Source organism: Gordonia sp. CPCC 205333, assembly GCF_048537885.1.
In the GTDB taxonomy this organism is placed as follows: Bacteria; Actinomycetota; Actinomycetes; order Mycobacteriales; family Mycobacteriaceae; genus Gordonia.
In genome coordinates, this window is sequence record NZ_JBCLVI010000005.1 from 115,343 (window position 1) to 173,013 (window position 57,671).

45 protein-coding genes (2 of these 45 running past the window's edge) are annotated in these 57,671 nt (G+C 62.6%); 9 read left to right on the forward strand and 36 right to left on the reverse strand.

Features of this window, described 5'->3' with window-relative positions:
• The 3 genes in view from bioD to AAFP29_RS18445 are tightly spaced (each overlapping or abutting the next) and all read right to left on the reverse strand, a layout consistent with a single transcriptional unit that may run on beyond the window.
• On the reverse strand, window positions 1–185 hold the 5' portion of the coding sequence (gene bioD / locus AAFP29_RS18435; protein ID WP_419218869.1) for a dethiobiotin synthase. It extends 559 nt beyond the left edge of the window; only the first 185 of its 744 coding nucleotides appear in the window; the start codon lies at window positions 183–185; its stop codon lies beyond the left edge, outside the window.
• Entirely contained in the window at window positions 182–1,357 is a 1,176-nt protein-coding gene (locus AAFP29_RS18440) for an 8-amino-7-oxononanoate synthase (protein WP_419218870.1), read from the reverse strand. The genes bioD and AAFP29_RS18440 overlap by 4 nt, the downstream gene beginning before the upstream one ends.
• Window positions 1,354–2,679 carry an adenosylmethionine--8-amino-7-oxononanoate transaminase gene (locus tag AAFP29_RS18445; RefSeq protein WP_419218871.1) on the reverse strand — a complete coding sequence of 442 codons (1,326 nt, stop codon included), beginning with the start codon at window positions 2,677–2,679 and terminating at the stop codon, window positions 1,354–1,356. Before AAFP29_RS18445 ends, AAFP29_RS18440 begins: the two co-directional genes overlap by 4 nt.
• A gap of 84 nt (window positions 2,680–2,763) precedes the next feature.
• On the opposite strand from AAFP29_RS18445, the gene AAFP29_RS18450 reads away from it, so the two are divergent.
• The 4 genes from AAFP29_RS18450 (at window position 2,764) to treY (ending at window position 10,298) form a co-directional block, all read left to right on the forward strand.
• Window positions 2,764–3,345: a TetR family transcriptional regulator gene (locus AAFP29_RS18450; RefSeq protein ID WP_419218872.1), complete on the forward strand. Its 582-nt coding sequence runs from the start codon at window positions 2,764–2,766 to the stop codon at window positions 3,343–3,345.
• 102 nt (window positions 3,346–3,447) lie between these two features.
• Window positions 3,448–5,613 (forward strand): acyltransferase family protein, encoded by a 2,166-nt coding sequence (locus AAFP29_RS18455; RefSeq protein ID WP_419218873.1) that lies wholly within the window; start codon window positions 3,448–3,450, stop codon window positions 5,611–5,613.
• Between the two features lie 100 nt (window positions 5,614–5,713).
• The gene (glgX, locus tag AAFP29_RS18460; protein ID WP_419218874.1) at window positions 5,714–7,918 is read left to right on the forward strand and encodes a glycogen debranching protein GlgX; all 2,205 of its coding nucleotides are present in this window, start codon (window positions 5,714–5,716) and stop codon (window positions 7,916–7,918) included.
• A complete protein-coding gene (treY, locus tag AAFP29_RS18465; RefSeq protein ID WP_419218875.1) occupies window positions 7,908–10,298 on the forward strand; it encodes a malto-oligosyltrehalose synthase in 2,391 nt (796 codons plus the stop codon). The genes glgX and treY overlap by 11 nt, the downstream gene beginning before the upstream one ends.
• Window positions 10,299–10,330: 32 nt before the next feature.
• Here the strand turns inward: treY and AAFP29_RS18470 are convergent, their stop codons facing one another.
• From AAFP29_RS18470 to AAFP29_RS18510, 9 genes are all read right to left on the reverse strand, one after another.
• A complete protein-coding gene (locus AAFP29_RS18470; protein ID WP_419218876.1) occupies window positions 10,331–11,293 on the reverse strand; it encodes a hypothetical protein in 963 nt (320 codons plus the stop codon).
• A gap of 60 nt (window positions 11,294–11,353) precedes the next feature.
• Window positions 11,354–12,508, reverse strand: coding sequence for an MlaD family protein (locus AAFP29_RS18475; RefSeq protein WP_419218877.1), 1,155 nt, complete (start codon window positions 12,506–12,508; stop codon window positions 11,354–11,356).
• Window positions 12,509–12,828: 320 nt separating this feature from the next.
• Complete coding sequence (locus tag AAFP29_RS18480; protein WP_419218878.1) at window positions 12,829–13,980, reverse strand: MlaD family protein; 1,152 nt, start codon at window positions 13,978–13,980, stop codon at window positions 12,829–12,831.
• Complete coding sequence (locus tag AAFP29_RS18485) at window positions 13,977–15,080, reverse strand: MCE family protein (protein WP_419218879.1); 1,104 nt, start codon at window positions 15,078–15,080, stop codon at window positions 13,977–13,979. The genes AAFP29_RS18480 and AAFP29_RS18485 overlap by 4 nt, the downstream gene beginning before the upstream one ends.
• Complete coding sequence (locus tag AAFP29_RS18490) at window positions 15,074–16,063, reverse strand: MCE family protein (RefSeq protein ID WP_419218880.1); 990 nt, start codon at window positions 16,061–16,063, stop codon at window positions 15,074–15,076. The genes AAFP29_RS18485 and AAFP29_RS18490 overlap by 7 nt, the downstream gene beginning before the upstream one ends.
• Window positions 16,060–17,094, reverse strand: coding sequence for an MCE family protein (locus tag AAFP29_RS18495; protein WP_419218881.1), 1,035 nt, complete (start codon window positions 17,092–17,094; stop codon window positions 16,060–16,062). Before AAFP29_RS18495 ends, AAFP29_RS18490 begins: the two co-directional genes overlap by 4 nt.
• Window positions 17,091–18,395, reverse strand: coding sequence for an MlaD family protein (locus AAFP29_RS18500; RefSeq protein ID WP_419218882.1), 1,305 nt, complete (start codon window positions 18,393–18,395; stop codon window positions 17,091–17,093). The genes AAFP29_RS18495 and AAFP29_RS18500 overlap by 4 nt, the downstream gene beginning before the upstream one ends.
• Before the next feature lie 9 nt (window positions 18,396–18,404).
• A complete protein-coding gene (locus AAFP29_RS18505) occupies window positions 18,405–19,271 on the reverse strand; it encodes an MlaE family ABC transporter permease (RefSeq protein WP_419218883.1) in 867 nt (288 codons plus the stop codon).
• 3 nt (window positions 19,272–19,274) lie between these two features.
• Entirely contained in the window at window positions 19,275–20,132 is an 858-nt protein-coding gene (locus tag AAFP29_RS18510; RefSeq protein WP_419218884.1) for an MlaE family ABC transporter permease, read from the reverse strand.
• A gap of 206 nt (window positions 20,133–20,338) precedes the next feature.
• Here AAFP29_RS18510 and treZ point away from each other — a divergent pair, with 206 nt between their 5' ends.
• Entirely contained in the window at window positions 20,339–22,201 is a 1,863-nt protein-coding gene (gene treZ / locus AAFP29_RS18515; RefSeq protein WP_419218885.1) for a malto-oligosyltrehalose trehalohydrolase, read from the forward strand.
• An 18-nt stretch (window positions 22,202–22,219) separates the two neighbouring features.
• Here the strand turns inward: treZ and ilvA are convergent, their stop codons facing one another.
• Entirely contained in the window at window positions 22,220–23,611 is a 1,392-nt protein-coding gene (gene ilvA / locus AAFP29_RS18520; RefSeq protein WP_419218886.1) for a threonine ammonia-lyase IlvA, read from the reverse strand.
• A gap of 134 nt (window positions 23,612–23,745) precedes the next feature.
• On the opposite strand from ilvA, the gene AAFP29_RS18525 reads away from it, so the two are divergent.
• A complete protein-coding gene (locus tag AAFP29_RS18525) occupies window positions 23,746–24,708 on the forward strand; it encodes an SMP-30/gluconolactonase/LRE family protein (protein WP_419218887.1) in 963 nt (320 codons plus the stop codon).
• Here AAFP29_RS18525 and AAFP29_RS18530 read toward each other — a convergent pair.
• The 4 genes from AAFP29_RS18530 to lspA form a co-directional block, all read right to left on the reverse strand.
• Entirely contained in the window at window positions 24,675–24,926 is a 252-nt protein-coding gene (locus AAFP29_RS18530) for a hypothetical protein (RefSeq protein ID WP_419218888.1), read from the reverse strand. The genes AAFP29_RS18525 and AAFP29_RS18530 overlap by 34 nt on opposite strands.
• Window positions 24,927–25,279: 353 nt before the next feature.
• Complete coding sequence (gene dnaE, locus AAFP29_RS18535) at window positions 25,280–28,840, reverse strand: DNA polymerase III subunit alpha (RefSeq protein WP_419218889.1); 3,561 nt, start codon at window positions 28,838–28,840, stop codon at window positions 25,280–25,282.
• Between the two features lie 227 nt (window positions 28,841–29,067).
• A complete protein-coding gene (locus AAFP29_RS18540; RefSeq protein WP_419218890.1) occupies window positions 29,068–29,994 on the reverse strand; it encodes an RluA family pseudouridine synthase in 927 nt (308 codons plus the stop codon).
• Window positions 29,987–30,697, reverse strand: a complete 711-nt coding sequence (gene lspA, locus AAFP29_RS18545; RefSeq protein ID WP_419218891.1) for a signal peptidase II — start codon at window positions 30,695–30,697, stop codon at window positions 29,987–29,989. The genes AAFP29_RS18540 and lspA overlap by 8 nt, the downstream gene beginning before the upstream one ends.
• A 76-nt stretch (window positions 30,698–30,773) precedes the next feature.
• On the opposite strand from lspA, the gene AAFP29_RS18550 reads away from it, so the two are divergent.
• On the forward strand, window positions 30,774–31,715 hold the full coding sequence (locus tag AAFP29_RS18550) for a hypothetical protein (protein ID WP_419218892.1): 942 nt from the start codon (window positions 30,774–30,776) through the stop codon (window positions 31,713–31,715).
• Window positions 31,716–31,811: 96 nt separating this feature from the next.
• On the opposite strand, the gene AAFP29_RS18555 is transcribed toward AAFP29_RS18550, so the two are convergent.
• The gene (locus AAFP29_RS18555) at window positions 31,812–32,372 is read right to left on the reverse strand and encodes a hypothetical protein (RefSeq protein WP_419219396.1); all 561 of its coding nucleotides are present in this window, start codon (window positions 32,370–32,372) and stop codon (window positions 31,812–31,814) included.
• Between the two features lie 135 nt (window positions 32,373–32,507).
• On the opposite strand from AAFP29_RS18555, the gene AAFP29_RS18560 reads away from it, so the two are divergent.
• Window positions 32,508–33,479: an asparaginase domain-containing protein gene (locus AAFP29_RS18560; protein ID WP_419218893.1), complete on the forward strand. Its 972-nt coding sequence runs from the start codon at window positions 32,508–32,510 to the stop codon at window positions 33,477–33,479.
• A 5-nt stretch (window positions 33,480–33,484) separates the two neighbouring features.
• Here the strand turns inward: AAFP29_RS18560 and AAFP29_RS18565 are convergent, their stop codons facing one another.
• A complete protein-coding gene (locus tag AAFP29_RS18565) occupies window positions 33,485–34,840 on the reverse strand; it encodes a DNA polymerase IV (protein ID WP_419219397.1) in 1,356 nt (451 codons plus the stop codon).
• Window positions 34,841–34,934: 94 nt separating this feature from the next.
• Window positions 34,935–35,384: a nitroreductase/quinone reductase family protein gene (locus AAFP29_RS18570; RefSeq protein ID WP_419218894.1), complete on the reverse strand. Its 450-nt coding sequence runs from the start codon at window positions 35,382–35,384 to the stop codon at window positions 34,935–34,937.
• Window positions 35,385–35,500: 116 nt separating this feature from the next.
• Between AAFP29_RS18570 and AAFP29_RS18575 the strand changes: the two genes are divergently transcribed.
• Complete coding sequence (locus AAFP29_RS18575; RefSeq protein ID WP_419218895.1) at window positions 35,501–36,187, forward strand: TetR/AcrR family transcriptional regulator; 687 nt, start codon at window positions 35,501–35,503, stop codon at window positions 36,185–36,187.
• Between the two features lie 335 nt (window positions 36,188–36,522).
• On the opposite strand, the gene ileS is transcribed toward AAFP29_RS18575, so the two are convergent.
• From ileS to AAFP29_RS18655, 16 genes are all read right to left on the reverse strand, one after another.
• Window positions 36,523–39,675 (reverse strand): isoleucine--tRNA ligase, encoded by a 3,153-nt coding sequence (gene ileS / locus AAFP29_RS18580; RefSeq protein ID WP_419219399.1) that lies wholly within the window; start codon window positions 39,673–39,675, stop codon window positions 36,523–36,525.
• A gap of 354 nt (window positions 39,676–40,029) precedes the next feature.
• Window positions 40,030–40,857, reverse strand: coding sequence for a hypothetical protein (locus AAFP29_RS18585; protein WP_419218896.1), 828 nt, complete (start codon window positions 40,855–40,857; stop codon window positions 40,030–40,032).
• Window positions 40,858–40,869: 12 nt separating this feature from the next.
• Window positions 40,870–41,706, reverse strand: a complete 837-nt coding sequence (locus tag AAFP29_RS18590; protein WP_419218897.1) for a DivIVA domain-containing protein — start codon at window positions 41,704–41,706, stop codon at window positions 40,870–40,872.
• Window positions 41,707–42,124: 418 nt separating this feature from the next.
• Window positions 42,125–42,412 carry a YggT family protein gene (locus AAFP29_RS18595; protein ID WP_419218898.1) on the reverse strand — a complete coding sequence of 96 codons (288 nt, stop codon included), beginning with the start codon at window positions 42,410–42,412 and terminating at the stop codon, window positions 42,125–42,127.
• Window positions 42,413–42,493: 81 nt separating this feature from the next.
• Entirely contained in the window at window positions 42,494–43,228 is a 735-nt protein-coding gene (locus tag AAFP29_RS18600; RefSeq protein ID WP_419218899.1) for a cell division protein SepF, read from the reverse strand.
• 86 nt (window positions 43,229–43,314) lie between these two features.
• A complete protein-coding gene (locus AAFP29_RS18605; RefSeq protein ID WP_419218900.1) occupies window positions 43,315–44,070 on the reverse strand; it encodes a YggS family pyridoxal phosphate-dependent enzyme in 756 nt (251 codons plus the stop codon).
• Window positions 44,071–44,073: 3 nt separating this feature from the next.
• Window positions 44,074–44,790 carry a peptidoglycan editing factor PgeF gene (gene pgeF / locus AAFP29_RS18610; protein WP_419218901.1) on the reverse strand — a complete coding sequence of 239 codons (717 nt, stop codon included), beginning with the start codon at window positions 44,788–44,790 and terminating at the stop codon, window positions 44,074–44,076.
• A gap of 2 nt (window positions 44,791–44,792) precedes the next feature.
• Window positions 44,793–45,962: a cell division protein FtsZ gene (gene ftsZ / locus AAFP29_RS18615; protein ID WP_419218902.1), complete on the reverse strand. Its 1,170-nt coding sequence runs from the start codon at window positions 45,960–45,962 to the stop codon at window positions 44,793–44,795.
• A gap of 291 nt (window positions 45,963–46,253) precedes the next feature.
• Entirely contained in the window at window positions 46,254–46,946 is a 693-nt protein-coding gene (locus tag AAFP29_RS18620; protein WP_419219400.1) for a cell division protein FtsQ/DivIB, read from the reverse strand.
• 16 nt (window positions 46,947–46,962) lie between these two features.
• Window positions 46,963–48,432 (reverse strand): UDP-N-acetylmuramate--L-alanine ligase, encoded by a 1,470-nt coding sequence (gene murC, locus AAFP29_RS18625; protein ID WP_419218903.1) that lies wholly within the window; start codon window positions 48,430–48,432, stop codon window positions 46,963–46,965.
• A gap of 2 nt (window positions 48,433–48,434) precedes the next feature.
• Window positions 48,435–49,610, reverse strand: coding sequence for an undecaprenyldiphospho-muramoylpentapeptide beta-N-acetylglucosaminyltransferase (gene murG, locus AAFP29_RS18630; RefSeq protein WP_419218904.1), 1,176 nt, complete (start codon window positions 49,608–49,610; stop codon window positions 48,435–48,437).
• A complete protein-coding gene (gene ftsW / locus AAFP29_RS18635; RefSeq protein WP_419218905.1) occupies window positions 49,598–51,169 on the reverse strand; it encodes a putative lipid II flippase FtsW in 1,572 nt (523 codons plus the stop codon). The genes murG and ftsW overlap by 13 nt, the downstream gene beginning before the upstream one ends.
• Entirely contained in the window at window positions 51,166–52,707 is a 1,542-nt protein-coding gene (gene murD, locus AAFP29_RS18640; protein WP_419218906.1) for a UDP-N-acetylmuramoyl-L-alanine--D-glutamate ligase, read from the reverse strand. The genes ftsW and murD overlap by 4 nt, the downstream gene beginning before the upstream one ends.
• A 4-nt stretch (window positions 52,708–52,711) precedes the next feature.
• Complete coding sequence (mraY, locus tag AAFP29_RS18645) at window positions 52,712–53,797, reverse strand: phospho-N-acetylmuramoyl-pentapeptide-transferase (RefSeq protein ID WP_419218907.1); 1,086 nt, start codon at window positions 53,795–53,797, stop codon at window positions 52,712–52,714.
• A gap of 72 nt (window positions 53,798–53,869) precedes the next feature.
• On the reverse strand, window positions 53,870–55,894 hold the full coding sequence (locus tag AAFP29_RS18650; protein ID WP_419218908.1) for a UDP-N-acetylmuramoyl-L-alanyl-D-glutamate--2,6-diaminopimelate ligase: 2,025 nt from the start codon (window positions 55,892–55,894) through the stop codon (window positions 53,870–53,872).
• A gap of 106 nt (window positions 55,895–56,000) precedes the next feature.
• Window positions 56,001–57,671, reverse strand: partial view of a peptidoglycan D,D-transpeptidase FtsI family protein gene (locus tag AAFP29_RS18655; RefSeq protein WP_419218909.1) — the 3' portion only. The gene runs 249 nt beyond the window's last position; 1,671 of the gene's 1,920 nt are visible here — the last part of the coding sequence; the start codon falls outside the window, past its right edge — the gene reads right to left on this strand; it ends in the stop codon at window positions 56,001–56,003.

Sequence of the window (57,671 nt, forward strand, 5' to 3'; positions counted from 1 at the left end):
GCCAATCTGCTCACTTCGGCCAGATCGCCGGGTTCCCCCGGTGCGATGCCAGTCTGGGCCGGCTTGCAGACGGCGACGTCGGATCCGCCGGCGGTGAAGGACGCGGCCAGCGCTGCGGTGACAATGGTCTTTCCGACGTCGGTTGAGGTTCCGGTGATAACGAAGGTACCGGTGACCCGGGTCATGATGACATCACCTGCGCCCGAACATGATTCACCACAGCCGCGACATGATCAATGGTCTGCTCGTCGAGGTCGGCGCGGGCGGTGAGCCGTAGCCGCGAGGTGCCCTGCGGAACCGACGGCGGCCGGAAACAGCCGACGAGAACTCCTTCTGCCCGGCAGCCGGCGGCGATCGCCACCGCTCGATGCGGATCACCGATGATGAGCGAAACGACCGCTGCCGCCGGTTCGTCGCCGCCGCAGCGAGCGGCAAGTCGGGCCGCGTTCACCCGCAGTCGTTGGGGCAGATCGGGGTTCGCACGCAGGATGCCGAGTGCGGCATGTGCCGCCCCGACCGCGGCCGGATTGAGTCCGGTATCGAAGATGAACGGCCGGGCCCGGTCGATCAGGTGGTCGCGGACCAACTGCGACGCCAGCACAACGCCACCCTGAGCGCCAAGAGATTTCGACATCACGGTGGTGACGATCAGTCCGGGCGCACCGGACAGGCCCAACTCGGCTACCAGGCCGCGACCACCGGGCCCGCGCACCCCCAGAGCGTGCGCCTCGTCAACGAGCAGTGCGGCACCCGCGCCGCTCGCGGTCGCATACAACTCGGCGACCGGAGCGGGTTCACCGTCGATACTGTAGACCGAGTCCGTGACGACAAGGGCACGACGAAAAGGGTTGGTGCGCAACGCCTGCGCTACGCCTTCTACATCGCCTCGACCGACGACGACGACGTGCGCGCGGGATAACCGGCAGCCGTCGATCAACGACGCATGCGTCCCGGTATCGCTGACGATCAGGTCGCCGCGTCCGACGAGTGCGGTGATCGCGCCGACGTTAGCGAGATAGCCGGACGAAAAGCACAGCGCCGCAGGCCAACCCAGAAAATCGGCGATTTCGTTTTCGAAATCGAGATGTGCGGCGGTGGTGCCGACGACGAGTCGCGATGCAGTCGCTCCGGCACCGAAATCCGCTACTGCCCGCTGCGCCCCCGCGATCACATCGGGATGTCCGGACAATCCGAGGTAGTCGTTCGACGCCAGGTTGAGATCCTGTGAATCCGCTTGGCGGACAAGTAATTCGCGGTGTAGCCCGGCGGCGGCGCGGACCGCGGCGTCGTCAGTCAGCCAGGCGAGCGGGTCAGCGACGACCCGCGCCGCCGGTGGGGTGGATATTGCGCTGCTCATCTGCTGACCTCCGTCGCCCCCGACGTAACCATCCCCACGCCCTCGACGCCGGTCCCGGCCGATACGGCAGCCCCAACCGCAGCCCGCACGCCCACGCAGATCGCGGCGATGTCGGCGTCGGTGGATACGAACGGCGGCATCACATAGACGAGGTCACGGAAGGGCCGCAGCCACACTCCCGAGTCGACCGCGGCTCGCGTCGCTACGGCCATGTCGACGGGAGCTTCAAGCTGGACCACACCGATGGCACCCAATACCCGGACATCGGCGACACCCGGTAGGGCGATAAGCGATTCGAGTCCATTACGCAAACCACCGGAGATCTCCGCGACGCGCTCACGCCAGGGCGACGCCAGCAGGAGTTCGATGGAAGCGACCGCGACCGCACAGGCGAGTGGATTACCCATGAACGTCGGTCCGTGCATGAGCCCGCCGGCCTCACCGTCGCTGATTACCCTGGCGACTCGATCGGTACACAGGGTGGCGGCAAGTGTCAGGTAGCCGCCGGTGAGGGCTTTGCCGACACACATGATGTCGGGGGTGACGCCGACATGATCGGCGGCGAACAGCTCCCCGGTGCGACCGAATCCGGTGGCAATCTCGTCGAAGATCAGCAGCACACCGTGTTCGTCGCAGATCCGGCGTAACTCAATCAGGTATCGCGGGTCGTGAAACCGCATCCCCCCGGCCCCCTGGACGATCGGTTCGACGATGATGGCGGCCAATTCGTCGCGATGAGCGGTAACCGCGGCATCGAGTTCTGCCACGTAGGCGACGTCGAAGTCGACAGGCGGCGGCGAGACGAAGACTTGCTTAGCGAGTACGTCGGTCCAGAGCGAATGCATGCCGCCCTCGGGATCGCACACGCTCATCGGGGCGAACGTGTCACCGTGGTAGCCGCCGCGCCAGGTCAGCAGTTTGGTGCGGCGCTTGTCCACCGAGCGTTGGTACTGCAGCGCCATCTTGATGGCGACCTCGACCGACACCGACCCCGAATCGCAGAGGAAGACTTTATCCAGACCGGACGGTGTGATCGCGACGAGCAATTCGGCGAGCCGGGCGGCCGGTTCGTGGGTAAGCCCGCCGAACATGACGTGGCTCATCTTGCCGAGTTGTTCGGTGGCGGCGGCATTGAGTATGGGGTGGCGATAGCCGTGAATGGCAGCCCACCACGAACTCATTCCGTCGATCAGTTGAGTACCGTCGTCGAGGGTGAGTCGGACGCCGCGCGCTTCGCGAACTATCAGCGGAGCCGAGTCGGCGGGCATCGCTCCGTACGGATGCCAGATGTGAGCAGCGTCAATGGATGCGATGTCGGTCATCGAAAATCACATCCTGTCGCAGTTACGAACTCTGTCACCTGTACGCCGTACAGGTGCTGTACACCGTACAGGTACACTCACATGGTGGCCAACTCCCGCCGCGACGTCCTCGATGCCGCTCGCGCTCTCCTGAACCGTACGAGTCTCGGCGACCTATCCATGCGTCGGCTGGCGACCGAGCTCGGCGTGCGTCCGAATGCTCTGTACTGGCACTTTCCCAATAAACAAACGTTGCTCGCCGCGCTCGGCGACGACATCTTGTCCTCGATCGCCGCGCCCGACGCGTCGTCGGCCTGGGATGAGCAGCTCACCGAACTGGCCGCCGCATTGCGCGAGACGCTGCTATCGGTGACCGACAGCGCCGAATTGGTCTCATCGAGCTGGGCCAGTGGACTGTCGGCGATGGCGGTTGCCGACCAATTGCGCACGGTCGCGTCGTCGGGCGGCCTCACCGACGCCGACGCGCACGCGGTCACCACCGCGATCTGCCAACTCGCGATCGGTTTGACTATCGAAGAGCAGACCCGCATTCAGATGGAACGGCTCGGCGTCGCCGAACCGTCTGGTCGAGCCTTTTCGGGTGAGTTCGATGCCGCGCTGCGGGTAGTGGTGGACGGTGCCCGGCATCGCGCAACTGTCGGGGCAGCGGCGGTTTCGACTGCGTAGGCCGGGGCGGGGCGAATCGGTTTTGCCGACCGTTCAAGGTAGATTGACCAACCGATCGACATAGCCCCGGCACAACCAACACCGCAGAGGAGTTTGCCCGTTTTGGCTGCCCCGACCCAGACAAAACCGGCCGAACCAACGTCGGTTCAGACCAGCTACCGGACAGACCTGGACGGATTGCGCGGTGTCGCAATCATGTTGGTCGCGTGTTTCCACATCTGGTTCGGTCGGGTCTCCGGTGGCGTCGATGTCTTCCTGACCCTGTCTGGCTACTTCTTCATCGGCTCGCTATTGCGGCACGCGATCACAAGCCAGTCGGACGTCATCTCGTTCGGGCATACCGTCAATCCGTGGCCGCGCCTCAAACGACTGTTGCGTCGGCTACTCCCCGCCTTGTTCACCGTGCTGATCGCGGTCTCGATCGCGACCGTTCTGTTCATGCCGCAGACCCGCTGGGTGAATATCGGCCGTGAAGTGATCGCGAGCGGGTTCTATTACCAGAACTGGTATTTGGCCTTCAATTCGCAGGACTATCTCGCCGCGAGTTCCGCAAACAGTCCGCTGCAGCACATCTGGTCGATGTCGGTTCAGGGTCAATTCTTTGTCGTGACGATGCTGCTCGCACTCGCGTTCGCCGGGATAATCAAACTCGTCGCACTGCGCTGGCCCGTCGTCGGCGACCGCAAGGTCGTCACCGCGTTAGTTGCCACCGCTGTGCTCGGCTTGGCCGCAATTTCCTTCTACTGGGCGCATATGCGGATGGGCGTCAACCAGCAGTGGAATTACTACGACACCTTTTCGCGCGCCTGGGAGCCGCTGGCCGGTGGCTTGCTCGCGATCTGGATGCCGCGGTGGCGCGCGCCGCTTTGGTTGCGCAATGCCGTCGGCATCGTGGCGCTGGCACTGATCGTGTCGTCTGGCTGGCTGATCGTCGGCGTGCAGCAATACCCCGGCCCCCTGGCGTTGGTGCCCGTCGGCGCGACGTTGATGCTGATCTGGTCCGGCGCTCGGATCGAGGACCGTACCGGCGGCGATATGCCGCAAGCGGACGTCAATCAGCTGCTGGCGACTAAGCAGGCGGTGTGGCTCGGCACCGTCGCCTATTCGCTCTACCTGATTCATTGGCCGCTGCTGATCTTCTATCTCCACTGGCGTGAAAAAGACCACGCCAATTTCTTCGAAGGCACCGGACTGCTCATCGTGTCGACGACGCTCGCGTGGCTCGTCAAACGGTATATCGAAGATCCGTTACGCGGCGGCGGGCGTTCGAAACTCGCGTCCAGACACGCACAGCCACGCCTGGTCTCCTACACCGCGGTCGTGACCAGCATCCTCGTCCTCGCATCGCTCGGCACCGGGGTGGCCATCAAACTGTGGGAACGTCACGTCTCGACCATCGTCGTCGACACCAAGTCGCTCGATCCCGCGCTGTACCCAGGCGGCCGCGCACTGCTCGACAAGACGATCAAGGTACCCAACGTCGATCCGCAGCCCTCACCGCTGGAAGTCGTCAGAGACTTCCCCGAGACGTCGACCGACGGCTTCATGAGCGATTTCGAAGACGACGGTATACACGTCGGCGTCTACGGCGACCCCAACGCAACCAAAACCATTGCGCTCGCTGGTGGTTCACACGCCGAGATGTGGATTACCGCCCTCGACGCGCTCGGCAAACGTAACCACTTCAAGGTCACCACCTACCTGAAAATGGGCTGCCCGCTGTCGACCGAGCTCGTACCCAAACAGCGCGGTGTCCCCTACCCGCAATGCCACCAGTGGGTGCAGCAGGTGATGAAACGGGTGATCGCCGACAAACCCGACGCCGTCTTCACCAATTCGACCCGCCCGAAGGACAAGGGGCCCGGCGACTGGACCCCAGACACCTATCTCCCGATCTTCGATCAGTTCATCCGCAATGGAATCGAGGTGCTTGGCATCCGCGACACCCCGTGGCCGCGCAATGCCCAGGGCATTATCGACACGCCCGCATGCCTGGCCGGTGGAGGCAATGCGGAATCCTGCGGAAGCAACCGTCGAGTCCAACTCAACGCCATCGACCCGACGATCGAGGCGGCCAGGACTCGCCCGATGCTGCACCCATTGGACCTGTCCAACGGTGTGTGTGGACCCGACCTGTGCCCAGCCATCGCCGGCAACATCATCGTGTACAAGGACCTCCACCACCTCAGCGCCACCTATGTGCGCAGCCTCACCGACGAACTCGGACGACAAATGGCACTGACCCTCCCCTGGACCGGCGGAAAGTAGCGATCAACTCCAGGTCGTTATGCCGTGGCGGACAACACAGTCGCCGGGTGACACACCACCGCACCCGACGGTTGTCGGCCCGTCCAACTAATGTCGTCATATGCACAATGCGGCGAACGTCTCCCTGAACGATTCGGTGCAGGACAACCAAATCCAGCGCTGGCCTGGCTCTGCATACCCGTTGGGTGCCAGCTACGACGGCGCGGGCACCAATTTCTCGGTGTTCTCCGAAGTCGCCACCAGAGTCGAGTTATGCCTGATAGCCGACGACGGCAGCGAGACTCGCATCAAACTCGGCGAAGTCGACGGTTATTGCTGGCACGCGTACCTACCCGGAATCGAACCCGGCCAGAAATACGGCTACCGCGTCCACGGGCCGTTCGATCCCTCTTCCGGACACCGCTGTGATCCGTCCAAACTGTTACTCGATCCGTACGGCAAGGCTTTTCACGGCACCTTCGACACCGGCGATGCGAGCCTGTTCTCGACCAGCCAGGAACTCGCGGAGACCGGGACGGTCGATGATCTGATCGGTGCCGATTCGTTGGGCCACACCATGCTGTCGGTCGTCATCAATCCGTATTTCGACTGGCAGAACGATCGATCGCCGCGTCGGCCATATCACGAGACGATCATTTACGAGGCGCATGTCAAAGGAATGACCGCCGCTCACCCCGACGTACCCGAAGACCTGCGTGGCACCTACGCCGGGCTCGCCCACCCGGCCATCATCGACCACTTGAAATCACTCGGCATCACCGCGATCGAGTTGATGCCCGTCCATCAATTCCTGCAAGACTTCGTCCTGCTCGATCAGGGATTGCGAAATTACTGGGGCTACAACACATTCGGCTACCTCGCACCCCATGACGAGTACACCTCGCGACGCGATCAACCGAGTTCCGCGGTCACCGAATTCAAGGCGATGGTCCGCGCCTTCCACGCCGAAGGTATCGAAGTGATCCTCGACGTCGTCTACAACCACACCGCCGAAGGTAATCATCGGGGCCCGACGATCAGCTTCCGCGGTATCGACAATGCCGCGTATTACCGTCTGTCAGAAGACAATCCAGCCCTCTACACCGACTACACCGGGACCGGGAACAGTCTCAACGGACGTCACCCGCACACATTGCAGCTCATCATGGATTCGCTGCGGTACTGGGTCACCGAAATGCATGTCGACGGTTTTCGCTTCGACCTGGCCTCGACACTCGCGCGGGAATTACACGACGTCGATCGATTGTCAGCCTTCTTCGATTTGGTACAGCAGGACCCAATCGTCAGTCAGGTCAAGTTGATCGCCGAACCGTGGGACGTCGGCGAGGGCGGCTACCAAGTCGGCAATTTCCCATCGCTGTGGACCGAGTGGAACGGCAAGTACCGCGACACGGTGCGCGACTACTGGCGCGGCGAGCCGGCCACTCTCGGCGAGTTCGCCTCCCGGCTCACCGGATCGTCGGATCTCTATGCCTCGACCGGTCGACGTCCGCTGGCTTCGATCAACTTCGTTACCGCACATGACGGCTTCACCCTCGCAGATCTGGTGTCCTACAACGAGAAACACAATGAGGCCAACGGCGAGGACAACCGGGACGGCGAGAGTCACAACCGGTCGTGGAACTGTGGCGTCGAAGGACCGACTGACGACGCCGGCATCCTGGCGCTACGCGCACGTCAGCAACGCAACATATTGACCACTCTACTGCTCTCCCAGGGCACTCCGATGATCGCTCACGGTGACGAGTTCGGCCGCACCCAAGCGGGCAATAACAACGTGTACTGCCAGGACTCCCCACTGGCTTGGATGGATTGGTCACTGGCACAAAGCAATTCCGATCTGCTTGAGTTCACCCAGCGCATCATTGCGCTTCGCACCGACCATCCGGTCTTTCGGCGCCGACGCTTCTTCAAGGGACGTCCCATCCGCTGGGGCGAGCAGAACCTCGACATCGCCTGGCTGACACCGGCGGGGGCGGAGATGACTGCGGCGGACTGGGATTCGGGTTTCGGGAAATCACTCGCCGTATTCCTCAACGGCGAGGGTATCGCCGAGCCGGATCTTCGCGGCGAGAAGGTTGTCGACGACACGTTCCTGATTTGTTTCAACGCACACGACGGCGCCATTGATTTCTCAATGCCATCGGCACGCTACGGCGACAGATGGATCGGCGTGCTCGACACCTCTGATGCCACCGGAGCCAGTACTGTGACGGTGGATGCCGGTGGGCAACTGTCGGTCGGAGCACGAAGTGTCGTCGTGCTGGGTAGGCAAGAAAGGGCACCGGAGAGTGATGGTCACTGATACGCCGACGTCGGGCAACCGTGTGGTGACACCGGTCGCGACATATCGGATTCAGCTGACTCCAGACTTCGGATTCGCCGACGTCATCACCATCTTGCCCAGCCTATCCGACCTCGGTATCTCACACCTCTATTTGTCGCCGATCGCCGCGGCGACCGCCGGATCCCAGCACGGCTACGACTGGGTGCCGACAATTGCGCCCCATTCCGACGGTGTTGCCACTCCCCAAGTCGCCGATGTTCTGGGCGGTATAGATGGCCTGCGCGCGTTGACCAAGGCCGCCCGCAAACGCCGAATGGGCATCATCATCGATATCGTGCCCAACCACATGGGTATCGCCGATCCGGCACAGAATCCGTGGTGGACAGACGTTCTGCGGTATGGGCAGGAATCGACCTACGCCGACTACTTCGACCTCGACTTCTCACCGCACAACGGTGCGCAAGGCAAGATCGCGCTGCCGGTGCTCGCATCCGATGGCGATCTCAGCCCACTGCGCGTCGATGACACCGGCAATCTCGTCTACCACGACAAGGTGTTTCCCATCGCCCCCGGCACATCCGACGACGACGCGATCGCCGTGCACGGCGCGCAGCATTATCGGCTCGTCCCGCATGACAGTGGACTCATCGGCTACCGGCGATTCTTCGCGGTGAATGAACTCGCCGGCTTACGACAAGAGAATCCCGAGGTCTACTACGCCACCCATCAGTGGATCATCGACCTGCACCATGACGGGCTGATCGACGGAGTGCGGGTCGACCATCCCGATGGGCTGACCAATCCCATCGAGTATTTACATCAACTGCGAGCCGACCTCGGGCCCTCAGCGCTGATCTTCGTCGAAAAGGTCCTCGCTCGGACCGAAGAGCTCGACTCGTGGCTGCCGGTCGACGGTACGACCGGATACGACCAGCTCCGTATCGTCGATGCCGTATTCGCTTCCGAAGCCGGGCTGGTCGAGCTGACCGAGTTACACGAGATGTTCACCGGCGAAACCGGCGATGCGCAATGGCTCCACGACGCCGGCGTCGCGCTCAAGAAGCACACCCTCGCGCATACCTTCCGCGCCGAGCACGCCAGATTGGTTCGCGCCATCCGCGCCGCCGGACCCGATCTCGGATTGTCCGCCGGACCGATATTCGAGGCAACTGGTGAATTGATCTCCACCTCGCTGTTCTACCGCGAGGACTATCCCGGCTTGTTGCCGTATTACGCCAGCAACCTGGCATCGCTCGCGACCATCCGTCCGGAACTGGCCACCGCCATCACCGTCATCGCCGACGCGACCGCGTCGCCCGGCGAGTCCACCGCACGGCTCGCACAAACCACCGGCGCCGTGACGGCGAAGAGCGTCGAAGACTGCCTGTTCTACCGAACCGCGCGACTCGTTTCCGCCCAGGAGGTCGGCTGCGACCCCGGCTACGCGACCCTGACACTGACCGAGTTCCACGAACTCAACGCCCGCCGGCTGCGCACCTGGCCCACGACGATGTCGGCATCGAGCACCCATGACACCAAACGCGGCGAGGATGTACGTGCGCGTATTCGAATGCTGTCACAGATCCCGCAACGCTGGATGGGTACTGTCATCGACATCAATCGGCGCCACGCGCCGCCGGACGCGTTGACCGCATTGTTCTTGTTACAGAACATCTTTGGCATCTGGCCCGACGATGGACAACCAACCCCACAGTGGTTCCTGCGGATTCACGCCTACGCGACCAAAGCGATGCGCGAGGGCGGTCTGCATACGTCGTGGACCACGGTGAACACCGATTTCGAGGATGCGATGGCGGCCTGGATCGATGATGCCACGACCGGCGACTCCGCCGGCGCCCTCACCACGCTCGCCAACGAGGTGGATGCACATTGGCGCGCAGAAGCGTTGGCGCATAAGGCAATCACCTTGCTCACCCCCGGAATTCCGGATATCTACCAGGGCACCCAATGGTGGGAGGACTCGCTGGTCGATCCCGACAACCGTCGCCCGGTGGACTATTCGCAATCGGCGAAACATCCAAAGTCCGCTCTGATCACGGCCGCACTCGCACTGCGCGGCGCACATCCCGACGCCTTCGGCGCCGACTCGACCTACGTCCCGCTAATCGCCGACGGTCCCGGCGGGGACCGGATCATCGCCTTCGGTCGGGGTATCGCGGGCTCATTCTTACCCGACGTCGTGCTGGTCACTGCACGCTTCACACATAGCTTCGGCGACGACGCGCGGTCGGCGACGACTCTGGTTCTGCCCGAGGGTGATTGGGTCGATGCGATGTCGCGTTCCAGGTTCTCCGGCGCCCCGACGATCGGTGATCTACTCGGCGCCGGACCGGTTGCATTGCTGACTCGCAAACAGTCCCGGTCACGACGCAAATAGCTCGGAGCTCGGGCAGATCAGACCAACCGTCCCTAACCTGCCGGCGTGGTCGCAGGTGGGGCTGGCGTAGTCGTACCCGCGCCGGGCAGTGACTGATTGGGATCGATCTGCCCGTTCCGACTTCCCGGCGGACCGTCGAACTTCGACACCAACCATTTGCCATCGACCTTGTCCAGCGTCAACCGGAAGACCATCAGATTCGACGCACCCGAAGGCAATTGCGCGCTGGTACCAGTCACCTCAGCCATCACCAAAGTCTTCGCGGACTCGGTGTCGAAGGACTCGACGGATGAGACCAGAATCTTCGACGAGACCTTCAACTTCAGATCCGCGACATTCTTCTCGGTGTCGGCGCGTTCCTTCTCCAGGCGAGTCCGCAACTCACCAGTTGCCAGTGGACCGAGGATCTCCTTGTAGCTACCAGCCTTATCGGCGTTGGACGTACTCACCAGCGCGGTGACGAATGTATCCGACGCCCCCTTGGCCTCGTCGAATGCGGATAGTTCGCGACTGGCACCTCCCCACTCGCGACTCTTGTCGACCAACTTCCAGATCCCGACGCCGACTAACGCGATCAGGGCCACTACCAATACGCCGGCGCCGATCTTCTTTACCAGCGACGTCGAAATCGTCAGCGAAATACTGTCCGACTTGGCGTCCGCCTGTGGGTCCGGTTTCGGTTGTGCCCCAGCTTGTTTGGACGTCCCAGCTTGTTTCGACGTGCCGGTCTGTTTTGACGCGGCGGTCTGTTTTGACGCGGCGGTCTGTTTTGACGCGGCGGTCTGTTTTGACTTTGTAAGCTCTGTCGCGCTTGCCGCAGTCGTTGTGCGCGCCTTGCCGCTCGGCTTGGCCCGCGGGGTTTCGGCTTCGGTCGCGTGGGCCTCGCTCAACTCGGCATCGCTCAACTGGGAGTCACTGAACTCGTCACCGGAAGCTGAATCGTCAGCGGCGGACGCATCGAGATCGGCAGGATCATCGGGGGTATTACTCGGCATCGGTACTTTCACGTTCGGTTGGGCAGATCGGCATCGCCAACGAGGGCTTGCGAAGCGAGACTACTTATCCAGCGGCACGGTTCGCGCGTTCGGATCGTAGTTGGGCGGCGGTCCTGCGGTGTCATCGCCGGCCGGCCGTGGAGCATTCGCCGATCCGCGAATCTGCTGGTTCTTGTCCTGAGTGACACAGTACAGATTCACCGGCACAGTCAATTCGAGCACCTTTGTCGGGCGGGTTGGGGTGGCAGAGTAATTGCAACTCGGTCGCGGATACAGCGACGCCAACGCCCACCAGGCACCATCGTGGAACATCTTGATGCCCTGCACAGCTCCATCGCGGATCGACGGCATCAAATTAGCCAGGGCCGGGGCGCGGAGCGCACCCTGATGCGCCACATCGCGGAACTGTTTGACCAGATCCGACAGTGGATCACGGATCTGATTCAGCGACCCGGTCAAACTGGTCAACTGAGTGGGGCCCCGACCAAGGAGAGTCCGAATCTCTTTGTCGGAGGCCACTAGTGAGTTGATCACCGACTGCGCCCCGTTGGTCAGCGTGGCGAGATCGGGCTGAATATCCGACGTCGTCTTCAGGATCGTTCCCGAGTTCTGGATCAGCGACGTGGTATCTGGAAGCGCCTTGTAGAGATATTTGAAAATCTCACCACCGGAGTTGAACAACGCTTTGAGCTGATTGTCACCACGGTTGACCGCCAGATCCAACTCGCCGACGATCGACGCAAGTTTGACCGGATCGATCTGATCGACAACACCGAGCGTCGATTCCAGCATCGACGAGAACGGTACCGTCACCTTGGTCTGGCCGACATTGATCGAGTCGCCGTCGTTCAAGTACGGACCGTCAGCCGTCGGCGGTTGAAAATCGACATACTGTTCGCCAGCCGCCGACAGCCCGCGCGCGGCGACAATCGTATTTCGATTGATCTTGATGTCACTCTCCACACGCACCTTCACATCGACAGTCGACGGAGTGGTCTGAATCGACGTCACCTCGCCGATCCGCGCACCGCGCAGTGTCACATCCGAGTTGCCTTGCAGACCACCCGAATTCGGAAAATGGATTGTGAGTGAATAGTTGCTGGTGAACGGCTGCCAGCGCAATGTGCCAAAGCCCAGATAAGCGAAGCCAAGCAACATCACGAGAATCAAGCCGAGGTTGCCGACCATGATCTTGTGTTTACGCACCCAAGTCATTTACAACCGCCCGTCGCTTCGCTCGCCCGGTAACAAACCCCGTCGCTTCGCTCGCCCGGCAACAAACCCCGTCGCTTCGCTCGCCCGGTAACAAACCCCGTCGCTTCGCTCGCCCGGCAACAAACCCCGTCGCTTCGCTCGCCCGGTAACAAACCCCGTCGCTTCGCTCGCCCGGCAACAAACCCCGTCGCTTCGCTCGCCCGGTAACAAACCCCGTCGCTTCGCTCGCCCGGCAACAAACCCCGTCGCTTCGCTCGCCCGGTAACAAACCCCGTCGCTTCGCTCGCCCGGCAACAAACCCCGTCGCTTCGCTCGCCCGGTCATCCGCAGCACCCCTTCGTTCCGCTCAACCGCGCGAGGATGCGAGTTAGCGTCTGCTGGAGGCTCTGTGAGCCAGCGTCGATATCCTGCAGTTCGGGTAGTCGAGTCGCCTGGTCGAATCCGACACCCGGCGAGAGCCAGTACAGCTTCGCCGATACCGCAGCCGCACTGCCCGGCGTGGACTTCTTCCACATGGGATTGAGCGTGGCCAAGTTGTCCGATAGTGGCCCCAGCACCGTGGCTGCTTCCTTGAGACCGGCAAACGCGGTCGACAAATTGTCCAGCAAATCGACCGTGTCCTGCTTGTTGGTGGTCAGGAAATCGTTTGTCGCCGCAGTGACCTTATTCGTCTTGTCCAGCGTCGTCAGGATTGTCGACATCTGCCCACTGATGATATCGATCGCCGCCGGCAGTTTCGCGATCGCCGCGACCATCTGTGCCCGGCCGTCAGTCAGTTGCTGAGTGAGCACCCGGGTATTGGCCATCGCCCGGTCAACCTCGCCGGCATTCGCGTTGAATCGGCTGATCGCAGTGGTGAAACCCTTGATAGCACCGGACAATTCGGTGGTGTCACCCGAAACCGCGTTGGACAGTTCCACCAACACGGTTTGCAATGAACTGAGCGAGCCACCGTCGACCACGGCGGCCGCTGAGACCAGCAAGTCTTCGACTGTCGCCGCAGCGGTGCGCGGACCGTCGAGCGTCCCTCCGTCGCCGATATTCGACGTATGAGCGCCCGGCGGAATCATCAGCGCCACGAAGACATCTCCCAACGGGGTGGCCTGCCGCAGCTCCGCGCCGGTGCCCTTAGGCAATTCGATGGACTTGGACACGTCCATCCGTACGCGCGCCTTGTAATCCTTGGCGGTGATCTCGGAGACCTGCCCGACGTCGGTGCCGTTGAGTTTTACCTTGGCACGAGTCGGCAGGTTCAGCGCATTCTCAAATACCGCGTTGACCGAGAACGAATCACCGATGCCTCCCGGCGCTGGCAGCGGAATGTCCTCGACGGTGAGACTGGGCAGCAAACTACATCCCGACATCGTCAGAGCGAGCCCGGCCAGGCAAGTCGTATACAGTCCGGCGCGGCGCCGTCGCGAAGTGCCGGCGATGGTTGCGAGGCGGTCGCCGCCGCGTGCATTGGCGCTCATTTGCTCAACTCCAGTAACGCGGAGAACACGCCGAGGTCGGGGCCGAAATCTTTCAACTGACCGGTGCGACAACCGTCCTTCTGGAGGTTGATCGCTTCACAGAACCGCGACAGCATCTCGTTGTCGAGCAACGACTTGTCGAGCAGTACCTGCGCTCGCCAGGCACCCTGTTCAGCGGAGACCGAGTTGCTCAGGTTCTGGAACAGCAATGGAGCGAGGTCGATAGTCTCCACGACCTGACGCGAGTAGTCACTGAGATTCGACGCCAATGCGGCCAGGCGCGAGGTCCCGGCATTGAGTGTGCCGACATTCGCCGAGAGGAATTCAGTGGTATTGGTTAACGTCTGATTGAGGTTGGCCATCGTCGCCATCAACCCAGGTGACTGTTCCTGCAGCATCGCGGTGACACTCGTGATGGTGTCGGAGAAGTTCTTCATCTTCGGATAGCCAGCGACCAGCTTCGTCGTCAACTCGTTGACCGACTTGATGATGTCCACGAGCGCCTGACCATTACTCGCACCGATCTGCCCGGTCTTGGCCAGCTGATCGATCGCCTTGCGCAACCGGACTCCGTTGTCTTTGGTCACGCCGTACTGGATTTCGAGCAGGTCGGCGACCGGTCCCTCACCAGGCTTGTCGCCATTGAGCGCGACGACGAGTTTGTCGATCGAATCGAGCAACTCTCCTACCTCGACCGGCTCCTTCGCATTCTTGATAACCGCACCGTCGTCGAGTGTCGGCCCGGACGAATAGGCAGGCGACAATTCGATATGTCGTGTTGTCACGATCGAGGTGTTGACGATAGCCGCGGTGGCATCGGCCGGAATCTTGACACCCTTGTCGACAGTGAAGGTAACTTTGACCCGATTGCCTTGCGGCTCAACAGAAGTCACCTGTCCGATCGGCATTCCCAGCACGGCGACGTCGTTGCCGTTATAGAGACCCGACACGCTCTGGAAATATGCGGTGATCTCGTTCGCCTGCCCAAGCGAGGCCTTCCAGCTCTCCGGCACCATCGAACATCCGGACAGACCCAGTACCGCCAGCAGCGATATCACGCCAAGCGTCAACGACTTCTTCGTCTGATCCATCCTCAGCATCCGTCCACCACCCGCGCGGTGCACAGCCAGTTGTCGGGGAATAGGCCCCACGGCAGATATCCGTTCGCATACGGGCCGTCACCGATCGCATTATTGGTGACGCGCGCGGTGACCGGCAGAATCTCCAATAGCTTGCGGAGATTGTTCCGGTTCTTCTCCAAGCCGGCCGAAATAGTGTTGATATTCGCCAGAATCGGTGCGAACTGATTGCTGTTCTCCGCGGCAACCGCCTTGGCCTGAGTTGCCAGGGCTGCGATTCCGTCGAGCAATCGGGTCACCAGCGCTTCGCGGGCAACGATCTTGCCGGCCAACTGCTGCCCCTGTCCGACGATGACAGCGAGCTGATACTGGCGGTCGTCGACGACCCCGGTAATAGTCTTGGTGTCTTTCACCAACTGATTGATCTCATCGCGGCGGTTGGTGATGATCTTCGACATCTCGGTTAGGCCGTCGAGGGTTGAGGTCATCACCGTCGGAACCCCGGCCAACTGGCTGTTGAGCGTGCGTAGGCCCTTCGCAAACTCGTCGGACTTAATGCCCGCGATGATCGGCGTACCTTGTTCGATCGTCTTCTGCAGGTCGTAAGGCACTGCGGTATTCGGGATACGTTCGCCATCGAGCTCACGGTCGGCATCGCCCAGCGAAATATCGACGTACCGCTGCCCCAGCAGGGTCGACAGTTTGATCTCGGCGGATCCATCGGCCGTCACTTTGACATCGTTGCTGACTTCCATCGTGATCTTTACGTGTTGGCCTTCCAGCGACGTGGCGGTGACCTTGCCCTTGTCGATACCCGCGACCCGAACTTTGTCACCCGGACGGATGCCGCCGGCTTGTTCGAAGTCGCCGTACAGGGTGTGCTTGCCGAAGCCGAGCGACGAGAATCCCACCACCCCGACCAGCAACAGAATGATCACTGCGGTACCGATCAGGCCGTACCAGACCCGACGATTCCCGTTGAAACTCTTCTTGATCCGACTCATCGACACACCACCGAATGACTCGTGCCACCGATCTTGTTGAACAGCCCCGGAGGCAACAACACATTGCCGATGGAGATGTCCAGGTCGCAGGCATAGATGCTCAAATAGGACCCCTGTCCGAGCACGAACGGGAAGTGTCCGAGGAACTGCGGCAACACTTTTGCGGTGTTGTCGAGTTTGGCTCCCGACGAGATGAGCGTGGCTGTCGCCTGCCGCGCATCGCCACCGATCTTGCGCAACGATGTTCTCGACGATCCCAGGACATCGGCGAAACCCGCTGCCGTCTGGCCGATCTGGCTGACTGCTTTACCAAAGGCCGCCGAGTTGGAGTTCAGATTCTCGATGATGGTCGACGTGCTGGTCAGCAGGGTGCCGATCTGATTGCCCTGGGTAGCCAGGTCCCGCATCACCGCGCTGAGATTATCGATAATCGCACCGAGTACCACATCGCGGTTGGCCATATCGTTGGCGAGTTTGCCGACCTGCGTCACGCTGTAGGTCAGCGATACCGAATTGCCTTGGAAGGCCTGGATCAGCCCCTCCGACAAGGCATTGATCTGTTCGGGTTCGAGGGTGTCGAACACCGGCTGGAATCCGGCCAGAAGCTTGGTGACGTCGAACGAATCCTCCGAGGGCTCCTGCAACTGCGAGCCGGCCGACAACGGATTCGACGGCTTACCCTGCGCCAGCGACAGCGCAACGTAGCGCTGACCGATCAGATTCTGATAGCGAATGGCAGCGGCGGTGTTGCTGTACACCGGCTGATCGTCGAGAACCTCAAAACTGACTCGCGCCTTGCCATCTTCGAGTTCGATCTCGTCGACGCGACCGACCCGGACACCAGCCATCCGCACATCGTCGCCGACGGCCAGTCCGGACACGTCGTGGAACAGGGTGGAGAAGTTGCGCGTCGACCCGGATACGGAACGCTCCAGCGTCGACCAGATGGTGTAGGTGAGCAGGAGCGCGACGATGGCGAAAATCGCGAAGCCGATCCCTGCTCTGCGGATCTTGGCGCGTTCGGCGCTCATCGGCCTCCTCCCTGTTGTGGTTTGGCTTTGACCGACTGCACGAGCGGCCCGAGCATCAGAGTTTCGGCTGCCGAGGGCTTGCGGCCCAACGCCGAGCGAAGCGTCTTGTTGTCATTGGTCGTCGTGACCGCGCCTACCGTGCGACGCTGCAAGCCGTCAGACGGATAGATTTGCAGCGGTCCCGAGCTCGTTGGTCCGGTTCCGGTACCCGGCCCCACACACCCTGGGCCACGGGACTGGCCGTAGGGCCCGCCGTTGTACACCGGACAGTTCTGGCGGGTGTACCGCATATACGCGCCGAAGTTGATCCCCAGATTCAGTTGCACGTGGCCGTTGGTGCCGGTGAAGACGGTCAACACCCGCGCCGCCAGCCGGTTTAGGGAAACCAGAGCATCGGGCAGCGAATTCGGTTCGTAGACAGCCGATCCCACCGTCAGGTTGAGGTCGTGGACGAGCCGCTTACCCGCATCACCGTTACGGGCGAACAATGCCTGAGTCTCGTCGAGGGTGCCTTGCGCAGCAGCCAACAGGGCGGTCAGGTCGGCCTGTTTCTCGGCGATCGTCATCGCGGGAATCACGCTGCGCCCCAACGCGTTCAGCAACGTCGGCGTCGAACGACTCAGTCCCCGAACGGTTTCGTTGAAGTTTCCGAAGCCCGATGGCGCGCCGTCCGGGAACTGGTTGTTGATCTCGGTGAAATAGGTATTGAGGACTCCCGAGAATGTTTTGAAAGTAGTGCCGCCGCCCCGCAGTGCGTCGGCGAGCGTGCCGAGTACTCGGGCGAGCTTTTCCGGCGGAACCGCTTGGAACAGCTCGCGCAATTGGTTTTGCACATCCTGCAGAGCGAGTGTCTCCTTGCTCTGGTCAGCAGGCACTATCGCACCATCGGTCAACCGCGACGATTGCGGTGCCTGCGGCGGGATCAGTTCCACCGAGTTCACGCCGAACAGATTGCTCGGCACCGTCCGCGCGGTGACATTGCTGGGGATTCCGGCCGCCTGTGCGGGCTCTAATTCGATGTCGACATTCTTGAGCCGGACTCCCGCTGCGGTGGTCTGATCGCTGGTCGCGACCGACTTCACCGCACCGACGATCAGGCCGTTGTAACGCACGTCGGCGTCAGAGATGAGACCGTCACCGACGTCGTTGAGTTCGGCGGTTACCTTGGTGACCGAGGAGAACGTGCCCTCGTAACGCATCACGAGCAACACGCCCATGATGACAAGGACGAGCAGAAACGCCAGGCCGCGCACCACATACTGAGTGATGGACGGGTTGCGGCCGGTGGTATCGATATTCACGCGCGGCCCCTAACCTGAAATCCTGATACCCGGCGACGTACCCCAGAACACCAGGGTCATGATCAGATTCGCGAACACGATGACGATGATCGCCAGCCGAATCGCATGTCCCGCAGCAATTCCGACACCTTCGGGACCGCCGGCCGCGAAGAAGCCGTAATAGCACTGGATGAATGTCGTCAGCAGCACGAAGACGATGACTTTGAGGAACGAGAACAGCATGTCGCTCGATGCCATAAAGCTGTAGAAGTAGTGCAGGTAGGTACCCGACCCCTGGCCGCTCTGCACCTGATACATCAGTTGACACGCAACATAATTGGCCGCCAGCGAGATTGAGTACAGCGGCACGATCGCGAGGACTGCCGCAGCCATCCGGGTGGTGACCAGATACGGCATTGGCCGAATCGCGATCGATTCGAGCGCGTCGATCTCCTCATTGATCCGCATCGAACCCAACTGTGCGGTGAATCTACAGCCGGATTGCGCGGTAAACGCCGTCGCGGCGAGTAGCGGAGCAATCTCGCGGGTGGTCGCGAATGCCGAGAGCCCACCGGTGACCGGGCCCATCCCCAACAGATTGAGCGCGGTATAGCCCTCGATCCCGACCGTGGCGCCGCCCATGATTCCCAGAATGATCATGACGCCGACAGTGCCGCCGCCAACCACGATCGCACCGTTACCCCAGGCGACGTCGGAGAGCAGGCGCCACACTTCCTTGCGGTAGTGCGTGAAGGTCAACGGCACCGCGCCGAGTGACCTGCCGAGGAACGTGACCTGATGTCCCATCCGAGCAAGTCCGTCGCGAGGTACCAGTGCGACATCCTTGGCGATCTCGACCGGCTTAAGTGCCGGTGGGGTATATCTCGAAGCTGACATGTCCTAGACCACCTTCGCCGGGACCACGAGTGCGAACACCTGCGTGAGAATGACATTCACGGTAAAGAGCAGCAGAACCGAGTTGACGACGGCTGCGTTCACCGAGTTGGCGACACCCGCCGGACCACCCTTGGTGGTCAGACCTCGGTCGCAGGCGACCACCGCCACGATGGCACCGAATATCACGGCCTTGGTGATGGCGAAGATCAGGTCAGAGGTCCCGGCAAAGGACGCAAATGTGCCCGTGTAGCTACCCGGCGTACCTCCTTGGAAGTACACGTTGAACACGTATCCGGTGATGAAACCAACGAAACATACAAAGCCGCAGAGCAAGAAACTGACCACCATGGTGGCGAGCAGGCGGGGTGAGATCTCGCGCTGAATGGGGTCGACACCCATCACCCGCATCGCGTCGATCTCTTCGCGAATGGTTCGTGAGCCGAGGTCGGCGGCGATGGCCGAGCCGACCGCGCCGGCAAGTAGCAGTGAGGTGACCAATGGCGCACCCTGCCGGATCACGCCGAGGCCCGTTGCCGCACCGGAGAACGAGGTGGCACCGATCTGACCGGCGATATTCGACACCTGAATCGACACGATGACGCCGATCGGGATGGCCACTAGCAAGGTCGGGAAGACCGATGTGCTGGCCATGAAGGCGCACTGGCGGATGAATTCCCGATAGGGAAAGCGCCGCTTGACGATATCGACAACCAAGACCTTGAACACTTCGACGAACATTCCCAGCTGACGGCCAAAGGTGTCGAAGGAGGCGACGACATGGTCGTCGAACCACTTGCGGGCCGCGCTGCGAGATGTGACTCGTGCGGCGACCGGCGGTTTAGTCGCGGTGTCTGTGGTCAATCCCTACCTCGCAGTTTCGAGCCCGAACACTGTGTGACCACTGGCCAGCTCCCGGAACCGGGGATTTGTGATCGCACAGTAATATACATCGCTTGTTGTCAAGATTGTGGTCTGGGTCACTCGTGTCATCGGATCGCACGATAGGCCCAGTCCGTCTAACGTTGACTGGTGTGTACATGGGAAACAGTAATTGGGACGGATGACCCATGGTGCCGAAACGCAGTACCGCTTCTGGCGGATATCACGCTCCCCGCAATCTCACCGAGCTACGCCTGTGGGCACCTGATGCGACGGCGATCACTCTACAGTGCCATTCGGATGCCAGCTCACCGACCACCGAAACTGTGACATTGGTCCATGTCAACGAAGCTCCGGGCTGGTGGCAGCCCGCCGACGACGATATTCCGGCCAAATTTCGGACAGCGATGCCGACCCGCTACGGCTTCTGCATCGACGACGATCCGACACCGCTTCCCGACCCCCGCGCCACCCGGCTGCCCGAGGGTGTCCATCGACCGGGGTCCGCATATCGGGTTTCCGCCGACGCCTGGCACCGGGATGGGTACGACGACGCGACATGGTCGGGCCGCGCGGTTCGGGACGCCGTTCTCTATGAGTTGCATGTCGGCACGTTCAGCACCGAGGGCACATTCGCCGGCGCCCTCGGACACCTCGACCATCTCGTCGACCTTGGCGTAACGATGGTCGAAGTGATGCCGGTCAATTCCTTCGGTGGCGCACACAACTGGGGCTATGACGGCGTCGGTTGGTATGCGGTCGACGAGACCTACGGCGGTCCCGATGGGCTCGTCGACTTCGTACGAGCCTGCCACCGTCGAGGCCTCGCGGTCTGCCTCGACGTCGTCTACAACCACTTGGGACCGTCGGGGAACTATCTCCCCCGATACGGTCCCTATCTGTCCGACGGTCGCAACACCTGGGGTGAGTCGGTCAATCTGGACGGGCCGCATTCCGATGCCGTCCGCGAGTTCGTCATCGACAACGCGTTGCGCTGGTTCGACGAGTTCCATATCGACGCACTTCGGCTCGACGCGGTACACGCCCTGGTCGATCATCGCGCGACACATCTCCTGGAGGAATTGGCCACGCGCACAGCTCAATTGCAGACGAGGTTGGGCCGTCCGCTCTCCCTGATCGCCGAATCCGACCTCAATGATCCGCGGCTGGTATCCCCGACCGACGCCGGCGGCTACGGCCTGACCGCTCAATGGAATGACGATATGCATCATGTGGTGCACGCCGCGGTCTCCGGCGAGCGCCAGGGCTATTACGCTGATTTCGGTTCACTGGGCGGCTTGGCAAAGGTGTTGTCGCAGGGCTTCTTTCACGATGGTAGCTACTCGTCCTTCCGCCACCGTCACCACGGACGTCCGGTGCCGACCCAACATATCCCGGCGGCCGCGTTGGTCGCGTTCACCTGCAATCACGATCAGATCGGCAATCGTGCGCTCGGCGATCGACCGTCGGCATATCTCGATGACGGACAGCTCGCGATCAAGGCGGCCCTGATTATCTTGTCGGCGTTCACGCCGATGCTGTTCATGGGCGAGGAGTGGGCCGCGCGAACCCCGTTCCAGTTCTTCACCGCACATACCGAACCGGAGTTGGGCGCGGCGACGGCCGCGGGGCGACGAGCCGAGTTTGCCGAACACGGCTGGAATTCCGACGACATCCCCGACCCTCAGGCACCGTCGACTTTTCTCGATTCGAAACTCGACTGGGCCGAACTCGACATCCCGACGCACCGGGCGATATTCGAGTTCTACCGGGCTCTGCTGACGCTACGACGAACCCATGCGGATTTGTCGGCGTCGAGTTTCGATTCCGTTCGCGCCTATCACTCCGACGACTCCACCGGTTGGATCGTCATGTGGCGCGGGAGTTTTCGAATCGTCGCGACGCTGCGAGACGACGCGGTGATTCCGTCGGCCCGGCTGGGTGTCGACGACGCCCGCGACCTTCGGATCGAATTGTCTTGGGGCCGAGCGGAACTCGACGCTGACGGCGTGGCGCTGCGTGGGCACACCGTAGCGGTGCTGCGGCAGTGATCTGAGCGAGCAGCTGACTCAGGTCAGGAACTTGTATTCCGGTGTGCCCGGATGAAGTTGTTCGCAGTCCAGGCGCGAGGCGTCCATCCGCGCCATCAGTGGGCCGAGCCCGTCAGGTGACCCCAGCTCCACACCGACCAGCGCCGCACCGGTTTCCCGGTTATTGCGTTTGACATATTCAAACAGAGTGATGTCGTCATCGGGGCCGAGTACATCGTCGAGGAAGCGGCGCAACGCGCCGGGCTCCTGTGGAAAATTCACCAGGAAATAGTGTTTGAGTCCACGATGCACCAGGGATCGTTCGATGATCTCGCCATAGCGCGACACATCGTTATTTCCGCCCGACACCAAACACACAATCACGGCGTCGGACCCCAAACCCACTGCAGCCAAATCCAATTCGGCCAGAGCGGTCGCGGTGAGCGCGCCGGCGGGTTCGGCGATGATTCCTTCGTTCTGATACAACTCCAACATCGCCGAGCAGATCGCGCCTTCATCGACATGGGTGATATGCACGCCGCCGGGGCGTGGACCGCCCGTTCGGATCTCGGCCGACGGTGAGGGCTGCCCGTCATAGACCGGATGGGGTGCGACGCTGGCTCCGATGGCGCTCATCTGCGCGGCGCAGATACTGCCGATCCGCTTGACCGCCGCGCCGTCGACGAACGGGTCGATGGTGTCGAGCGTAATCGGATGTCCGGCGATGAGCGCAGCGGCAAGTGAGACCGCTCCGGTCGGTTCGACGCCCAGGACCCGCACATTGGCATCGGACTGTCGCAGGTAGGCGGTAGTGCCGGTGAGGCAGCCTCCACCGCCGACCGGACTGATCATCAGGTCGGGCACTTTGCCGAGTTGTTCGACGATTTCGGCCGCGATGGTGCCTTGACCGGCGATGGTTCGTCGATCGTCGAAAGCGTGGATCCAGGTGGCACCGGTCGCCATCACGTCGGCTTGGGCAGCCGCGGCGGCGGCGTCGAAGGTCTCGCCAACCCGAATCAATTCGACGAATTCACCACCATGCCAACTGATTCGGTCGCATTTCTGCTTCGGAGTGGTAGTCGGCACGAAGATCCGGCCGCGGATTTTCATCGCACGACAGGCGAATGCCACACCTTGCGCGTGGTTACCCGCGCTTGCCGCGACAACACCGTGCTGGCGTTCGGAGTCAGTCAGTTGAGCCATCACGTTGTACGCGCCGCGAATCTTGTAGGAGCGCACCGACTGTAGGTCCTCACGCTTCAGATAGACCTGTGCGCCAACGTGTTCGGACAGCCGTGGCGAGAATTCCAATGGGGTGCGCGTGACGGCGTCGGCGATTCGGACACCGGCTGCGTTGATCTCGTCAATCGAGATCGGCTCGTCGAGTTGTCCAGTTGCCTGTTCTGACGTCGTCGTTTGCACGTTGTTCACTCTCCAATCGTCTCATCATCGGCGCTCGCGGGTACAAGCGGGCGAACCTCGCGTCCGATGTACATCGCGCGCGTTGCAAGCGTAGGGTGACCCAGGTCATGCCACAGACGATGCGGCCGATCACGGAGGCAACAATGCGACTCGCTCGACCACTACGGATTCTCACCGCTGGAGCCACTGCCCTCGGCACCGCACTGGCCCTGGCCACGGGGTTCTCCCCTACCGCTGGCGCGGCAGTGTGTGCCGGAGCCGGACAGCCGGCCCGCCTGGTGGGCGTGGTACCTGGTGCAGCGCTGGAGGGACTGACAGTGGACACCGCTGGCCGCCTCTACACCACCGATCTCTTGTCGGGCAACGTGTTTCGGATCAATCGCCCCGGCGCCCGAGCGGTGCCGATCGCGCGGGTTCCCGGCGGTTCCGGCGCCGGTGCGCTGGCCTGGACGCCCGGTGGCACCCTGCTGGTTGGATACGGTGCGGACGCGCGGGTGATCGCGGGTGATTCGCTGCGCCACGCATCGATCGCACGAGTGAATATCCGCACCGGCGTACTTCGACCGTGGGTCACCGGCCTATCGGCGGCAAACGGCATGGCGACCGCGCGCAACGGCATCGTCTACGCCACCAATGACTTCGGCAACCTGATCGGCAAGGTGTACCCGAATGGCGCGGTTCGTGGCGCGTGGGGCTCGCTCCCGAGCGCGAACGGCGCCGTCCTGGGTCGCGGCGATCAATTCCTTTATGTGTCAAGGACTTTCGCCAATCCCGGCGTGAGTCGAATCTCGACTCGCAACCCGCGGATTGTGCAGTCGCTGGTCACCTTCGGCGGCGGTGACGCGACGTCGGCACCCGACGGTCTGACGCTGGATTCACGTGACCGGCCGATCGTGCCACTCAATACCGGTGGCCGCATCATCCGCGTCACATCGCCGGGCCGCTACTGCACACTGGCGTCGGGGCTACCACTGAGCAGCGTTGTGAGCTACGGACAGGGCAAACAGGGATTCTCCGCTGGACACCTCTACCGGGCCGGCTTCGACGGTCGAATCTACGAGATTCCGGGTGGTTACGATTCGCGAGCGGTAACCGCCGCACCGTAGTGCATCCGGGTCGCCACGAAGGCTGCAACGCCGACGATTAGTCCCGCCCAGCTGGCAACCTGTCCGGAGCCGGTGACGGCCAGCGAGACGACAATCGCCACGACAGCGGCGATGACCAGCGCGATCTTGTCATAAGGCCAGGCGACCCCGGCGACCGGAACCGAGGGAAGAGCTAACGGAGTTCGCCGACGTTGCTGGGTCTGAACCACAGTTGTCATCACGTCGAACACTCTCCTAAGGCTATGCGGTGATCACAGTTTAGCAGAGGACTCAAGAAAGTTTTCGGCCCACCGAAATCTTACGTCGGTTACCCCGAACACGTGACGGTCATGAGCCAGCCCCCTCGATGGTCGAGTGCCAGGCCCCCGATGGTCACGAGCCGCCCCCTCGATGGTCGAGTGCCAGCCAGCGAGCTTGCGAGCTGGCTGGTGTATCGAGACCCCGCAACACAAAGCGAAAACCTAACACCGGTAACCGCAAGCCCCGCAAGTCACCGGGTCTCGCTACCCCTAGTCACCAACGCTCCTCGACACTCGACCGGGCAGGAAGTTCACCCCGACCAGCAGAAGTACTACCCACCCATACAAGTGGGACCCAATAGGGCCTTCAAATCCCCCATCAATGCCGAGCTGGGCGTCACCCGCAACGATTCGGTCAACCGCAGCACTGTCGACTTCCGTTCGCTGACGAGCGTCACGTGGACGTCGGCGCTGCCGGGGTGTCGTCGCAGCACCTGTTTGAGCGCACCAACGCGGTCGGGTGTGCACAGGCGAGCCGACAGAGTGAGACTGATGGGCTTGTCTTTGCCGACGTGCGCCAGATCTGGGACGGCAAGGTCGTTGGCGCTGATCATCATTGAGTCATCGCGCATATTGACGCGTGCTTTCACCAGGACGATGTTGTCCGAGACGATATCCATGCCGAAGGCCGAGAAGGAACGCGGGAAGAAATACACTTCCACACCACCGACGAGATCCTCGAGTGTGACGACCGCGTACGGCTCACCCTTCTTGTTCACTCGCCGCGCGACCGCTGAAATGATGCCACCGATGGTGATCTGTGCACCATCCGCGATATCGCCCTCCAGCAAGGAGGTGATTGACGTATCCGTCTGGGCCGCGATCGCCTGCTCGAGTCCGCCCAGCGGGTGGCCCGATACATATAGACCCAGCATCTCCCGTTCAAGTGCCAGCTTGTGTTTCGAGTCCCATTCCTCGTCGGGGATCTTGACCGCGAAGACGTCGGCGAGGGAGTCGTCGGCACCACCGCCGACATCGCCAAAGAGATCGAATTGTCCTATCGCCTCGGCCTTTTTGGTGCCCAGAACTGATTCGACGGCTTCGGCGTGGACGAGGAACAGACCTTTACGGGGGTGTGAGAGGGAGTCGAAGGCACCGGCTTTGACCAGTGACTCGGTAACCTTCTTGTTGCACGCTGTGACGTCGATCTTGCCCAGGTAGTCCGAGAAATTGGTGAACTTTCCTTTTTCCTGACGAGCCGCGATGATCGACGACACGACGCCAGTGCCGACGTTGCGGACCGCGGCGAGACCGAAGCGAATATCGCTGCCGACTGCGGCGAAGTTGTTCTGCGACTCGTTGACGTCGGGCGGCAGAACGGTGATTCCCATCTTGCGGCAATCGGCCAGGTAAATGGCGGCCTTGTCTTTGTCGTCGCCGACCGAGGTCAGCAGGCCCGCCATATATTCGGCCGGATAGTTCGCCTTGAGATATGCGGTCCAATAGGACACCAGGCCATATGCGGCGGCGTGCGACTTGTTGAACGCGTAGCCGGCGAACGGAAGGATCGTGTCCCAGAGCGCGGTGATCGCGGCTTGGGAGTAGCCGTTGTCGACCATTCCCTTCTGGAAACCCTCGTACGCGTCGTCGAGGATCTCCTTCTTCTTCTTACCCATCGCGCGACGCAGCAAGTCTGCTTGGCCAAGCGAATAGCCGGCGACCTTCTGCGCGATCTGCATGATCTGCTCTTGGTAAACGATCAAACCGAATGTGTCGCCGAGGATTTCGCTCAGCGGCTCCTCGAGTTCGGGGTGAATCGGTTTGACCTGCTGGCGATTGTTCTTTCGATCGGCGTAGTCGTTATGCGCGTTCATGCCCATCGGGCCTGGCCGGTACAGCGCGCCGACGGCGACGATGTCCTCGAATTTGGTTGGCTGCATGCGTTTGAGCAACTCACGCATCGGCCCACCATCGAGCTGGAAGACACCGAGGGTCTGACCGCGGGCCAACATCTCGTAGGTGATCTCGTCGTCGATGGGCAGCGCGTCCATATCGATTTCGATGCCGCGGTTGAGCCGGATGTTCTCCAACGCGTCATTGATGACGGTGAGGTTGCGCAGGCCAAGGAAGTCCATCTTCAGCAGGCCGATGGCCTCACAGGACGGGTAATCCCAGCCGGTGATGATGGCACCGTCTTGGGCGCGTTTCCACACCGGGATGGCATCGGTCAGCGGCTCGCTCGACATGATCACCGCACATGCGTGCACGCCAGCGTTGCGGATCAGGCCTTCTAGGCCGAGCGCTGTGTCGTAGATGCGCTTGACGTCGGGGTCGGTCTCGATCAGCGTGCGGACCTCGGCGGCCTCGCCGTAGCGCTCATGACTCGTGTCGGTGATACCCGACACCGAGATGTCCTTGGCCATGATCGGCGGCGGCAGCGCCTTGGTGATTCGGTCGGCGATCGCAAACCCTGGCTGGCCGAATTGGACTCGGGCCGAATCCTTCAGTGCCGCTTTGGTTTTAATGGTTCCGAAGGTGATGACCTGCGCAACCTTGTCGCTGCCCCATTTGTCGCTGGCGTAGCGGACCATTTCACCGCGGCGACGATCGTCGAAGTCGATATCGATATCGGGCATCGACACGCGTTCGGGGTTGAGGAATCGCTCGAACAGCAGGCCGTGCGGGATCGGATCGATATTGGTGATACCGAGTGACCATGCGACCAGCGATCCGGCAGCCGAACCACGGCCCGGACCGACTCGAATCCCGACGTCCTGCGCGTGGCGGATGAGGTCGGCGACGACGAGGAAGTACGCCGGGAACCCCATCTGGATGATGACGTCGAGTTCGTAATTCGCTCGGGCGGAGTAGTCCTCGGGAACGGGTTCGGGGGCAAACCGGCCGGCGAGTCCGGTCAGGACCTCCTTACGCAGGAATGTTTGTTGGGTCTCCGACTCGGGCACCGGGAAGACCGGCATGCGGTCGCGGTGCACGAAGACGTCGTCGTAGGACTCGACGCGCTCACCGATCTCCAGGGTGTTGTCGCAGGCGCCGGGTACCTGACTGTCCCACAACTCGCGCATCTCGACCGCCGACTTGAGGTAGTAGCCGTCGCCGTCGAACTTGAAACGTGTTGGGTCGGAAAGGGTTTTGCCGGTTTGCACACACAGCAGCGCCTCGTGACTGGAGGCGTGCTCACGGGTCACGTAGTGGCAGTCGTTGGTGACGAGCGGTTTGATGCCGAGTTTGCGGCCGATATCCAGCAGGCCCTCGCGGACCCGGGACTCGATCTCAAGGCCGTGTTCCATCAGTTCGAGATAGAAGTTGTCTTTGCCGAAGATGTCCTGCCATTTGGCGGCGGCTTCGAGGGCTTCTTGCTCATGCCCCAGCCGAAGTCTGGTCTGCACCTCACCCGATGGGCAGCCAGTCGTCGCGATGATGCCTTCGGCGTGGGCCGCGATTATTTCGGCGTCCATCCGGGACCATTTGCCGAGTTGACCTTCGAGCGATGCCAGTGACGACAGTTTGAACAGATTGCGCAGGCCGGTCGCGTTCTCGGCGACCATCGTCATATGCGTGTACGCACCGCTACCGGACACGTCGTCGGACTTCTGGTCGCGACTGCCCCACAGCACGCGCTTGGTGTTGAAGCGCGACTCGGGCGCGATGTAGGCCTCGATGCCGATGATGGGTTTGATGTCGTGTTTCTTGGCGACGTTGTAGAACTCACTGGCGCCGAACATGTTGCCGTGGTCAGTCATGCCGATCGACGTCATACCGAGTCGTTTGGCCTCAGCGAATAGCGGCGCGACCTTGGCCGCACCGTCGAGCATCGAATACTCGGTGTGATTGTGCAGGTGTACGAATGATCCGGTATCAGACGAGTCAGACACTGGTTAACCTCTCACTTAATTCACACCCTGCACTAGCTCCACCACTCTAGAGGGGACCTACGACACTTCCATCCATAGCGCGCCGAGCGGTGACCAATGAGACAGATGTGGTTACGTTGCCGCTCGGTTGAAAATCGTCCGAATAGTCGGGCAGCGAGGGCAATATGCCCTCAGAAGCCCACTATTCGGACGATTTTCCCGGAGCCGGGGGCACACGACGGGGGTGCTCAACTCTCGCGGAGCAGGTCCAACGCGTGTTGCAGATCATCGGGGTACTCACTGGTGAAAGTCACCTCACGCCCGTCAGCGGGATGAGCGAACGACAGCGCTCTGGCATGCAACCACTGCCGCTCGAGGCCGAGGCGCGCGGCAAGAACCGGGTCGGCACCATAGGTCGGATCACCACAACACGGATGATGCAGCGCGGAGAAATGCACGCGGATCTGGTGCGTCCGCCCCGTCTCCAGATGCACGTCGAGCAGCGACGCCGACGCGAACATCTCGAGGGTGTCGTAGTGCGTGACGCTGGGCTTCCCGTTCGCCGTCACCGCGAACCGCCAGTCATTGCCGGGATGCCGCCCGATCGCCGCGTCGATAGTGCCACTCGGCGGATCGAGGTGACCTTGCACCAGCGCGTGATACCGCTTGTCGACGGTGCGCTGTTTGAACGCGCGTTTGAGCAGCGTGTACGCCCGCTCCGACGCCGCGACGACCATCACTCCCGACGTCCCGACATCGAGCCGGTGCACAATCCCCTGCCGTTCATGCGCACCCGACGTCGAGATCCGAAAACCCGCAGCCGCCAGCGCACCGATAACCGTCGGGCCACTCCAGCCGACCGACGGATGAGCTGCGACGCCGACCGGTTTGTCTACGACGACGATGTCGGAGTCGTGATAGATGACTTCGAGATCCTCAACCGGAGTCGGCTCGATGCGCAGCGGCTCGTCGGGTTCGGGTAGCACGACGTCGAGCCACGACCCCGCGATCAGTTTGTGCGATTTGCCGACGGCCACGCCGTCGACGGTGATATCGCCAGCCTCGGCGAGTGCCGCGGTCACGGTTCGCGACAGCCCCAGGATCCGAGCTGCGCCAGCGTCAACCCGCATACCCGCGACGCCGTCGGGTACCGGCATGGCCCGCGAGTCACGCATCCTTGGACTCCTTGCCGGTGTCGTCGGCCTTCGCCGGCTCAGCGTCTGTCACCGAGGTATCTGTGGGTTGTTCCTCGGCACCACTTGGCTTTTCGACGTCTGCCCCCGTCTCCGGCGGCACCGCGATGTCATCGGATTCATCGTCTCCCCGAGCGGCCCAGCCGGTTCGCGTGCCGTCGAACTCGATGCCGATGATGGTCAAGACAACCAGCAGGATCGCACCGCAGACGACGGCCGAGTCGGCCACGTTGAACACAGGCCACCAGCCGACCGACACGAAATCGACGACGTAGCCGCGCAACGGACCCGGCGAACGGAAGATCCGGTCGACCAGATTGCCCAACGCGCCGCCGAGGACCAGGCCAAGACCCAACATCCACCAGCCCGATCGCAAGCGTGCGGAGAATCGGACGATCACGGCGACCACTACCAACGCGATAATCGTCAGAACCCAGGTGTAGCCGGTCGCCATCGAGAATGCGGCGCCACTGTTGCGGAGCAAGGTCAGGGTGACCGTGTCGCCGATGATCGAGATCGGATTGGCCGGGTCAATATGGGCCACCGCAAGGGATTTCGTGGCGATATCCGCCGCGAGCACAACCAACGCGATCAGCAGCAGAGTGATCGTAACCCGCGACCGGCGTTGCGACGACGGCTGCGCGGAGACTGTCGAGGGGGTATCTGACACCCTTCCATCATCCATGCTGGCCATTGGAGGTCCGCGCGGTGCCCCGCGCCGCACAGGAAAATGTCAGACTTTCCTCGATAGGCTGTCGGGCGTGTCATCACCCCATTCCGGTCCGCACACCGCCTTACGCGGTGTTTGTTGCGCCGTGGCCCTGACCACCGTCTTGAGCGCATGCGGCGGCGGTGATTCGGAGTCGGCGCCCGTCGCATCGAATACCGGTCCGTGTGCGACCGAATCGACATCAGGCGCCGAGGGCGTGAACCTCCTGCCGATCACACCGGCATCGGTCTCGGTTAACGACGCCGGCGCCATGCCCCGCCAGCTACTCGGCGGATCACCGAATGTGACTGCGGCACAACAGGTCACCTTGACGACCACGTCAACCGAAGAACGCTCCGGCGGTCGCACCGAGCAGACAGTGACCATGCCGCTGACCGCCCGGATTGGATGCGAGGATCCGACCAACGTGGAGATGACGCTCGGCGAGGTGAGTTCCCCCGACGTCCTGCTCAACGATGAACTCAAAGCTGAGCGCGACGCGCTGGCGGGAATGAGTCTCGGACCGGGCGCCGCACCGATCTCCCTGCGGATCGCCCCACCGGATGCCGCGTCCTCACAGGCGCGCGCCGCCGTCGAACAGGCATTGATCCAGGCATTGCAGCATTCCGTCCGGTTGCCGAGCGACCAGGTCGGCGTCGGCGCGAAATGGCGGTCAACCCGCACGATCGCCGGCGCGGCGACAACCAAACAGACGATCGACGCGACGCTGCGCTCTCGAACAGGCGATACCGCAGTGGTCGACGTGACCATCGACGAGTCGCCGGTCAATGATGTCTTCGCAGTTCCCGGGACCAATCAGACCTTGCGTATCAAACGCTATTCGATGACAGGCAAAGGGACCGTGACGCTGGACCTGCATCGCGCGCTGCCATTGTCGGGAATCATCACCATGACCGGCGGACGCGAACTCGTCGGCGACGGTGACCCGCTATTGCAGGGGATGGGATTCACGGTCACTTATCGCAGTCGGTAGACCAGTAGGGAAATGCCCCCTGGTGTAGTCAGACGTCATATCGACGCCTGACTTGCCCAGGGGGCATTTCGCCGCGGGTTCAGTTAGTGCGCGAGATCAGTTGCTCGGCTTGGTCGCCGACGTTTTCGCCGTCGTGCACATAGCGGACTTCACGTTATTCGCCGAGAGCAGCGGGCAGACGGTGCTGTTGGCCAGCTTCCACCGACCGTTGTCGAAGACGATGCTCGCCTCGAGTTTGGTCGCCGGGTCGTTGGGCAGTTTCACCTGCACCTTGACGTTGGCCTTCTTGGGACCGGCTGGAATCACCGGTGGGAAGATCTTGTAGGAGACTCCCGGATTGTCCGCGAGCGCCTTGTTGAGCTTGGTGAATACCTGCGGGTCCTTCTCCGATCCCTGCACCAGCAAGGTCTTCTCGCTGACCGGAGCGTCGGCGTCGAGCGCCTTGTCGAGCATCTTGTTGAGCACTGCGACGGTTGGGCGCTTATTGGGATCGGTGACGCCGGTGATTCCGTCGGCACTGGCTGTGGACGACTCTGCCGTGGATGTGGCACTTGGCGTGGTCGTGACAAGCGGTGCTTCATCATCGGAGCCACATGCGGCCAACGTGGTGGCCGCACCAAGGACTGCCGCTGCGGCGACGAACTTCGCAAACCTCAAGATCATTCCCTAACTGTCGTGACAAAGGTGGCAATTCGCACTTTTGCAGTGCGGGCACGAGCTATCACTATGCCAAATGATCCTGAGAGCACCAACGCTTGACGTTAAGCATTGCGTCCGACCACGCTAGTGCGCATGCCAGCAACAGACACTGCCGGACATATCGTCGTCATAACCACCGGGGGCACCGTAGCCGCTCAGCACACTTCGACCGGCGCCATTCCAACTCTTGGCGGAGCCGACTTGATCGCCCGTGCGGCAAGCGGGGACAGTGCGGGGTCGCTGCGAATCATCGACCTCATGTCCAAGGATTCTTCGGCGATGAACGTCGACGATCAGTTCCGCATCGTCGATGCCGTCCTCGCTGCCGTTGCCAACGAATCGGTACGCGGCGTCGTCGTCACACACGGCACCGACACGATGGAAGAAATCACCTTTCTCGTCGACCTCTACCTCGCGAGTCTTGGCACGGTCAGCCCGGTGGTGTTCACCGGTGCGCAGTTCACCGACGACTCACCGGAGCCCGACGGTCCGGCAAATCTTTCCGCCGCATTGTCATGTGCGGCTGATCCGTCCGCGCGTGGACGCGGTGTATTGGTCGCTATGAGTGGAACGGTGTGGCCCGCGCGTGGGCTATTCAAGGTCAGCACGTCGCACGCACGGGCGTTCGACGTCGTGCATCAGGGACTGGGTCGGCCATCGGTTCCGCTGCCCACCCCCGCGAAGACTCCCGCTCGGATCGACTTGCTGTCGCTGTACCCGGGGGTGAATCCGGGAATCATCGCAGCGGCGGCCGCACAAGGATCCGCCGGAATTGTGCTGTCGGCCAACGGATCTGGCAATACCCATCCCGACATCACCGCGCAGGTATCACTCGCCGTCGCGAACGGCATTGCCGTTGTGGTGAGTACGCGGGTGCCCTACGGCGAAGTCGTGCCGACCTATGGCGGTGGCGGCGGCGCGGTGGACGCAGTGGCGGCGGGTGCCCTCGTATCGGGGTGGCTACGCGCCCCGCAGACTCGAATCGCTTTGATGGCCCTACTTTCCGCCGGTGCCACGCGGGATGAGGTCGCTACCTTCTTCGCCGCATCCGGACCGGTGGACTAGCCGGCCTACCAGTCGAGGCAGTCCAGCGGATCTGCCCGCTTCAGTTCCTCGATGGGCAGCCGGAAAGTGACCGCGCGGCCCGGTCCGCTCGCCCTGGTCTCGAATCGGACGGTCACTACGCCGTGCCCACTCCCCTGCACCCACCCGTGCCCGAGCTCGCCATGCACGACATCCAGACCCGTTGGCCATTGTTGCTGGGCCGCAACGAGTTCTGGGGTATCACTGTCTTGCGGTGCGGATTCCGTCGGTACCGCGATCCCCTGTTCCGACGCCTGATCATCCGATGTCAGCACCACTTCACCGACACTCGAGGCACCGTTCGCCAGACCGTCGAAGTCAAGCGAGAATTGTTCTACCGCAGTCAATCCGGAGTATCCGACGCCGACGAGACGGATCGGGCCCACGTCCATCGGATCGAGCGCCAATCGCTGAGCAGCGGCGGTCAGCACCGCGACGTCGACTGACGAACCGGGCAGAGTCGCTGAGCGGGTCAGGATCGACATGTCGGACTTCTTGAGTTTCAGCACGATGGTTCGGGCGCCGCGGCCGTCCGAGATCAGCCGACGATGGGCATCGGAGGCGATTTTGGTAATCTCTCGCCGTAGGGTAGGCAGGTCGATAATATCTTGCGCCAGTGTGGTTTCCGAGCTTATCTGCTTCGCCGAAGCTCGCTCGGCGACCGGACGGTCGTCAATCCCCTTGGCAAGCCGGTGCAACGCAGGCCCGATGGTGGCACCAAGGACCGACGATACTTCAACCGGCGACATCGCGGCGAGGTCACCGATGGTGTCGATTCCCAACCGTGCCAACCGATCTCCCGACACTGGGCCGATGCCCCACAATTTGCGCACCGGCAATGCATGCAGGAACTCCAGTTCCCGTGACGGCGGAATCGCCATTACACCGTCGGGTTTGGCCATCCCGGAAGCGATCTTGGCGATTTGTTTGCCACTGCCGACACCAACCGATGCGGTCAGTCCCACCTCGGCGGTGATGCGGGCCCGCAGTCGCTCGGCGAATGCGACGACATCCCGTGCGGTTGCGCCGACCAGCGCTTCGGGTTCGCCGAACGCCTCGTCGAAAGACAGCATCTCGATCGTCGGAATCTCTTGGCGCACAATGCCGAAGACTCGCTCACTCACCACGCGATACACCGAACCACGCGGCGGCAACACCACCGCCCCCGCACCGACAAGGCGGCGGGCCTGATGCATCGGCATCGCCGACCGTGCGCCGAATTCGCGGGCCGCATAACTCGCGCCGGCCACTACCCCGCGGCCACCGAGTCCACCGACCAGAACCGGCCGCCCCGCCAGCGTCGGCCTGGTCAGTTCCTCCACCGATGCGAAGAACGCGTCCATATCCAGATGCACAACCCAGCGAGGGCTACGTTGCGCCAGGTCCGAACTCACCAACCCATAATAGGTTCCTGGCAACCGGCCAGGATCTGACGCCTTAGTTCACTCCGAAGACCGGAAGGGCATCGAGATTCGCACGAAGGACGGATTCCTCCGACGTCGGGGTAAGGCCGTCGGGCAGAAACCGGCCGACTTCCCAGCCCCAGCGGCGCAGATAGTCGGTGATGACCGTTGTCTTGACGTCGGCGTCGAAGATCTCGACGAGCGTGACGCCACGTTCCCGACGACCGCGGCGCAGTACGGCCGTGGGATTCACTCGCGCGTTGCGTGACCACTGGGTGTTGCCACGGGGCGAGACCAGATATTCCCGTCCACCGATGACGATCGGGTTGACCGGAATACGCTGCGCATTGCCGCTTACGCGACCGTAGACGGTCAGGCTTTGCGCCCCGGCCATATTGACACCGCGATCGGCAAGCCAGCGAACTGACGAATTGAATAGCCGCTCAACAGGATTCGTAGCCGAGTGATAGTGGGTGGTGGTCATTGTCGATTCCTCTCGATATTTCCGGAACAAATGTGAGCACTGCTCTCATATCGAGTATGCACATCGGCTCGACGCAAATCAAGAGCACTGCTCTCATTTGTGGCAGAATGCGGCATATGAGTAGTCGCGCAGCGAAACGGCAGGCCGTAGAAGCCCACATCCTCGACCTCGGGCGCGCTCAGCTGGCGACCGTGGGCGCGGCGGCACTGTCGCTGCGCGCCATCGCGCGCGAACTGGGGATGGTCTCGTCGGCGATCTACCGGTACGTCGAGAGTCGCGACGAATTGCTGACCCGACTGGTCGTCGAGGCGTACGGCGAATTGGGTGACACCGTCGACCATGCGGTGTCGTCCTCGCCGCACGACGACCCTCGCGAGCGGATTCGCGTTCTCGCACATGCGTTTCGGGACTGGTCGATCGCGAATACCGCACAGTTCTCCTTGCTCTACGGCTCACCGGTACCCGGCTATCACGCGCCGGCTGAACGTACCGTCGAGCCAGGCACACGAGTGATGCGCAGGTTGATCGAGACGCTGGCGCAGGCCGTTGTCAGCGGTCAGCTGATCGCGACCGGCGACGTCGACCCAGGACTGGCCGCCGACCTCGCCTACATCCGCGCCGACCTCGGCGTTGAACTCGACGATGCGGCGCTGGTCCTGGCCGTGTCATTGTGGACCTGGCTGATCGGAGCGGTCGGCCAAGAAATCTTCGGTGGATTCGGCGCCGACACATTCAGCGCCCCGGCACTGCTCTTCGACGCACAGTTGCGGCAGCGCCTTGGCGCAACGTCGGCTGAGAAGTAGACGACTTGCGCACCACGGGGCTACGTCAGCGACGTCGGCTCACCACGTCTCGATAAACCGAAACTCGCAGGCTCGCTTCGGCACTCGACGATCCAATGGTGCCGCGCCACAACCAACCGTCCACCTCGATCGTCGAGTGCCGCGACGAGCTTGCGAGGCGTGGTGTATCGAGACGCCGCGCGGCGACCTCCCAACCCAGCCACCTGAGTCACCTTGACGACGTCGGCTCACCACATCTCGATACACCGAAACTCGCAAGCTCGCTTCGGCACCCGACGATCCAATGGTGCCGCGCCACAACCACACCTGACCGTCCACTTCGACGATCCAGCGTGTTACGCCTTACTTACATCCGCGCTTACTCCATCGCCCAATTCGATCGCGCCCGGCGCACCGGTCTCTACGTCGAAGGTGGTCGCAAGTACCTCACCCGCGATCAACTGCGAGTGCGTCCGCGCCCAATCCAGCCGTTCGGCCGGGACGACGAATCGCACGGTGATGCGATCAGACACTTCAAAGCCGAGGTTTCGACGTGCGTCCTGAAGTTCGCGGACACGGTCCTTCGCCCAGCCCTCGGCCTCCAACTCCGGCGTGACCGCGGTATCGAGGACGACCAGTCCGCCCCCGCCGGGCAACTCCGCAGTCGAATCCGGCTCGGCGGCAACGAGTTTGCGTGTGTACTCGCCGTCGACAAGATCGATGCCACCCGCCGTGACTACCTCGCCGCCGTCCGCGACAGCCGACACCGACCACTCACCCGACTTGACCGCCTTGATGACCTTCTGGACATCTTTACCCAGTCGCGGTCCGGCTACCCGGGCATTCACCGATAGCTCGACGCGTCCGAACTTGTCGGCATCCTCGCTCAACGTGACTGACTTCACGTTCATCTCGTCGGCGATCAAGTCGGTATACGGACGCAACCGGTCCACCGTCGGCGATGCAATCGTCAACCCCGGCAATGGGAGTCGCACGCGCAACTTATTCGCCTTGCGCACACTCGACGTGGTCGAACACACCGCCTGAACTTCATCCATCGCGGCAACCAGATCCGCGTCGCCAGGAAGGTCGCCTGCCGACGGCCAATCCGTCAGATGCACCGAACGCTCGCCGGTCAGACCACGCCACATCGCTTCGGTCGCCAGCGGCAGTAGTGGCGCGGACAGTCTGGCAGCGACTTCCAGCACCGTATACAGCGTGTCGAACGCGTCGGGGTCAGCGTCCTGGCCACCCCAGAAACGCGAACGTGACCGCCGCACATACCAGTTGGTCAGCGACTCGCAGAACATGCGGAACGACTCACACGCACCGGCGATGTCATAGACGTCGAGTGCCTCGGTCATCTCATCGCGCGTGACGGCGAGTTTCGCGAGAATGTACCTGTCGAGCACATTCGTCGAGTCGGTACGCCAGACCGCGGGCCGTTCGGCGTAGAGCTGCAAGAAACTGTACGCGTTCCACAGTGGCAACAGAGCTTGCCGCACTCCCTCGCGGATACCGCGTTCGGTTACCACCAGGTTGCCGCCCCGCAGGATCGGCGACGCCATCAGGAACCACCGCATGGCGTCGGAGCCGTCCCGATCGAAGACCTCGTTGACATCGGGATAGTTGCGCTTGGACTTCGACATTTTCTGTCCGTCATCGCCCAGCACAATCCCATGTGCCGCAACATTTTTGAACGCCGGCCGATCGAACAGCGCAGTCGACAAGACATGCAGGTTGTAAAACCAGCCACGAGTCTGCCCGTTGTACTCGACGATGAAATCACCCGGATTGTGCGGAAGCTCGCCCGCATCGCCGCCGTCAAACCACTCCCGATTCTCGAAGGGATAGTGCACCTGGGCGAATGGCATTGAGCCTGATTCAAACCAGCAGTCGAGTACCTCCGGAACGCGCCGCATCGTCGAATTGCCGCTCGGGTCATCGGGATTCGGGCGGACCAGATCATCGATATACGGTCGGTGCAAGTTGGTCGGACGAACACCGAAGTCACGTTCGAGCTCGTCGAGCGATCCGTACACGTCGATCCGCGGATAATCGGGATCATCGGATACCCACACCGGGATCGGCGCACCCCAATAGCGGTTACGACTGATGTTCCAATCCCTCGCACCCTCAAGCCATTTGCCGAACTGCCCGTCGCGGATATGCGATGGCACCCAGTTGATCTGCTTGTTGAGTTCGAGCATCCGCTCCTTGATCGGGGTGACCGCGACAAACCACGAGGGCACCGCCATATAGATGAGCGGTTGACCCGAGCGCCATGAATGAGGGTACGAGTGCTCGATCGTCTCATGTCGCAGGATGCGCCCAGATGTCTTGAGGTCCTTGATGATCGCCGGGTTGGCGTCGAATACCATCAGCCCTTCGTACGGCGGTACCTGTGCGGTGAACCGGCCGCCCGGATCGAGCGGCTGCACCACCTCGATGCCATTGGCGGTCGCCAGATCCATATCCTCCTCGCCGAAGGCCGGCGCGAGGTGAACGATGCCAGTGCCGCTGTCGGTGGTGACGTAGTCACCTAGCAGGATCCGGTGCGAATTCGGATGTCCCGCAAAGAAATCGAACGGCGGCAAATAGTGTACGTCGGCGAGCTGATCACCCGGATAAGTCGCGATGATCTCGACGTCGCCGAGTTCTCGCTCGTAGGCGCCGAGCAGAGCGTTCGCCAGGAGGTATTCCTGCCCATCCGAACCACGGACGTGGGCATACTCGACGTCGGGATTCACCGCGATCGCCAGGTTCGACGGCAGCGTCCATGGCGTGGTGGTCCAGATGAGGGCGTTCACGCCGTTGAGGGCCGCAAGATCGGAATCCGGTCCGATCACCAATGGCATCCGCACCGTGACCGCCGGATCCTGGCGCATCCGGTAGGCATCATCCAGTTTGGATTCCTGGTTGCTCAGTGGCGTCTGCTCGTACCAGCTGTACGGCAGGACGCGGTATCCCTGGTAGATCAGCCCCTTGTTGTGCAACTCCTTGAATGCCCACATGACCGACTCCATGAAGTCGAGATCAAGTGTCTTGTAGTCATTGTCGAAATCGACCCACCGAGCCTGGCGAGTCACATAGTTTCGCCATTCACCTGTGTAGCGCAGCACCGAGTCGCGGCAGAAGTCGTTGAACTTCTCCACGCCCATCTTTTCGATCTCCGACTTGTCGGTGATCCCCAACTGACGCTCGGCCTCCAATTCGGCCGGCAAACCATGTGTGTCCCAACCGAATCGACGGTCTACGCGTTTGCCCCGCATCGTCTGGAAACGTGGGACGAGATCTTTGACGTACCCGGTGAGAAGGTGGCCGTAATGCGGCAGTCCGTTGGCGAACGGAGGGCCATCGTAGAAGATGAATTCCTCGGCAGCTTTATCCGGACCGCTCTGCCGGTTCTGTATCGAGGCTTCGAAGGTCTGATCGGTATCCCAGTAGTCGAGGACGATGTTCTCGACATCGGGGAATCGCGGTGCACCTCGGCCGGTTCCGCCAGTCATGTCGATGATCGGGTAGACCTGCCCCACACCGGAATCAACAGGCTGTGCCGACGAACCATCGCCGGACAAATCGGATTCGCTACTCATGTCTTCCTCCGTGCCGAAATCAAACTCTGGCACGGGGACGCTGATCGGGGAACTCCCGGTCTATCAGCGCGGTACCACCCCGCTTGCATCTTTCGATGCCTCTCTTCCGACACCGGCGCGAACACCGAAATCGACGCGGCTGTAACGGGCCACACCCGCTCGGGTCTACTGAGCCCGGGGCATCGTCAGATGCCGAACCGTTCTTCCGAGTGCTCCCCGGTGATGGCCGGATCAACGCAATGTGGAACTTCTGCTAGCAGTGTGCCACTACTCAGGCGGTGGATGCCAGTTGGGATCGAGCGGGTCGAATTTCGGCATACCCGACGCGCCAGCGCCGGTCGGGCCGCCGTCGGTTTCCCGATGTCGGGATCGTGTCACAGACGGCCGCGGATGCATGGTCGAGCCGTCGAGGTGTTGCTCAGCCGGTACTGTCGCCGGCGTTTTCACCGGAGTCGACGTCGACCAGTTAGATGCCGCCCGGTCGATGAACTCGGATTGCGCCGGAGCAATCGACGACTCCCAGCGGACTCCCGATCCCAATACCCCAGGCGTTGCATCAACCCGAGGAACCGGTCCGGTATCTGCCTCGTCCGCGCGTGGCTGCACTGAGTCCGACGCCGCGTTGAATGTGCCGGTGGTGGCCGCCACATAGTCGGAGAACGTCCCCTCGGCGACCGATGCACTCTTCTCATCGGCCAGCCGCGCTGCCTGCGAACTCGGCTGCGGCACGCCGCTCGCGATCGGCGGCTGCTCGTGCCGCACGACGCTGGGTGACGGCGCTGCGGGCGTCTCAAACCCGAGTGGTGGGTTCGGGGCGCCGACACGAACATCGGCGTCCGGGGCGTTGCCAACTTGAGTGTCGCTGCCGACTTGAGTGTCGCCCTCCTCGATATCGGCACCGAACACCGAATCCCTATCATCGGCGGCTTCCGCCTTGGCGACCTTGGCCGACCGGAGCACATCGGCCACCAAAAGTCCGACACCAATCAGGCAGACTGCGATACAAGCGATCGCAATCCACACCTGACTGGTGACTAGACCCACTACCAGAAGCGCGAACCCGACCAGGGTCGTCGCAATGGCCAGTGACAGCACGAGACGAGAACCCTAGTTCTTGGTGAAGTTCTGGTAGCCGCCGCCGTTGTTATTGCCGGCGTCCGAGCCGTACGACTCGTTGCGAGTACCTTCCACCGGTGCCGCGCTGCCACGCTGCTGCAACTCTTCGAGCTGCGACTCCAGGTACGTCTTCAGACGGGTACGGTACTCGCGCTCGTATGTCTTGAGCTGTTCGATCCTGCCCTCCAGCACACCGCGTTGCTGGTTGATGGTGCCCATGATCTCGCTGTGCTTGCGCTCGGCGTCAGACTGCAGTGCCTCCGAACGCTCCTGCGCCTGGCGCAACTGTGCCTCGGACCGGGTTTGCGCATCGGCGAGAATTGCCTCCGAACGCTGCCGGGCGTCAGCCAACAGGGCGTCGGACTTCGTCTGCGCGTCGCCGACCAAAGCATCGGCACGTGTCCGCGCGTCAGCCAGCAAGGTGTCGGCTTCGGTCCGTGCATTCGAGGTCACTCGATCCGCGGTGTCCTGAGCCAGGGCGAGGACCCGCGCGGCGCGCACATTGGTCTCGTCGCCAATCGGGGCCTGCTGCTGCGGAGCGGCCGCGAACTGCGGTTCGGGGGCGGGAGCCGGCGCGGGAGCGGCGAATACCTGGGTGCGATCTTCGGGGGCCGGAGCGGCCGCGGGAGCTCCCGACCGCGCTGCCGCGAGGTCGCCTTCGAGCTCGTCGACGCGAGCCTTGAGATCGGTGTTCTCTTCGATTAGACGCGCGAGTTCCGCCTCAACGAAGTCGAGGAACTGATCGACCTCATCTTCGTTGTAACCGCGCTTGCCAATCGGCGGTTTACTGAACGCGACGTTGTGCACGTCAGCCGGTGTCAGCCGCATGGTCGGTTCCCCTTTATCTGTGGTTCGAGCGTTTCTACTTGTGGGTCGAGCACTGAACTCCAGCGCAGTGGCCCGAGCCCGTTGCCTACACGTGACCTTTACTCTGTCACATGTCAGTTCGAGGCTCGTCGCCGCAGTCACGTTGAGTTCAAATCCGTAACTAGCGTCCTATCCTGTCACATCAATACCGTTGGTCGCATCCGGTCGATGCGCTCTCGCAACTTAATATTCGCCAAACAATGACAATCAACGTTACGTCACCGTGGTGGCCAGGACTAGTTTCGGATCAACCTGAGCGTTTGATCAAACACTCGAAAGTACGCTTTTACCTGCAGATATCTCGGAAAAGCGACTAAACGACAATGTTGTTATTCGACTAAATGCCATTAATGTGATTACCGACTCAAAGAAATTCGTATCAAATTTGGCTACCAGCGAGTTGATAACCGACAATCGCCACGATCATCACAATCATCAGGGAGAGATCAAGGCGGACCGGCCCCAACGGCAACGGCGGGATGAGTCGGCGAAGAAGCTTGATCGGCGGATCGGTGGCGGTGAAGACCGCCTCGATGACTATTACCGCGGCACCCTTGGGACGCCAGTCCCGGGCGAATGAGCGCACCAGCTCCACGACCAGACGGCCCAGCAGGAGCAGCCAGTACGCGAAGAATGCGTAAGTAAGAATTGTCCAGAATATCGTCACTACACCACTGTGCCCGATAGTTGCGCACTAGCGCTCGCCGGGTGCGGCACCATAACTCCACCAGCACCCGACGGCGAGTGCTCAGCTGTGGTTGTAGAAGCCGGTCTCGGCGATCTTGCGGCGATCCTCCGGTGACACATCGACGTCGGCCGGTGAGAGGAGGAACACCTTGGTGGCCACTTTGTCGAATGAACCACGCAGCGCGAAGGCGAGCCCGGCCGCGAAATCCACCAGGCGCTTAGCGTCGTCGTTGCTCATATCAACCAGGTCCATGATTACCGGGTTGCCGTCGCGGAATCGTTCACCGATTGTGCGAGCCTCGCCATAGTCCGAAGGGCGCAGGGTAGTGATCTTGTGCAGCGGTCCGTCGGCGAAGATCCGATCGAGTTCACGCTGGTCGTTGGTGGCGACTGAACGAGATACGGCCGCTGCGCGCATACCGGCGGCGGACCGGGGCAGCGGCTCGAGGCGCGAGACGCTCGAACGCTCACGCTCGGCCCGCATCGGGCCGGCGTATGCGTACTCGCCGCCCGCGACTCGACGTTCGGCTTCGTAACGCTCGTCGGCGTAACGATCCTCCGCGAACCGCTCACGCTCGTCGGCGTAACGATCCTCCGCGAAGCGGTCGGCCTCGAACCGATCGGCGGCGTACCGACCGTCCCGGAAGGAACCCTGGCCGTAGTAGTCATCGCGGTATGCACGCTCCCGCGGTGCCGAGCGAGCCGGCATCACGTTCGAGTCCTCGAGGTAGTCATCCTCGTAGTCACTCGGAGGCACCATGCCGAAATATGCCTTGAACTTCTGCATCGTGGTCATCTCGGGCCTCTCTTGGGTGGCGATCGGTGTTGCAATTGTGATTGTAGTGAAATGTGTGAATCCTGGTACTTCTGTGACCGATGTGATTACGGTATCGGCCGAGCCCCCAAGATTGCAGTTCCGACACGCACACATGTGGATCCGAATTTCACTGCGACGTCAAGATCACCGGACATACCTGCTGACAGGGTCGTCGCCAACGGATAGCGCATGACGAAGTCGGCCTGAGTCCGCGCCAGCTTCGCCATCCACATTTCGCGGTCGCCATGCTGGGGTGCGATCGCCATCAGACCCGCCAGCCGAAGACCGGCAGCCGTCCCGACCTGATCAGCCAGCTCCGGCAATCCGTTGGCCGGCACGCCGCCACGTCCCGGGTCATCGTCCAGACTGACCTGCAGCAGCACGTCGAGCGCATTCTCCCGCTCCCCCGCATCCAGGGCGGCCGTCACACCCCGGCCCAAGGCCTCGATCAAGGGTGCACCGTCAACCGAATGCACGGTCCGCGCCCAGCGCGCCACTGATCGCGCCTTCTTACGTTGGACACTGCCAATCATGTCGAATGTCGGCCTTGATGCCGAATCGTCTAGCGCCGCAACCACTTCGGCCACTTTGCGGCCAGCCTCGGGCTCACGCGATTCGCCGAATTCGGTACAACCGAGATCGATCAGCCGCAGGACGTCGGCGGCCGGGAAGAATTTGGTGACTACAAGCAGCGACACCGTGCCAGGCTCGCGCCCCGCGTCGGCGACCGCGACATCCAATCGGGCTGATACCGCAGCCAAATTGGCGGCTAGTTCAGCGCGCCGGCTGTCATCTCCGACGCCGACTGTCCGCGCCGACACGAGTCACCGACCAGTTTCGCGCCAGATCACCGACGCGAGACGCCCGGTGGGCGCCTGTCGGCGATGACTGAACAACGTGCCGTCGGCGATGGTGTCGCGGGGATCCACGGCAACCGCGGCAACTCCGGCCTCCAACAATTGCCGGCGCAGACCCGCCCGCAAATCAAGACCAGTCGTGCCCTTCGCGGTGCGGCTGGCGCTGCCGGGCAAATGTTTTTCGACGTCGCGTTGCATCGCCGGTGGTACCTCGTAGTTCGCGCCGGATGCCGCTGGCCCCAGAAATGCGCCGATCCGGTCGACACGCGCCCCGAGTTCAACCATCACCTTCAGCGTCTCGGGAATGATGCCGATCCGCGCACCGACCCGCCCGGCGTGTACGCCCGCGATCACGCCAGCCTCGTCGTCGGATAACAGCACCGGCACACAATCGGCGGACAGCACCGCAAGGGCGAGGTCAGGCTGCGTGGTTACCAGTGCATCGGTCGCGGAAATCACTTCCGTGACCGGTCCGTCGACCACCGTCACATTGCGACTGTGAATCTGTTCCATCCAGACCACGCGCGTATCGGCCAGTCCGATCTGCTGCGCGAGCCGAGCCCGGTTAGCCGCAACCGCAGCCGGATCGTCGCCGACATGATCACCCAGATTGAAACTGTCGTAGGGAGCGGCCGACACACCCCCGGCGCGGGTGGTGGTCACCCGGCGCACTGTCGAACCCATATCTATCGCCGCATGAAGTCCGGCACGTCGACGTCGTCATCGTCGAGGCGGACGGTGTTGCGACGCGGTTCCTCGTTGCGCGCGAACGGATCTGACGCACCGGCCGGCGCTGCACCGAATAGTGGGTCATTCTTCGCCGCAGCGGTCGTGGATCCGGCCTGCCCTTGCTCGACGCCTGCTCGGCCGGCCGATTTCGCAACCGGCGACTCGCTTGCCTTACGCGGCGTGCCGCCGTCGAATCCGGCGGCGATGACTGTGATACGAACTTCGTCGCCGAGGTTGTCGTCGATAACCGTGCCGAAGATGATGTTGGCGTCTTCGTGAGCCGCTTCCTGGACAAGGGTCGCGGCGTTGTGGATCTCGAACAGACCGAGGTCACTGCCACCGGCGATTGAGATCAACACCCCACGCGCGCCCTCCATCGACGCTTCGAGCAACGGCGAGTTGATCGCCGACTCGGCGGCTTTACGGGCCCGCTCCTCGCCGCGCGCGGAACCGATTCCCATCAACGCACTTCCGGCGTCGCTCATGACACCCTTGACGTCGGCGAAGTCGACGTTGATCAGTCCCGGCGTCGTGATTAGGTCGGTGATGCCCTGAACACCGTTGAGCAGTACCTCGTCGGCGCTGCGGAACGCATCCATCAGCGCGACCTCGGCGTCGCCGAGCTGCAATAGGCGGTCATTCGGGATGACGATGAGTGTGTCGCAAGACTCGCGCAGAGCGGCGATGCCGGCATCTGCCTGACCGCCGCGACGCTTGCCCTCGAAGCTGAACGGACGCGTCACCACACCAACGGTCAGCGCGCCGAGCTTGCGGGCAATCTGCGCGACGACGGGGGCACCACCGGTTCCGGTGCCGCCGCCCTCACCCGCGGTGACGAAGACCATGTCAGCACCCTTGAGGAGTTCCTCGATCTCGTCGCGAGCATCCTCGGCTGCCCGGCGGCCAACCTCCGGATCGGCTCCGGCGCCGAGTCCGCGCGTCGAATCGCGTCCGACGTCCAGTTTGACGTCGGCGTCGGAAAGAAGCAGCGCCTGAGCGTCGGTGTTGATCGCGATGAACTCGACACCCTTGAGGCCCTGCTCGATCATTCGGTTGACAGCGTTGACGCCGCCACCGCCGATACCGACGACTTTGATGACGGCCAGGTAGTTGTGCGGTGGCGTCATGCCTCGCCCTCCTCGTGAGAAAAACCCTAAACCTAAACCATAGATATAGAGTTATGTCAAGTACTTGTTTCTGGTGATGACGGTAGGCATCGCATCGACTCCAAGCCAGCTTGTGCGCGGCGTGTCGGCAAAGTTCTGCGATATTGCGGTGCGGCTCACGGTCAAACCGTCGCGCGGCGTCGGGATTTGGCTGAAAACTGCGGAATCAGCGGGAGCAGGCGAACATTCACTTCGACACGTGCGACGACGCAGTTACCAGACCCGTCGCTTCATCCGCCCCGACGTCGACTCTTACCGGTAGGCGGGATACTCCGGACTCGACACGTTATAGCTCGACGCCTTACGAGTCATGATCAGCCGCAGCGCCTCGGCCTTGTCCGCAGTCCGCGTGCTGTCGCCCCAGACCACGGTCCTATTGCCGCGCAATACAAATTCGATGTCAACCGGGGAAGACGCGTTGACTTCGACCAACTGCCCGGCGAGAAACGGCGGTAAGTCGGCAATCACCGGCAGCACGGCCTTAGTCGTCGGATCGGCGGGTCCCGGATTCGGTGTGGAAAACACCGGCAGTTTGGAAATCTCTGGCGGCAACGTGATGGACTTGTCGTAATGCCGGTAGGCAACTCCGGTCTTATCCAAAACATGTATCTGGGTATCGGTCGACACCTTGACCACCGGCCGCCGCTCGGTGACGGTGATTACGATTTTCGACGGATACGACCGCTGGATACGGACCTGCGCGACGTCCGGTATCGCCGCCACCCGTCGGGCAGCGGGAGCGGTATTTACCTGCAGGAGCGGGCGCCCCTTCGAAATCGCGGCTGCGGACAAGATCTGATCATCGGATACTTCGCTGGTACCGACGATCTCGATGGACCGCACAGACATCAACGGTGTGAAGTAGGCGACCGCTGCCAGCGCCCCGGCCACCACCAGTACCGCGAGCACCCACCATATGCTGCGTGTGGACCGCGACGAACGCACCGACGACACTGGTGCCTCACGCACCCGAAGCAATAGATTCGTCGCCGATCGCGGCAAGGATCTCCGGCGCCTGCATCGTGATATCGCCCGCACCGAGCGTGAGGACGATGTCTTTTCCAGTCGCGAGTCCCGCGACGATCCCGGGAAGTTCCGACAGACTCCGCGCGAAAATCGCTGGCACCGAAACCAATTCGCTGATGATTCGGCCACTTACGCCGGGCAGTGGCTCCTCCCGCGCACCGTAGACATCGGCAACCACTACCTGGTCGGCGGCCGACAATGCCAGTGCGAACTCGGCCGCGAACTCCTTGGTCCGCGAATACAGATGAGGCTGAAAGACTGCGATGACGCGCCCCTCACCGGCAACCGACCGAGCGGCGGCCAAGACCGCGGCCACCTCGGTCGGATGATGCGCGTAATCGTCGAACAGGCGAATGCCGCGGGCAGTCCCCCGGAATTCGAATCGCCGATGGACACCGCTGAACGCTTCGATGCCGGCGATTACCGCATCCAATTCGCCACCGGCACGGACACATCCGAGAATCGCGCCGAGTGCGTTGAGAGCCATATGCTCGCCGGGAACCGTCACGATGAAGGTGCGCTCGATGAAGTCGTCAGCGGCTCCGGGCAATGCGAATCGTGCCCGCACTCGCCCACCGTCCGCGGTCGGCTCCCATGAAAGTAGTTGTGCCGCAGTACCGTTACGACCGTAGGTGAGGACGGAAACGTCACGATCGGCCAAACCCGCGGCGGTACGCTGCGCCAACGCCGCCGATCCCGGATCGTCGGCGCACACGACGACGGTGCCGCCCGCTACCACTCGATCGCAGAACTGGTCGAATACATCGACATAGGCTTGCTCGCTGCCGAAGAAGTCCAGATGGTCGGCCTCGATATTGGTGACCACGATGACGTCCGGGCGATATTCGAGCAGCGAGCCGTCACTCTCGTCGGCCTCAGCTACAAAGATGTCGCCGGTGCCGTGATGTGCGTTCGTACCTGATTCGTTCAGCTCGCCGCCGACCGCGAATGAGGGATCCAGACCGCAATTCTGCAGTGCCACAACGGCCATCGACGTCGTCGACGTCTTGCCGTGAGTACCGGCCACGAGCAGCGTGGAATAGCCCTCCATCAAGGTGGCCAGCACAGCGGGACGCAACAGGATCGGGATATCGCGCTCACGCGCCGCCACCAGTTCCGGGTTGGTCTTGGGGATCGCCGCGTGTGTCGTCACCACCACGGTCGGACCGCCAGGCAATTGATCGAGCGCCGCGGGATCATGCCCGATCGCGATCTGCGCACCTCTGGTCCGCAACGCGAGGATCCCACGACCGTCTTTCGCGTCCGATCCCGACACCTGACCACCGCGAGCCAACAGAATCCGAGCCAGCCCCGACATTCCAGCACCGCCGATGCCGACCATATGCACACGTGACAGTGACTCCGGAAGTGTTCGCCGAGAAGACTTTTCGACATGCTCTGCCATCGTCACCCCCGCTCGTCCGCGAAATCGGCTGCCAGTTCCAGCGCGGTCCGCGCGACCACGCTCGCCGCATCCCGGTGACCGCCTGCCGACGCCGCGGCCGACATTGCGGCGAGCCGTTCGGGGTCGCCGAGCAGCGCGGGAACTTCACGTGCCACCCACTGCGTAGTCATCTCGGTATCGTCGACGATCAGTCCACCGCCGGCCTCGACCACCGGCAGAGCATTCAGTCGCTGCTCACCGTTGCCGTGCGGCAGTGGTACGTAGACCGCGGGCAGACCGGTCGCGGAAACCTCGGCGACCGTCATCGCGCCAGACCGGCAGATCACCAAATCGGCTGCGGCATAGGCCAAATCCATCCGATTGAGATACGCGACGCCGATATACGGTGGCGTGCGGGCGTCATCGCCCTTCGCCCGATCGCGGTGTCCATGCGACGGCTCGATCGTGTTCTTGGGCCCATATGCGTGGAGTACGCCGATCCCCGCCTCAGCGAGTGCACCGCTAGCACCGGCAACCGCATCGTTGAGCCGGGCAGCTCCTTGGGACCCGCCGAATACGAGCAGTGTCGGAGCGTCGGGGTCCAGGCCGAAGTAGTGACGAGCCTTGTCGCGTAAGGCTTTTCGATCGAGTCCGGCCAGCGAACCGCGAACCGGCATACCAACCACGACGGCGCCGGGGAGGCCCGACGAGTCAACCGCGGCCAGTACCTTGTCGGCATAGCGGGCACCGATCTTGTTGGCGATGCCGGCACTCGCGTTCGCCTCGTGAATCACCACCGGGATGCGGCGACTTCTCCGGATATGCCCGCGAGCAGCGAAATAGGCCGGCAAAGCGACATATCCGCCAAATCCGATCAGGACGTCGGCGTCGACGTCCGCGAGTACTTTGCGCGCGGCCAGCACAGCCCGACTCAGCCTGAACGGAACTTTGAATAGATCGGCATTCACCTTGCGGGGCAAGGGAACCGGCGGAATCAACTCCAGCGAATAACCGCGATCAGGGATAAGACGGGTCTCCAGTCCGCGTGTCGTACCCAACGCCGCGATACGCGCCGCGGGTGCCAGTGCGGCGACCGCGTCGGCGACGGCCAACGCGGGCTCGATATGCCCGGCTGTACCGCCGCCGGCCACCACCACCGACAAGTGCGCGCCATCGCCTGGCACCGTCACGAACGCCACCACCGTTCCTGTTGCGTCGCGCGCCGGGCATCGGCGCGTCGGGAACGATTGTCCACCGTCGCGTCTACGCCCGCGCGTCGGCGTCCGATTGTGTCACTCACATCACCGCGCCGAGAACTCGCGCCACCACGACGTGCGCCGGAAGTCAGCAGGTCATAGGAAGATCCTCGACTCGACACCCTAGGTCGCGGGGCCTGCCCACGCTCAGGCTTGTCACGCGGTCGACGCCAGCCGGATCGTCCCGCCTCGACGCCGCGTCGATCTCGCGGCCGCTGGTCGAGTCGGTCGCGCAGGCGGTCGGCGCGCGACGGGTGATACGGCACCGGGGTCGGTAGGCGAAGCAGGCGGCTGACGCGAACCGGACCGCTGGCGGTTAGCGCCGCCACCGCGTCCGGCTCATGTCGTGCCGCATTGGCAAGCAGGCCCAGCATCGCCAGAATCGTCAGAGTCGAGGTACCACCGGCCGACAGCAACGGCAGCTGAATACCGGTGACCGGCAACAGGCCGACGACGTAACCAATGTTGATGAACGCCTGCGCGGTGATCAGCACCGTGATCGTCGCGGTCATCAACTTGATGAACGGGTCGACCGATCTCGCCGCGATACGCAGTCCAAGAAAGGCCAACAGGGCGAACAGTCCGACCACCAGCAAGCCACCGATGAGTCCGAGCTCTTCGCCGATGATCGCGAAGATAAAGTCGTTATGCGCGTTGGGCAGGTAGTTCCATTTGGCACGACTCTGCCCAAGTCCGACGCCGAAGATTCCGCCATTGGCCAGCGCGTACGTCGCCTGCCTAGCCTGGTAGCCGGCACCCTGCGGATCGTTGATCGCACCGAAAAAGCTTCGAACGCGCTCGGAGCGGTACCCCTCGGCGAGTGCGAGCACCACCGCGACCGCTACACCGGTCACGACGAAACCGGCGAAGACCCGAAGCGGCAGGCCGGCGAACCACAGCAAGGCTCCGACGATGATCGCGACGGTGATCGTCGTCGACAAGTTGGGTTCGAGAATGATCAGCAGGCAGATCAGCGCTGCCACCGGCAACAACGGGATAAGCAATTCACGCAGGGACGCGTTGTCGCGGCGCCGCGAGGCCAGCAGGTGTGCGCCCCACACGCACAGAGCGACTTTGACCAGCTCCGACGGCTGCACCGACAGTCCGCCGATCACGAACCAGCGTCGTGCGCCCTGACTGAGGGTACCGATGCCCGGGACCAGGACCAGGGCCAACAGCACGGTGGTGATCACGATCATCGGCGCCGCCGCCCGACGAATCAGCCGGATCGGCAGGCGCAGCATGATGTAGAAGACGACGAGTCCGAGCACCGCGAAAGTCATCTGCGTGGTGAACAGGCCGTATGCCGATCCCTCCTTCGAGTAACCCTCGACCGATGACGCGGAGAGCACCATCACCAGTCCGAAGGCGGTTAGGAAGAAGGCCATCGCGAGGACGAGATGAAATGACGCCAGCGGCCGTCCGAGGATATTGCGGACCGCGCCGATAATGGCGGCCGGCCAGCTCGTCTGCTCGTCGCGCCCGGTCACGCCCGCGGTCATCGGGACGCCTGGGCCGAATCCACCACACTGCGTGCCGCTGCGATGAACGCGTCACCGCGGGCGCCGTAGCTGGCGAACATGTCCAGCGACGCCGCGGCGGGTGCGAGCAGTACCGCCGACACCGGGCGTGCTGATCGGTCGGCCAGCTGCCAGGCCCGCTCGACGGCGACGTTCATCACCGCGTGCGACGGTGGCAGATCGACGGTTTGGCTCGCCCGCTCGTCTGACGGCGGCAGGGCGCGCGCTCCCAGGGCAGGTCCTTCGACGACACTCACCTGCCCATCGTCCCCTGTGAATACTGTGACTGTTGGGACTTCTGGGGCGTGTCGCGCAATAGTGTCGACGATTATCTGCCGATCTCGACCGATGGCCACCACCCCGGCGAGCCGCGTCACATTCGCCGCAACCAATTCGTCCACCGATGCGCCTTTGAGCAGCCCACCGGCAATCAGGACAACCCGGTCATACCCAGACAGCGCAGCCATTGCCGCATGCGGATTGGTCGCCTTCGAATCATCCACGAATAGGACCGCCCCATCGTCGAGCTCGCCGACGGCAACCACCTCGCCCCGGTGAGCGGCCGGGGCAAAAGTACGCAAACCAGCGGCTACCTGCTGCGGACTCACGCCTACCGCCCGGGCCAGCGCGGCGGCGGCCAACGCGTCGGCGATACCCGACGGTCCAGCCGGACGAATGGCATCGGCTGAGATCAACTCGGCGGACTCGCCGTCACCGAAGGCACGATCGGTCAGCACACCGTCGAGTACACCGAGCTGTCCGGGGGCCGGTCGGGCCAGCGTGAATCCGACCCGACGACTATCAGCCCCGACCGGGAGCGTCGAGGCCACCACGTCGTCCTCGCCAACGACGGCGACCGCCGCCTGCAGCGCGAGGGCCTTAGCCGCCGCATAGGCCGCGAACGACCCATGCCAGTCGAGGTGGTCCTCGGCAACGTTGAGCACAACCGCGGCGTCGGCGTGAACCGAAGGCGCCCAATGCAATTGGAAGCTCGACAACTCCGCACACAGAACGTCGGCGCGCCGCGGGGCAACCATCGCGTCAAGCACGGTCAGTCCGTAGTTGCCGCAGGCCGCCGCATGCCGTCCGGCAGCGGTCATAATCGCCTCGACCATTCCGGTAGTCGTCGTTTTGCCGTTGGTACCGGTGACAACCAGCCAGGTGCGGGGTTCGCCGAGCACCCCGGCCCGGTCGAGTTGCCAGGCCAGCTCCACTTCACCCCATACCGGCACGCCAGCCGCCTGCGCCGCGACCGGCAGCGGATGTGTCGGCGCGAAACCGGGCGAGACCACCAGAAGATCCACGTCGGTCAACCCATCGGAGAGTGCGCGATCGATCGAGATGCCCGAGACCTCTACCCCACCGAAAACCTCGCGTCCCGGCGTCGAATAGCGATCGTCTACCAGACATACTCGCGCCCCGACACCGGCGAGGTAGGCCGCGGCCGACCGCCCGGCGGCACCGGCACCGGCAACCAGCACGGTCGCATTCGGCAATTCGGCGACGAGCGTATCCGGCACCGGGTTATCCACTGGCGGTGACGAATTCGCTGTAGAACAGCGAGAGCCCGAGTGCACATGCGATGGCGGTGAGCAACCAGAATCTGATGATCACCGTGGTTTCTGCCCAGCCACCCAATTCGAAGTGATGGTGGAATGGCGCCATTCGGAACACTCGACGCCCGGTGGTCCCGAAGAAGGCGATCTGGATCACGACCGAGACTATCTCGGCGACGAACAGCGCACCGAGCACGATCGCGAGTAATTCGGTGCGGGTGGTGATTGACAGGCCGGCGAGCAAACCGCCGAGCGCGAGCGAACCGGTGTCGCCCATGAAGATCTTGGCCGGTGCGGCGTTCCACCAGAGGAATCCGAGGCAGGCGCCGCCACCGGCGACCGCGAGCAGCGCGAGGTCTTGCGGATCACGTACGTGATAGCACCCGGCATTGCCGACCGAGCCGGGGTTGACGCAGGCATTTTCGTTCTGCCACAACGCAACCAGCACATACGAACCGAGGACCATTGCCATCGACCCGGCCGCGAGGCCGTCGAGTCCGTCGGTGAAATTCACCGCGTTCGACCAGGCCGCAACGACCAGCCAGCAGAAGATGACGAAAACGACCGACCCCATCGAGATCGCCACGATGTCGCGGACATAGGACAGGTTGGTGCTCGCCGGCTCATCTCCGGCACCATTGCGGAACTGAATCACCAAGATGCCGAACAGGATTGCGGCGATGAACTGACCGACCGACTTGGCGGTCTTGTTCAAACCGAGGTTTCGATGCTTACGGATCTTGATGAAGTCGTCGAGAAATCCCACGATCCCCAGCGCGACGGCAAGACCCAATACCAACAGACCCGACGCCCGCGGCCCCGAACCGTTGGCGATGAAGCCGACGAGATGTGCACCGAAGTAACCGGCCACCAGTGCGGTGATGATCGCAACGCCGCCCATCGACGGGGTACCGCGTTTAGTCTGATGACTCTGCGGCCCCTCGACGCGGATCTCCTGGCCGAAGCCCTGTCGCGAAAATACCTTGATCAGAATCGGGGTCAACAGAATCGCGACCGCCAGCGAGATGGCTCCCGCAATCAGGATCTGCCACACAAGTAGGTCCCTTACCGTTTGTTCCGACAGTTGGTTCGTAGGTGTTTCTCAGCCTTCTATCAAACCTTGTTCTCAGCCGGTCAAGACCACCAGCCCCGCAACGGACAACTCCTCGGTCAGTGCGCGAACGTCGGCCGGACCGGCCACCGCGACCATGTCACCCTCGGCCGGCTGCCAGTCGGGGTCTGAACGTAGCAGCTCACGAGCTTGGAAGGGGGTCTGGGCCAGCACGGCCTCGGCACCCCATGATCCTTCCATGACCGCGCCCTGGTGCAATGCACGGACGGCGCGAGACGAACCGACCGCGAGAATCTTGTCGACGGCCAGTCGAACCGCGAGCCGGCCGAGCCGGTCGTGATCGACGACGGTTTGCTGTTCATCCGCACCTTCGTCAGGCTCCAATTCGCCCAGAATCAGCCAGGTGCGCGCGCCGCGGTCACGATGGGCACTGCCGACGCCGGAATCGGCGGCCTGCGCCACCAGACGTCGAATGAGTGCGCTGGCGTCGGCGACCGTCGCGGTCGCGTCGTGCACACCTGCGACCTTTGCCCGCAACGCGGCCGCCAGCACGACTCGATCGTCGAAGGGGTGTTTGACGCCGTTGATCTCCTGGCCGGCCTCATGCCCCTTACCCGCGATCAACACAACGTCGCCTGGTGAGGCCCACTCGACGACCGCCGCGATGGCAGCGGCCCGGTCACCGATGTCGCGGATCGGCTCGGACGTGGACGGTCGGTCCTTCGCCTCGATGGCAGCGGCACCCGCATACACCTCGGCGCGGATCGCGGCCGGTTCCTCGGTGCGCGGATTGTCGTCGGTGATCACCACGAACTCGGCGCCACGCGCCGCTGCTGCCCCCATGTGAGCGCGTTTGCCGGTATCGCGGTCGCCGCCTGCACCGATGACCACGCCGATCCGGCCCGCGGTCTGTTCCCGCAAGGTCGCAATGACGGCTTCCACCGCCGCCGGTTTGTGCGCATAGTCCACGACGGCCAGGAACTGCTGCCCGTCGTTGATCCGCTGGAGTCGACCGGGAACCGACACCGCAGCCAAGCCGGCCGAGATGGCTGCGAATTCCACGCCGACTGTTCTGGTAATCGCAACTGCCACAAGAGCATTGGCGATATTGAACCGACCTGGCAGCGGCAGGGTGAGATTCAACTCGGCGGCGTCGGGGCCCGAGACACGCACACACTGAGTGCCGTCGACGGCGATGGACGACTCACCGGCGGTCCACTGTGCCGATGTGGATCCGGTTGACACGGTCACCGGCGAGGGGGCGATCCGCGCCATCTGCCGTCCCCACTCGTCGTCGACGCACACTACGCTGCGTTCGGCGCGCAAGTCCGAATCTTCTTTGAAGAGAATCGCTTTCGCCTCGAAATAGTCTGCCATCGTCGGATGGAAGTCGAGATGATCCTGAGACAGGTTCGTGAAGGCTCCGACGTCGAATCTGGACCCGGCGACGCGACCGAGGGAAAGCGCGTGACTCGACACTTCCATCACCACGGTGTCCACTCCCTGCTCGACCATCGCCGCGAACAGTGCTTGCAGATCTGGCGCTTCCGGGGTCGTCAGGGAACTCGGTTGTGCCACACCGTTGATGCGGGTCTGCACAGTACCGAGTAGGCCGACCGAGCGACCGTCGGCGAGCAGGATCGACTCGACCATGAAGGCCGTGGTTGTCTTACCCGAAGTGCCGGTAATTCCGATGAGGGTCAGCGACCGGCTCGGATCTCCATAGATCGACGAACTCACCCGGCCCAGAACCGAGCGCGGTTCCGGATGCACGAGGATGGCAACATCGGCATCGGGCAGCTCCGCGGCGATAAGCTCGCGGCCGACCGGATCGGTGAAGATCGCCGACGCACCCGCATTCACCGCATCAGCAACGAACCGCGCGCCGTGTACGCGATTGCCCGGCAGGGCCGCGAATAGATCGCCCGGAGTGATCGACTGCGCCCGCAGACTCACTCCAGTGACCGCAACCTGCGCCGATCCGACGACCTGCGCGTCGATCGTTGATGCCAGGTTGCCAATCGAGGTCGGCGCGACGCGCTGGGGGCGAATTGGCCCGGACTGTTGCGACTGCGACACGTGCCATCGCCTCCTTAACTATCTCGCTTGCGGGGCTGCACCGCCCAACAACATACCGCTCACCTGGCCGACGCCCACCATCACCGGCGGCGCATCGGCTCGGGGGTCAATCGGTGGTCAGTGTCAGCTTGGGTGTCTGCGTCGGCGACAGCGGCACCCGATCACGCTGCAGCAGCCACGAAGCAATCGTCCCGAACAGCGGCGCGGCGGACTGCCCGCCCGAGCCGTCAGAACTGCGTGGCGGATTGTCCATCATGATGCCGACCACGTATCGCGGATTATCCGCGGGCGCGATACCCGCGAAGGTGATGTTGTAACTCGAATTCGAATACCGGCCGGTTACCGGATCAACCTGCTGCGCGGTGCCGGTCTTGCCTGAGATCTGGTAGCCGGGTACCGCAGCCTTGGAGCCGGTGCCCTGCTGCACTCCGGTGGGATCGTTCTGGATTACCGCACGGAACATGTCGCGGACCGTCTTGGCGGTTTGGTCGCTGACCACCCGAACCGGTGTCGGAGGCGCGGGCGTGCTGGCATCGTGGCCACTTCGCTTCTCCGACTTGAAGATTCGCGGTGGCACCCGCACGCCGTTGTTGGCGATGGTCTGGTAGATGCCGGTCATCTGCAGCAATGTCATCAACAAGCCCTGGCCGATCGGCAAGTTCGCGAAAGTCGAACCCGACCACTGACTCAAGGCCGGTACGTCACCTGATGATTCGGCGGGCAACTCGACGCCGGTTCGCTCACCGAGTCCGAAACGCGCCAGTAGATCCGCGTACCGCTTGTCGCCAATCTTCTTGGCAAGCATCAGGGTTCCGACATTCGACGACTTGCCGAAGATGCCGGTGCTGGTGAAGTGTTCCGGCCCGTGTACCCAGGCATCGCGGACAGTCACGCCGCCCATATTGATGGAGCCAGGTACCAGTAGTACCGAATTGGGAGTGGTGACACCGTATTCGATGGCACCAGCGGCTGCGATCACCTTATTCACCGAACCCGGCTCGAAGGGTGAGGTCACCGACGGATTGCCGAGCTCAACACCCTTCTGCTCGGACAGTGGTTTTGCGGCGTTGAAAGTACCGTCATTCGCCATCGCCAATACTTCGCCGGTATGCGAATCGAGTACCACCGCGGACACACTCTTCGCTCCCGACGCCGCCTTGGCCGCGGCGACCTGACTCTGCACAAACCACTGAATGTCAGAGTCGAGAGTCAATTGCACGGTGGCGCCGTTGATCGCCGGGTGAACGTTACGGGTACTGCCCGGAATGATGGCACCGTCCGAACCACGGTCGTAGGTGGTCGAACCGCTGGTACCGGCGAGAACCGAATCCATCGACGATTCGAGACCAATCAGACCGTTGCCGTCGTAGTTGACGTCGCCGACTACGTTCGCGGCCAATGACCCACCGGGATAGAGGCGAATATTCTGCGGGTCGGCGCCGACCTCGGGGTAGTCCGCGACAATCTTCTTCGCGACGTCGGTGCTGACCGATCGGGCGAGGTAGATGAATTTGTCGTTGCCGGTCAGCTTGGCCAGCAGATCGCTCGCACTGATCGAACCGCCCAGCGCACTCGAGACCCCTTTGGCGATCTGGTCGAGCCGGGTTTTGACATCGGGAAGCGACGGGTCCTTCTGGTGCGCCTCATCGATCGACTTACGAACTGCTTGCGGAAGGAATGTCAGTGCCCGCGCCTCATCGGTATAGGCCAGCGGACGGCCATTGCGGTCCACGATCGCGCCACGTTTAGCCGTCAAGACCTGGGTGTATTCGCGCTG

Coding starts and splice junctions, on each gene's coding strand:
- AAFP29_RS18440 (WP_419218870.1), bottom strand. CDS start 1,357: ATGAGCAGCGCAATATCCACCCCACCGGCGGCGCGGGTCGTCGCTGAC.
- AAFP29_RS18445 (WP_419218871.1), bottom strand. CDS start 2,679: ATGACCGACATCGCATCCATTGACGCTGCTCACATCTGGCATCCGTAC.
- glgX (WP_419218874.1), top strand. CDS start 5,714: ATGCACAATGCGGCGAACGTCTCCCTGAACGATTCGGTGCAGGACAAC.
- treY (WP_419218875.1), top strand. CDS start 7,908: ATGGTCACTGATACGCCGACGTCGGGCAACCGTGTGGTGACACCGGTC.
- AAFP29_RS18470 (WP_419218876.1), bottom strand. CDS start 11,293: ATGCCGAGTAATACCCCCGATGATCCTGCCGATCTCGATGCGTCCGCC.
- AAFP29_RS18475 (WP_419218877.1), bottom strand. CDS start 12,508: ATGACTTGGGTGCGTAAACACAAGATCATGGTCGGCAACCTCGGCTTG.
- AAFP29_RS18480 (WP_419218878.1), bottom strand. CDS start 13,980: ATGAGCGCCAATGCACGCGGCGGCGACCGCCTCGCAACCATCGCCGGC.
- AAFP29_RS18485 (WP_419218879.1), bottom strand. CDS start 15,080: ATGCTGAGGATGGATCAGACGAAGAAGTCGTTGACGCTTGGCGTGATA.
- AAFP29_RS18490 (WP_419218880.1), bottom strand. CDS start 16,063: ATGAGTCGGATCAAGAAGAGTTTCAACGGGAATCGTCGGGTCTGGTAC.
- AAFP29_RS18495 (WP_419218881.1), bottom strand. CDS start 17,094: ATGAGCGCCGAACGCGCCAAGATCCGCAGAGCAGGGATCGGCTTCGCG.
- AAFP29_RS18505 (WP_419218883.1), bottom strand. CDS start 19,271: ATGTCAGCTTCGAGATATACCCCACCGGCACTTAAGCCGGTCGAGATC.
- treZ (WP_419218885.1), top strand. CDS start 20,339: ATGGTGCCGAAACGCAGTACCGCTTCTGGCGGATATCACGCTCCCCGC.
- AAFP29_RS18525 (WP_419218887.1), top strand. CDS start 23,746: ATGCGACTCGCTCGACCACTACGGATTCTCACCGCTGGAGCCACTGCC.
- AAFP29_RS18530 (WP_419218888.1), bottom strand. CDS start 24,926: ATGACAACTGTGGTTCAGACCCAGCAACGTCGGCGAACTCCGTTAGCT.
- AAFP29_RS18540 (WP_419218890.1), bottom strand. CDS start 29,994: ATGCGTGACTCGCGGGCCATGCCGGTACCCGACGGCGTCGCGGGTATG.
- lspA (WP_419218891.1), bottom strand. CDS start 30,697: ATGGATGATGGAAGGGTGTCAGATACCCCCTCGACAGTCTCCGCGCAG.
- AAFP29_RS18560 (WP_419218893.1), top strand. CDS start 32,508: ATGCCAGCAACAGACACTGCCGGACATATCGTCGTCATAACCACCGGG.
- AAFP29_RS18565 (WP_419219397.1), bottom strand. CDS start 34,840: ATGGACGCGTTCTTCGCATCGGTGGAGGAACTGACCAGGCCGACGCTG.
- AAFP29_RS18570 (WP_419218894.1), bottom strand. CDS start 35,384: ATGACCACCACCCACTATCACTCGGCTACGAATCCTGTTGAGCGGCTA.
- AAFP29_RS18575 (WP_419218895.1), top strand. CDS start 35,501: ATGAGTAGTCGCGCAGCGAAACGGCAGGCCGTAGAAGCCCACATCCTC.
- ileS (WP_419219399.1), bottom strand. CDS start 39,675: ATGACTGGCGGAACCGGCCGAGGTGCACCGCGATTCCCCGATGTCGAG.
- AAFP29_RS18590 (WP_419218897.1), bottom strand. CDS start 41,706: ATGCGGCTGACACCGGCTGACGTGCACAACGTCGCGTTCAGTAAACCG.
- AAFP29_RS18600 (WP_419218899.1), bottom strand. CDS start 43,228: ATGACCACGATGCAGAAGTTCAAGGCATATTTCGGCATGGTGCCTCCG.
- pgeF (WP_419218901.1), bottom strand. CDS start 44,790: ATGGGTTCGACAGTGCGCCGGGTGACCACCACCCGCGCCGGGGGTGTG.
- ftsZ (WP_419218902.1), bottom strand. CDS start 45,962: ATGACGCCACCGCACAACTACCTGGCCGTCATCAAAGTCGTCGGTATC.
- murC (WP_419218903.1), bottom strand. CDS start 48,432: ATGGCAGAGCATGTCGAAAAGTCTTCTCGGCGAACACTTCCGGAGTCA.
- ftsW (WP_419218905.1), bottom strand. CDS start 51,169: ATGACCGCGGGCGTGACCGGGCGCGACGAGCAGACGAGCTGGCCGGCC.